This is a genomic window from Dyadobacter sp. SRI_021 (assembly GCF_057586235.1).
Window position 1 is genome coordinate 1 of record NZ_JBYCZM010000012.1, and the last position, 56,497, is coordinate 56,497.

The following is a 56,497-nucleotide window of genomic DNA, read 5'->3' on the forward strand; positions in this document are numbered from 1 at the left end:
TACTTTGCAAACAAAATACCAAAGTATATGGCGCGACTGATTGAATTCAATAATATACTTTCACCTCAAAATAATTTTGCGACATCGCTTCACAACAGAAATAGCTGCCTTGAGCTCTTCCAATATATAACAGCCAATGGTCGCGAATTCGAGGTACCGATCGATTTTGACGAAGGTAAAGCAAAGTACAATATTTTGCTGGCCGTATTGGATATCAATAGCAAGATTAATGACAGAAGTATTACGAAATATGAAGAAGCTAGGAGTGAGATGTCCGACGACAGTCTGCTTCATTACCAAATATCTACTAATCTCGAACTACACGACCAAATAAACTTTCGTGTTGCTGAGTACCATACACAAACTTTCAAGTTGTTCTACCTGACAAAGTTTCTAGGGACGAACACAAAGATAACACCACACTTTCGCTGGTTTTTAGCATACTTCCAATGTTACAACATGCTGCATTTTATTCATAATATGCTGGAACTAATTGAACATATTCAACAGGCGAATGAGCAAAACTACTTTACTTTTGAAATTCACCCAGACAATCGAAATCTTATCAATTTCGTGGCACGATTTATTAGATTAACTGGATTTACTGAAAAGTCGGTAGATTTCGTTGACCTTAAAGAACATCCTTTAATTCATAAATCCGAAAACAAATTTCAGGTAGTGTTTGTCAGGTACTGCTATGATAAGCTTTTCAAGAGTCTCTACTTTCTGTTTGACGACATAAATGAGAACCTACCAGAACGTGATAAAGACTCAAATTTCCGACAGACCTTTTCCACCGACTTCACAGAGCTGTTTTTGTGTTCCACGATTCTCAAGGATGTGTTAAGTCCAGAGGGGCAGTTTCTTGCCGATGCCGATATCAAACAAATCTTAACTGAACAAAAAAACCTAAAGAAGGGAATTAGTCCGAGCCTTCCAGATTTTTATTTCGGGAGTGAGAATGACATTTTCTTTTTCGAGCTAAAAGACGCTCTTATTGCCGGCGATTTGAAATCTACAAATACAATCCACGAGATTATCGAGTTTCTAACGGATCGATTCAACTTCCTATCTGAGGATCGAAAAAAAAAGAAGGGAATTCCGCAGCTAGTGGGATATATTGAAGATCTGTTATCAGGCAAATATCCATATACAAATATCAAGGGGATAGAAAATGTTTATAGCATATTGCTGTTGACTGATGACATTTACAACACACTAGGCATAAATTATCTTTTAAATTCATGGTATCAAAAAAGAGTCGATGAATTGTTAAGTCTCGAAGTTAAAAACAGTGTAAACATACAACCACTGTGTGTAGTTACCATAGACACATTAATTTTGTACTCATATTTCTTTGAAAACAACATAATTTCACTAAGCCAGCTGATAAAGGACTATGTTAAGGAATGCCTGCCAAACGACTCTAAGATAGAAAATGTATATCCGCCTACGAAAAAGCACATACCATTTTCAAGTTATCTTCAAAATCGTTTAATAGCGGATGGTCATCTATTGGACGAACTCTCGTTGATGCACATACTTGAAAAGGCAATGAAGGGTATTTAAAATAGGGCGGATAACCCGCCCTACTTATACTCTATCTGGATCGTTATCCAAATTTCCTCACCTCGTTTGTGGGCTTCCAGAATTTTTTCGAAAAGCCGCTCGAAAGCCGTTTTGCTTTGGCCCACGCAATATTCCTGGTCTTCCATAAAATGCGTTATACCTGGCAGCAAACAACCTTCCGTGTTGCGGATCCGATTCCCTGGGTGGATCAGGATCCCGGAATAACCGGGGACATTCACCAGGCGCGGCAGTAGGCGTTTGAACCTCGCCGAATGCGCGACAATTACCTGGTACCGGCCGGTAGGTATGGCCGTTTCCTTTTTCACCTTGATTTTTGCGATTTCTTCCAGGGTCATTTTCGAGTCCAGGCCCCGGTCTTTGTCTTCCAAAATGAAATGGTGGGCGGCTCCGTTTACCGAAAGCGTGCCCAGGGTACTGGCGTTCCCCTGCCAGCGGCGGGTATAGATCAGCTCCATAATTTGGAAAGTTTTTTGATGAAAAATCTTTGGCCGATTTTCAGCGCCGGATCAAAGCAATAAGACGCCAGGCCCGTAAGCGTGCAAGCCACGAAAGGATCCTCGTTTTGGTAGTAATAGCGCAATAGTCCGGGAATTACAACTGTGCAAGCCGCGCCGGAAATAATCACGCGTACCGCCTTTTTCCAGCTTACTGGCTCGTCTGGATCCAGTATGCGGTAAATCGTGATCAGGGACGTTACAAGCATGGATAAAATCCAGGCTTCCGTTTTGATTTGTAGGCTTCTTAAAAATTCCTCAAACATTGTGAACAGCGTTAAAAAATGAGTTTAAGCAGGACGCCCAGCGCAACACCACCGGCGCCCCACGCATATTTTTTTTTCCGCTGATCGGCCAGCGACGCTTCAAAATTGATTTTTAGCGCCTCATGTTGAAAGGACAAAAAGCGGTGCTCATTTTTTAGGGCCTGGTTCTCCTGTTCGATAAATCCGAAGCTTTTTTGAAGCGTCACCATGCGCGGTTTGATCAGCTCGAATTTCACCGCGCTGTCTTGCAATGCTATCACGTATTTCTGCTTCAATAGTTCTTCGAAGGTTTGCGCTGTACTCGGCGACCAGGTGAGCGAAAGCGGCGCTATCAGTGCTGACAGAATCAGCATGTTGTGTAAGCGTTTCATATTTGCGGTAATAAAACTGTGAGGAATCGAAATGAATAGCGGCTTTTTCGCGGTACACTTTCAGGCTGTCATTAATCACCTGGGCGGGCATTGGTGCCCGCCCCTGGTGAAATTTCCTGTAACCCCAGGTACAGACCAGGGCAATAGCGCCCAGGCCCAGTAAAAGCACAAAAACGGTAACGGCGATTTTAAAGGAGGCCCGGGCGTTCATGGTTATTGAATTTTAGCGTGGATCCCGTTCCCGGCCACTCGCTCGGTGATCACCTGGCCGCTCGGCAGCTTCACTTCCAGGGTATGCCAATTATTGTCGGCAAAGCTGTTATGATAAAACCAGGCTGTTTTCCCGTCCCTGGACTGGGCCAGGGCAAAGCCTCGCTGCTGCTTGTAGGCGTCCACCAGCTCGTCGGCCTTATATTGGCTCGGAGTGATCCAGGCGCCACCGTCCAGGCGGTAGGTTAGATACTGGCGTTCTCCGCCATCGGTCACGCCGAATGTCTTTGCATAGAGCCGGTGCGCGAAGTAGGTTAAATCCGCGCTTCCGGTAAATCCGTGGTAAAAATCGCCGGATCCATTCCAAAGCTTGTTAAACTCATTGTTGCGCGGCTCGGTGGATCCTGTCGGGAACCAGTCCCCAATAAGCGGTTGGCCTGGCCTGCCATCGAAAAGCTTTTGATTTGCCCAGCCGTACCCGCCCCACTCAAACGTCGCGTTTCCGTAAACGTGGCCAAAAAACAAGCTGGCAATATGCACGTTAGGATCGAGCGGGAATTTGTCGGCTTTGTAATATGTCCCGTCCGGGAAGTTGATTTTATAGCGGTTGTTGGGCCTTGTTTCACCCTGTCCGAACAATACGACGCCCGCATGGTAGCCCATCTGCTTAAAGTATTCCAGGCGGAAGGCCAGCTCGGTGGGCTGCCGCATTGCCAGATCCGGCGCAGGCAAATAAACGGCTTCCACTATCATGGTGGTAGCCGAAAGCGGGCCGCCTGGTGAAAACTCGGATTTGGGCAGGTCTTTGGGATCCTTGCGGAAAAGCACTTTATAATATTCGCCGCTACGGCCAGAATTCAGGCTTTCACCGCCCTGCCAGAAATAATTATGGATAATCTCATAAGGGATACCCTTGCTTCCGAAATTCTGCTCGTAGCGCCTCCGCAACTCGGGATAGAATGCTGAAAACATCGGCGACCAGCCCGGCTGCCATCCCACGTTCTCCGACATCTCCGAAAGCCAAATCGCGTCGCTGGCGCCGCCTGTTTTCCATGCCCATTCCCTGGCTTCATCTGCCGGAAGTCCGTCAGCTGTGGGCCAAATCGCCTTACTGGTGCCGTTCGGCCAAAGCTCGGGGCTTCCCGTGTTAGTCCTGCCGAAAACCGCCTCGATACGCTGATAATCGCTGAAAGTTTTTCCGGCTGCTTTCAGATCTTTTGCCAGCTGGTCGTTCGTCGCCGCGTCCCACGGTAACGAATGGTGCGCTAGGTGCGTGACGCCCTTTGCGAAAACTTTCTCCACGCCCCACGGATACCAGGACGAACCCCAAAAATGGCCCTTCGGTAGCTTAATGTCTTCGCCAATATCTCCCCATGAAATTTGTTGGCTCGACGGGTCGTAATTCTGCGGCACGTGGTTTAAAAAACCGCTGGCGGCCTGCGCTGCCGGTGCTACAAAAGTTTGGAAAGCATAGCTGGTATTGAAGCTAAAAGCTTCGGCGGCGTCGGTTTTGTACCATCCCCCAGCGGCTTCCTGCGGCGTTCCGGCCCATTTGTTAAAGCCTTCGACCTTGTACTGGCGGTTCAGTTTCCCTACCAGGACGCGAAGCGGATTATTCCCGGCCACCACGTAATTTTTTAGCCTGGCGTCCGTGTCGATCTGGTGGCCGTTGATCAGGTAACGGTATAAAAACTTCCCTTTGTCGCTCCGATTGTCCGGCGCAATATCTGACATAATACGCGCGTCGGCAGAGTCCCGAAAGGTCAGCTTCAAATGATCATCCATCCCCTGTGTTAGGTTAACCAGCGGCAGAACCGCCACTGGGCTAACCGATCCATTACCGGATCCCTGGCCGGGCGCTTCCACGCCAGGATCCGGCGCGGGTTTGGTCCCGCCTCCGGTTTCCTTATTTTGAATAGTGAATGGCCCGGCCTGTGGATCGGATTTGCAGCTTTGTCCCTGTAACCTTAATTGGTAATTACCGGCGGGCAAAAGCTGGCCGAATGGTACGGATACTGTGCTCGACCTTGGCGCGATCTGTTGGGAGGTTACCGACTGGCCGGACTCGGTTAAAATATCGACCAGGATAGAGTCAATTTTGTTACCGTGGAATTCCAACTTTACGCCCGTCGCGCTTGCCTCGAAGACTCGCAGTAAATTAGGCCCCTGGCCAATATCAGCACATTTCACTTTCTCTACGGGCTTCACCACCACGGGATCCGTGGGTTTACCGGCATCGCTGAGCGCCTGGCGAACGTAGTTTTCAACGTAGGTTTTCAGGTACTGTTTGCCCACAATACTGTCGGGCATGGCAATTTCAAATTTGAGCTGCGCGGACGCGCTGAGCTGTAAGCCTACCAATAGGGTAAGCAGGGAAAGCAAACGTTTCATTGATTGGAATTTACAGTGGGTTGAAAAATCATTTTTGCTTACTGATTGCGGCCCTGGCTTTGGCTTCATCGTTCTTCAATTCGATATAGCCCAGCACGTCGGCCAGGGGCCTGGCCATTACCTGGTCGTAGCCTCCGAAAACCGGACTTTCGGCGACTTTGATAATTTGCCGCTCCCAGTCTTGTACGAACATCCCCTGGCTGATCGGCGCGGCGTCGGGGTCTTTGCTGGCCATCCCAAAGAGCGACAAAAGGCGGTTTGCGGCATTGTTAAACCACTGGGCGGTAGTGATCATCGTTACCAGGTCGCATTTCTCAAAAAGGGCCGCGCGGGCATCACATTTGGCCGAATGGTACGCCTCGCGCGGGTCGTCCTTGGAATCACTTTTAAATCGCTCCATTACGCTGGGTTTCGGTCGGGCAATGGTGGCCATAAACCTGGCCAGGTGTGCTGGCGTCTTGTCTGTCGAATTATAGAACGCGATCAGGTGCGCGGTGGCCACCACGAATTCGGCCGTGCCCAGCTGGTGCAAATCGCTGTCCGGCAGCAGGTATTCCCGGCCTTTCAGCTTCACCGACGCGACCGGGCGAAATTCCGGCCCTTTCAGGATCCAGTCCATCGTACCGACCAGGCGCCAAAGCTCGTCTCGGTTTTCGCGCCTTTGCAGCTGCTCCCAAACTTCTGCCGGGCATACAAAAAGCGATTTCAAAAGCGATAGTTTCGCCTCCATGCTGTGAGGTTGCAGGTACACGGCCCGGATAAGAGGAATAATGTCCTTTCCTTTCAGATCCTGGTAACTGTCGTAAAGCTGGCATCCAGCCTTCAATTCATTGACTACTACCCTTTTCATAGCCGCATGTGTTTGCGCCCTTCATTGTTGGGCAAAGTCCACTTTCTACTATCGTTGGTGCGGTACAAACCCGAATTGTAATACTCGGGAAACACACCAGGCCCGGCGGTACCGTTTAAGTACATACGCAAGCGGGTTTTCGCATGCTCAATGCGGTTTTCCAGGATCTGGGATAACCAGGCGGTTTGCGGATCATTTACAGGTGTTTCGTCTTGCAGGTTGTTCAAAACCGAAGCGATCCGGGCGCCGGCCGGTGTGATCTGTACGCGGATCCAGGGCAAGGCATCCAACAAAACGGCAGGCGCGGCGAACTCCTGGCAAATGTCCAGCAATGCTTTGTAATTCGAGTCCAGGGCCTGGCCGGTTCGGATCTTCTCTTTCAGCGAAAAGTAAAGCCCGTCGCCGGTAATCGTCTTCACGGTTTCGCGCTCGACGCGCTCCATAAACCGGCGCAAAACCGAATACATGCGGTAGCTTTTGGGAACTTCCGGCAGTGCCCGACCCAGGGCTGCGGGGGTGCTGATCAGATAGCCGAAATTCTGGGAGAATTCCGCCGAATTCTTGTAAAGCTCAAAGTCGGCCAGGTTGACTTCCAGGAACGTCATTAGCGTTTCAATGGATTCGTCGGCCTTCTTTACAATATCCTTTTGTACGGCATCCTCCTGGTAGCGGAAAAGGCTTTCGGTTTTGTCGCCCTTCTGCTTGTTCACGCCGCTACCGCCGAATTCATAGAATCCTTGAAACCAGGCATCCTGGTAACCGTTCCAGATAATGGCGCTTACTGTCAGCGCTTTTAGCCGCTCTGCTTTCCCGGTTTGTACCCCTTCCAATGCGGCCAGCTGCTCGGCGCCGATCAGGCCCTTTACCAGCTCGTTTTCCGCCTTGTCCAGGTAGGGTTTTAAAATCTCGAATGTACTATCCTTGCGAATGGCCGAACCGATCACGGCCCGCACCTGGTCAATCGTTGTTATAAGACTCATTTGCTAAACTTTGAATTCGGGCGCGCTCGGTGGCCGCCGCTGTTTTTGCTTCCTGGTACAATGCCACGTACATGGCGTGCTTTTGCTCTGCTTCCGGGTATCTCGGATCATTAATCCGCTTTTTCCAGACCGAAACGTTTTTTGCCAGACTTCCCCGCGCCAGGGCCAGGTCTACGCCCGATTTGGGTATTTCGAAATCCTTCCTGGGCATTTTCACCGGCTCGTCTGTCGGTAGCATGCGGTTTTCTTGGATGTATTTCCGGCGGGCCAGCTCTCTACGGAAAAGGTCGTCGTACTTGATCACTTCGGCCACTTCCCTGGGCGCTGGTTGGTCTTCGGGGATCTGGGCCAGCTGGTCGGCCAGATCCGCCGCCTTTCGGTTGTACTCGTCGATCAGCTGGCAGGATTTGGCGAATTCGACCTTATACTGGTCTGGCGTGAGCGGCTGACCAGGCGTTACGACGTTTTCTTGCCGGTCTTGCGTGTGCGTTTGGGCTGATCCACTGGGACGGCTGGCGCGTTCGTTTCGGTCACCACGGGCACTACTTCGGTGAACGGCTGTACTGGCGCTTCCGGCTCCTGATCTTCCTGCTGATCCTCTGGTATTGCTTCGGCCACTGGATCCGCTGGCGACTCTACCGGCAGTTGAACTTTCGCTGTCAGCTCTTCGGCTGTTACCAGCGTCGTGGGATCCGTTTCCAAAAAGCCTTCCGGCAACGCCGCCAGATCCACTTCCGGCGCCTGGTCGGTCGGGATTTTGTAGGCTCCTACCAGGAAGGCCAAAAACTCCCCCACTTTCGCGTCGGCCATATCTAAAATGTCTTCCAGGCTTTCGCCGGTCGCTTTTTTGAATTCGTCGGCGGCCTTTTCTGGTGTGCTGATCCCTCGGGAAACGTCACGCATAAGGGAATGCAGCAAAATTTTGATTTTGGGTTTCATTGCAGCTTAAAAAGAGGTGAGCAAATGCGGTTTTGTGCGAGAATCCGAACTACGGCTGGGCCGCTTCGGCTACGGTGGTGGATTTCGTGTAAAGTTCCACCCAGGTGGGGAATTGCTTTTTGAGCGCCAGGGCCACGTCCCTGTCTAGGTTTGTCCATTTCGGCCCCGGATTTACCCAGTGGTGGGCTTCCAGCATCCAAAAAGGGACTGGCTTTTCTGATTGAAAAGCCAGTCTAATTCTTACAGTCTTACCCATTTGTTATGGTGCAACGGGTTCCAACATGCCAGGCAGTGCCAGCGTTGACGGATAAAACGGCGGTTCGATCACATAGGAATCGTTATCACCACTGACCGCGTATCCGCGTTTGTCGCCGCCTTTTTTACCGGTATCACCTTTGCTTTTCAAGATGATCGGGGAAAGCTTGGATCCGACCACACGAATGTCGCCGTCGAAATATTCGGCGAACAAAATAACGCCGGTGTTCAGAAGTTTTCGGTGTTCGATGGATTGGGCTTTAGTGAGTCCCGCAATATCATATGCCACCGAATGTTTGTAGCTCTGATAAAAACGGTCGCCCTGGATTTCAAAGCTCATGTTCGCGCTATTATCCGCTGGTGTAATTACCGCAATGGTCTTGCCAGCCTTCAACGGTACGGCCAAAGTAACTTCCATCGTAGCTACATCGACGTGCGGATTTGCGCCAGCTGCTCTGGGCCAGTCAATGGTTGAGTCGTCCAAATCCGAAACCGCAACGATTCCAAAACGGCGGATCCCGGCCGGGTTAGCGGTTTGCTCTTCGATATTTTTAAAGCCGACCAGCGAGGCGAAAACGGCCATTGCGTACCCTGCTGGCTCGGCTACTCCGAACAGCTCCTGGACTTGTGGGATAATGTGCGCGGCCAGGATTGCAGCGGCTCCGACAAAAGCAAAATTCAAAATCTTTTTCATACGGTTTTGATTATGGGAATGCCACCTGCTGGCAGCATTCCCGGAATTAATGGGTTATTAAAAAAAAGTTTTTGTGAAGGGGAAGGCGATTCCTAGACGCCAGCGCCAGCCGGTCTTGCGCGAAGGTCGTTAACCACGATCAAGTCCGAACGGTGGTAATTCGGTGCAAATCGGATGTCTCCCACGATGGCGATAGAGCGGTCACGCTTGCTATAATCGGAATCCAATTGGATACCATCGTCGGTGCGGTCAGAGCAGAAAACCAGGTTTTCATTCGGGGTAATCATCACCGTATCGGTTCCGGCCCAATCTAAAACCGGCTCGATAGCAATGCTTTTATCCCAGAAAAGAACCGGCTGCTGGAATTCGTTGTAAATGTTCTTTTCTCCGAACGCTTCCAGACAAGCGAAAAGATATTCTGATGCTCTTTCAGGGGCGCAACGCAAGGTAGCCGGAACTTTTGCGTAACGTGGCAGCTTCGTGCGGTAGATTTTTGACATACCCTTGAACTCGGCAATGATATTTTCCTCTTTCAAGAAAAATCCAGCCTCCGAATGGGTAAAAATCATTGATTCGGGGATATCGTCGCTTGCAATATCGTCGTCGATCAGCTTCAAAATGCCGTTCACAACGTCCACCGCGTTGGTTCCTGCCGAGTTCAGCGTACCATTCCATACCGCTGCCAAAACATCTTCCCCTGTCTGGCCAATGCACCAGTTCCAAACGTGATCCGCAAACATGAAGTCTTCCGGATTTTTGGCGTTGTGGCCGTCAACCTGCGCCCAGTACGTCGCCTCTAACTGCTGTGCTTCCGGCTGACCTATCAAAAGGTCGATCTTTCCAGGGCGAACCTTTGCAATCCGGGCGGACGCTTTCAAAACATTTTGCTTCGGGTTAAAAGTACCCTTTGCGCCTGGCTGCAAAAGACTTTGGCCGATCATTGAACCCAGCACCGCTTCGTCGGTGGTGCGTAGCTTCTGAAAACCCGCCAGCTGGCCCCAGCCGTCAGTCATTCTTTCGGTGAACAAGGTTCTGGCCCCGTCTCTACGCACTTTCAGTGAACTGTCCAAACCGCCTAAATCAATACTTGGCATAACTAAAAAAATTAGAGGTTGATAAAAATTTGATGTTGTTGTTAAATGCAGCCCCTTTACCTGGCCGATCAGGCGCCGGGGCTACATGCACCCTTGTTTTCTGGTGGCCTACGCCTTTGGGTGTCTTTTCTTGTAAGCTTCGCGGGCGGCTATGTCGGTTTTCGTTAGCCCGCCGGTCTGCTTTTCGGTGTTTTTGTTGCTTAGATCTTCGTCAGAAACCGGATTTACCGCACTGCGTAGCTTCTTATTGTTGTCCAGCGCGGCAGAAAGCGCGGTTTGGGCAGCCGTCAGTTTTGCAGACGTTTCGCCGTGCGTTTTTTTTTCGGCGGCCAGATCTGCGTTTACCGTTTCCAGTTGGCTGGTAAGTGCTGTAACCTGGGCTTGCAGGTCGGTGTTTGACGGGTCAGTATTGCCCGGATCTTCATTTTTGGGATCTTCGGCCCCGTCGGGATCCTCGCCGCCGTCGCCTTCCCGGTTCCCTTCGGAATTCAGGAAGTTTTCAGCGCCTTGCACCACCTGGCTGTACTGTTCGGCGGTCAGGCTTTCGGAAATTTGCTTTAAGCCCGCGTCCCCGAAAATGTTGCTTAACCAGGTGGTAACGGTCGTTTTTAACTTGCTCATTGGTATAGAAAAAATTTGGTTGAAACTTGGTTATGCAGCTAATTGTAAAGCCCGTTTAGTAGCCGCCAGTAGGTCGCCTTTGTAGTCCACCAGGCCCAGGGATAGCGCCTGATCGGCGTTATAGGTCTTGCCGGTGAAAACTTCGTCGGATTTGATCTTTCCAGCTCGGCCACGCTTTACGGCCCCTTCGAATTCGCGCTGGCATGCGTCGCAACTGGCTTGCAGCTCCGCTTCCGACTCGGGGCTTAATTCCTCGATCCAGTTAGCTCGGGCCTTGTCCTGGCTTTTCTTGGCGCGGATAATGCGCATATCAATGCCCTGATCTTTCAGGTATTGCGCCCACCCTTCGTAGATAATCAGGGTTCCAATGCTTCCTACGCCGCCGGCAGCCTGGTTTTCAATGTAGATTTCGTTGCACTGGCTGGCCACATAGTAACCGGCGCTGTAACAGGAAGCGACGCTGGCAATGATGGGTTTCGCCTTTTTGAAGTCTACCACCGCCTGGGCGAATGCTGGCGTACTGTCGGCCGTGCCGCCGCCGGTGTTGAACTTCAAAACGACGCCTTTGATGTCGGGATCCGTGGCCGCCGCTTTCAACTGGCGGATATAGAACTCGTTTCCAAAATTCCACCAACTGCCGCTACGGCTCATTTCGCCCGTTACTGGCAAAACCAGAATGCTTTTGTCAGGAGAATACACGTCGATCAGGTAATCATTCCAGGCTTTGGCAAGCCCTGACGCCTTTACGGCTGGCTCGTAAGATTTCGGCAGCGCAAGCGTGCTGCTTTTTTGTTCCGGGCTGCGAAGCTTTGCCAGTAAGGCTGGTAGCTCGGCTTCATTGATTTGCCAAATGAATTGGTTTGATAGCGGCGTGCTCATGTACTTTGTTTAGCTGTGAACTATTCGTAGCTGCAATTTTACCGGCGCCGCCGCGCGTCAGAAAGGACATAAAAAAACGCCTGCCGGGATACCCAGCAAGCGTTCAGACCTAACCTAACCCAATTAACCTATTACTCTATTTTCAGGCTCAAATCGGCTAATTCAAAGTCCTGATCATCCTTTTGGATACCAATCGTATAGGACGTATCCCCGGCGGCCACGTCGAATTCGAAAACGGCCTCCGTCCAATGCATGCCTACCACCTGTTTCATAGAAATAGTGTTGGTTCCCTTTGTCACAATGGCCCTGACGTTTGCGAAATCGTAGCTATCCAGGGTAATGGGACTGTTTACGGGAAACTCGTTGGCACTATCGTAGCGCGGCGGGTTGCGCCGGGCAATCACTTTAAGCTGTGCCCGGCGTTTGTAGGTAGCGGCCGCAAAAGTGACCGCCTGGGCTACGTTGTTGCCTGTGCTGATTGTGGCCACCTGCGTAATGCCTGTTGGCATGCTGCCGCTGTCTTCGGGCGCTGCCGGTGTGATCGTCCCGGTAACCGTCCAGCCGGTCGTTCCAGCGTTAAAATTTCGTGTACTCACCAGCTCGGCGGTGCGGAATTCACGCGGAGCCGGTTTCTGGTAGTAGCTCTTGCCTTCCACGCCGTAAAAGTCGATTTGTGGCGCTGACATAGCGAAACCGCCTGCCTTCACTATCAGTAGACTGGCTTTATCAAAGTTGACCTGGCTTGCAAAATCGGTCAGGCTGACCACGCCACCGATAACGGTTAGCGGCGCCCAGGTCTGGGTAATGTGGTTTTTGATGTAGACCGCATCGACGGCGCCCACCTTAATGTCCAGGCGGCTGATTTTTTCCGGCGTGCTGTTTACGGTTACTTCCATCAGGGAGTAATCACCCATCGCTATGGTGTTGCCGTTCATCAAATCGTAATATTCGCTGACGCTGACCACGTTATTAGTGGTCGTCCAGTTAGACAAATCGTCATACTTATTATAAGTCGCTGGCGTCATCGCCTGGCCGGTCACCAGGATTTCTTTAAACTTTTTCGCCCGGTCGGTCGCGCTGGTATACATCAGATCCGCAACGGTGCCCACGCTGACAAAATCCCTTTTGCGGTAAATCTTAATGCCCCATTTCGGGCGTGGCAATGCATTTACGTACGGCAACATATTGGCCCAGAAAATCGCATTTGCCCGCATTCCAGGGTGCGAACCTTCCCAGTAGTTGGCAAAGTTCGACGCGCCTTTCAGGTAGCGGGTTTTCTCGTATACATCCATGAAAATGTAGCCGTTTTCCTCGCAAAGCTGGGATAGCGCCGCTTGCACCAGGCCCGTACCGTTCGTGCCGGTGCTGGCGTGGTATTCGGTGGCGACAATGGGCTTATATCCCAGACCTTTCAGCGCTTCGGCCAGTAGGCGGATATTGGCCAGGTAGTTATTGAGCTGATCGGTGGAATTAATCACCGATTTATTTACGTCGTTGGTAAAGCTGATAATGACTGCATACCCGCCGCCCTTTAACCTGGTTGGCACTACGCCCTTATACTGGGCCGTGTTGGCCAGTAACCGCGCTAGGATCATATCCGTAGCGTCCCCGGATTTCGAATAGTTATCCAGGTTCCAGTCCGAAAACATACTAAGGGTAGAAATGTAGTTTTTGCCTGGCAAATTATTGTAACCCACTGAATAGCTATCCCCTACCAGTAAAATACGTTCACAGTCGGCAAGGGTAATGGTGCGCTTTGCGTTGACCGCGTTTTGCGTCACCGGTGCCCCGAATACGGCCGTCAGCGCCTTTGTGCCTGGCGCGTAGCTCGAAAAGAACGTGGGCGCTGGCGCCTGTTCAAATTGGAATGTGGATTTGCCGCCAATATAGTAGCTAACCCGTACATATTTGACGCCTGCGGGCACTGTGAAGGTGGTGACGGCATTGGTAGAGCCGCCTACAACGAGCGTTTTATTGGCGTCAAAAAAGCACGTTTTACGCATGCCGTTGGTCCCGTCGGATCCAGAATAAACCAGCCCTGGCGTAACCTCAATAAAGCCGGTATACCCGTAACCGGCATTGGTTACCACCGAGCCGGAATTCTCCATATACCCGCCATCGGTGTAGGCGGCAGGATCGGCAAGGTTCTTACTTTTGCCGGTCAGCGTCCAGGATACGGCCGTGGTATCGACTTTCGTATTGATGGCCGCCAGCTGGGCGGTGGAAACCGGTTTCGAAGCGTCGGCCGTATTATTTACATTGGCCAGACCCACGTCGTTTTTTGTAAGGGCGCGGCCCAGCAAAGTTTTGAGCGTTACCAGTTCGGTGTAGGCAGTAAAGCTGGTAGCGGTGGCGGATTCTTCAACCTGGACGGCCGATAGCGTAACCGTTTCCGTGTCCCGCTGCAAATTGATGTACATTTTTGCGGCCCCGGCTGGCGTGGTGAACGTCATGGTGGTGCCTGCTGTGGTGCCTGGCGGCGGCGTGTAACCCACGAAAACGCCGCTGGCGTCCTCGTACCTAACGGCCTTCCCATTGCGCGAAATTAGCCCGCTGATAGTATAAGTGGTATTTGCCTTACACTTGATAGGGCCGGTACGGATCCAGCCCGCCAGCGTCAAAAAATTACCGCTCGTGGTCTGAACCACGTTTAAGGTGGTCGTTACGACGTTAGACGGGTTAAAAAGGTTTTTACTAGTCGCGACGGTATCTAAAACGATCTGGGCCTGATCCAGTTTTTTGTTCCAGCTCACCCGTTCGGCGTCGGTAATAAACCGGCTGGTGGCTGTGGTAGTGACCAGGGCCGGGCTTACCAGCGTATTGGCCAGAATGGCCGTTCCATACGCTACAAAGCTGGTCGGCGTATCGCTCTGTTCAAATTGGAATGTGGCCTTATCTTGCGTGTAGTAGGTGACTATAACATACTTCACACCTGCCGGAACGGTGAAAGTCGTTGTATTGGCGCTGTACCCCCCTGCCACAAACGCGCGGGCCGCATTGTAGAACGCAACGTGGCGCATCCCGTTGGCGGAAGCGCCTTTGCCGGTGTACGGCAGCCCTGGCGTTACCTCAATGAAGCCGGTGTAGCCGTAAGCAGTGTTGGCCCCGTAAGCTCCGGTAGCGCCGTTGATAAATCCGTCGTTTGTGAACTGTAACGGATCGGCCAGGTTCTTATAAGGTAGCTTGTTTTCCAGGTAAACCGTTTTAGCCAGGGCCAGATCACTGGGCGGGATATACCCCCAGCGGCCGCCCCTCGCAATGATTTTGCCGCCCACCTGCATATCGACGGCCACACCGGTAATAGCCCGGTTCCCAGCCTTTACCACATCGAAATATTTACCGTCCACAAATGCGGCCACCGTATCGGGCGTAATAGTCGAATCTGTCGCCGAAATGGTCGCTATACCTGTACTGGCGTCATATTCGCCGACGGTGTTAGCCTGGGAAATCGTCGTATAGATCGAGTCGATAGCGTTAGCCGACGAAAGGAAAACGGCCCGCAATTTCTCGGCTGTGATCGAGCGGGCCGTATTGGTGGGTAAGGTGTTATTGATCTGCGTCCGTAGCGACTTTGTGGTGGTCGTCTGGCCGATTACCGCCTGAATGTGGGCCAGCATCACGGCGGCTAACAGTAACAGGCGGCCCGATAACCGGGTTAAATTCTGCATGGTAACGTTGTTTTAAGATGTAAAAGAAAAATCAAAGCTGTAATCAAATTCCCCGCTGGTGAAAAGCTCGTCGTTTTCGTAGGCGGTCAGTGCGGTGTAAGGCTGGATCTGTTCGGCGGCCAGCGCGAAGTTCATAGGGTTAGCATCGCCAGGGCGGGCGCCGGTGTTGCCGTCGAAGCTTAAAACCAGACCGCCAGGCATGCCGCCCAATGCCCTCACGTTGCCGTTATAGTCTTCGGCGATGGCCAGCCATTCAGTGTTTGGGTTTTGGGCCACCCATTGCAAGATCTGGTTATTGATGTGAGGGAGAGAGAAAGAAACGCTGGTAAGCCAAAACGCGGCCCCGTTGCTTGTGGTTTGGCGCTGGAAGCTGGCCACGCAAGCCAGTTGTTTGGGGAAAATGAATTCGTAAAATACCAGATCTTCGAGCGGGATAAGCTCGGCGTTTGGAGAGAGGAAAGAAACCGCGTCGGCGTCTACAAGTTTAAGCCGACGTATGCCTGATTGATTACGATCAATCGGCGCCCAGGGGGATAGAGAATTAACAGCTGCCATACCTCAAAAGTAGGCGGGTGTATACCCATTCAAAAGGACAAAAAAACGGGGTTCTTCAAAGCAAAAAACCGCATTTCCTGGCTGGAAACGCGGTTTTTTGGCCCGACAAAACGGTTCTAAACCCGACAAAACGGTTCTAAACCCGACAAAGCGGTTGAAAACCCGACAAAACAGGCGCCGAAAGTTTGCGTTTTTTCGAATTTTTTGTGTCGATCCGCTGCAAATGGTCGCGGTAGATCTTTTTTGCCGTGTCCCAGTCAATGTCTTTGTCGCGTTCGTCGCTGGTCACCACGTTGCGCCGATCCAGGAAAGAACGCACCATCCAGCTGTAATCCTGTTCGCTGTGGATCGAGTGAAGGGCCGTTACTTCCGCGATCAGCGACGAACGGAACTTTTCATTTAACAGAGCCGCCAGATCCGCGTAACGTTCCACCGGAACGTCGAACGCTTTACGCTTGCAGGTGTAGCGGATTGTCAGAACGTCCGTATTCTTGGTCACTTCCGGTTTGGGGAAAAGCTGCGTGTGCGGGATCATCCGCGACATGCAAATGATCATTTTCCCCAGTTCGCTTTTCTGTGGGGCCAGAATGGTATCTGGCCCCAGTAGCTCGTAATCGGGTTCTGACAAAAGAAATTTCTTAACATACTTGTGAACACAGAGGGTAATTTCTTTGGTCATCTGTTGAGTTATTGAGTGGGTTATTCACTATTTGAAAAATACTATTTACGCTTGTAGTGTTACTTTGTAACGCAATAGACAAATATATCTACTTCTTTGAATATTTACATTACTTCAAGTTACTTATTGCGCCTAAAATTCCATGTAATACGCCCTGGGCATTCGCGCCGTTTACGGCCCCTTCCACGCCCCTGGTTGCGCCGGTATTTTCGTTGACCGCTGCCCGCACCGCGTCGATGGATCCCTTTAAGGCGCTTACCTCGCTGGCAATCGCTTTTAACCCGCCGTTGATGCTGTCAGCATTGGCCGCCAGGGCCTTTTCTACGCCTCCCAGCGCGTCGATAGTGGCCTGGCCGGTAACTTCCAGCGTCTCGTTGATCAAATCCAGCTTTTTGAGCTGCATTTCACCTTGTTTTTGCGAAGCTTCGAAGGCTTTCTGGCTCTCGGCCGTCGATGGGTTCGGCTCGCTACCGTCGATGCCGTCAAATGCGCCGGTGTCAGCACTGGGCATGTCGGCCGTATAGGCGTCGGCTTCCGCCTGGGCCTTTGCCGCTTCGGCTTCCGCATCTTTGGCGGCCTGCTCGGCTTTGCGCTTTTTCGATCCGAAAAGGTACATTTCACGCGACCAGTAAGGAGAGCTAAAAAGCGCCCCTCCGTCGCGGTAGCTGCTCTGCATGCCGGTTTCCATCGAAACGGCTTTGTTACGCATGCCAGGCGTGCGGGCGTTCTTGAACATTTCGTTGATCAGCGGCATATTGGCCGCTGTCTGATCGGCTGAAATAATCGCTTCGTCCCCTTCCATTTCGCCCACTTCCCGGCCGCTGAAACGGTCGATCAAAGCAATGCCGCCGGTGCCGTAGCTGCTGCCGTGTTTGCCGCCCCTGGCGATAAATCCGCCGTGCGCGTAGCTGGGTTCCGGCTGGTTTTTGATCTTGGCAATTTGAACGCCGGTTACCACGGCCGCCGTGGCTGCCAGGATAATATTCAGCGGGAAAAAGTTAGCCAAAGCTTTGAGCACTGCCAGGGCGCCGGTGATCAGGGCCGTAGCAATATCGGCCTTTTTCTGGGCCTGCCAGGCTTTCTTCTTTTCGGCCATTTCCGTGGCGCGGGCCTTTCGGTTTTCGGCCGCTATGGTCGCTTCCAGATCCTCTTTGAATTCTGCTTTCTTTTCGGCTTCATCCGACGCGAGGGTAATTTGTTTATCGGAGGCGGTTTGTGCGTCCTTCAAAAGCGTTTGGGAACTCTCGACGGTGAACTGCTCTAATTCGTCGATCATTTCCATTTTGCTGTCGGCTTCCTCCTGGGCCAGCTTTATTTTTTCCTCGGATTCCTTCTTTGCCAGCTCGATTTTGGCCTCAATGGTGCGCTTTTCATCCTCGGTTTTCGCCAGGTTGGCCAGGCGTTGCAGATCCTGTATTTTCTGCTCTTCGGCCGCCTTCATCTGTTGCAGTTGCTCTGAATAATACTTTTTGAGCGCGTCGCGTTTTTCTTCCTCGGTGGTCGTTTCGCTGGTTAGTATACGTTGCAGCTCTGCCAGGCGCTGGGTTTCGGCCGATTTCAGGGCCGTTACATAATTCGAGCTGGCCGTTATCATCGCTTCCGTAGTGGCCAGCTCCGCGTTCAGGATGGCCACCTTTTCGTCGCGCTCCCGGTTGGCTTCCGCTATCGCTTTTTGCGCTTTTTTCTGGGCCAAATCGTTCAGGAAAGAAACTGCCGCCTGGGCTGCCTGGGCGCCGGTTTCGTAGCTGGCCATATCAGCACTTAGCCGCTGTTGCCAGGCTGTCTGGTGGCCTTGTACGATCTGGGCCATACCGGCCGTAAAAGCGGAAATGTCGCCATTCAAAAGGCTTTTGAACATATCCGAATACGCCTGTAAATTCTGCTGCTTTTGCTGGCGTAGATTGTCGTCGATGGCTTTCTTTTCGGCGGCGGTTTTCGCTTCGGCGGTAATACTTTCCTGGTGATAACGGGCCTCGACGGCCAGAATGGCGGCTGCCGCCTGGTCATTGTCGGTAATGTCGGCAGCAATCCGGGCCTTTTCGGCCGCTTCCTCCTGGGCCAGCTGCGTTTTCAGGTGTGCCAGTTCCAGGTCGGCCCGCTCTTTGGCAATGGTGGCCAGCTGGGCGGCATTGCCTTTTGCCTGGATTACCTTAAAATCTAACAGAGATTGTTCGGCCTCTTTCTGCTGATTTGAGATAAAAAGCGCGTTTTCGGCGCGTTTTAAAGCATGCTCTTTTTCCGCATCCAGGGCCTTTTTCCGGTATTCCGCCGCCGTTTTTTCTATTTCGGCATCGGCATTGCGGTTGATCAACACGCGGGCCTGCTCTTTGGTGGTTTCGTCGGCAGTCAAATCGTTGATTTCCTTTAACCGGCGGCGGCGCTTTTCCTCGATTTTCGCCTGGTCGGTGGCCAGCGAGTTTTTGGCGACGGTGGCCTCGTGCTCACTTTCCAGCTGGGCCATAAGCTCCAACGCTTTCGCGCGGTCGGTGGCCCGTTTTTCGTCGTACTTCTTTTCTGCGTCCTCGAAGGCTTTCAGCTCCTTTTCTTTCTCTTTGGCGCGTTTTTCAGCCTCCTTTTTTTGCGCCTCGGTGACCTCTTTCTGGTGCGCCTCGCCTTGCTTTTTCCCGGCCAGCTTGGCTTCCACTTCGCCGTTCGGGTTTTTCCAAATGCCTACGATTTCGTTTTTCGTTTTGACGATTTCGGGCATAATGCCCGACATTGATTTCTTAGCATATTCGGCAGCTTCTTCGGCTGCCGTTTTAGCGGCGGAAAAATTGCCCCTGACGGCTTCGAAACCCGCCTCGCCCATCTTGACCATTGCCATGACAATGTTCTTGACGTGATCGAAAACTACGGTTGCAACGCCCTTAATGCCGACGGCGACCGTCGCGAAAACCTTACCCAGGAACGTAACGGCGGGAATGCAGGCGTTGATCAGATCCAGGATAGCAATAAACACCGGCCGCAAACCGTCGCCAATGGTCACCATAAGGGCGTCCATGTTGTCGGATAGGTTGGACGATTTGCCGCCCAAAGTCTCCATCATCTTGGCATTGGATCCGGCCACGCCCTCCATTTCGCCGAAAGCGACCAGGGCCGCGTTTATCGCTTCGGGTGTGTTGGCAACCGTTTGTTGCATTCCCTTGAATGAGAACGTAACCTGGTCGCCCGATTTCTTCGCGGAAATACCAAACTCCTTTAAGCGCTCGTTTTCGCCGGTCATCGCGTCCAGGGCGGCTTCCGTGAGCTGGTCGAAGGTCTTACCCTGGCTGGCGGCAAGATCCGCCATTGAAAGCATTTCTTTTTGGGATGGCCTTAAACCGCGGTTAACCATTTTTACGTAGCCTTCGGTCAGCTCATCGACGCCGAACGTGGTTTCCGCCGCCATTTTCTTGATGGCTTCCAGGCTTTGCCGCGCCTCTTTCTGGCTACCCAGGGCCGTGGTAAGCACTTTGTCGTACTTCTCGAACTGGCTTGTAGTGTTGAAAATCTGCTTGCCCAAATCGAACAGGTACTGGACTACGGCAAGGGCCAAAAACGCATTAAAAGCGCCCTTTACAGTGTTAACCCCGCTGACCATTTTCCCCCAAAGCCCCTTTTTATTGGGATCGTCCAGGCCATCGTTCAGGCCCTTCATTTCCTTGCCGACCGTGTTTAACCGGTCTTGCACTTCTTTGAGCTGCTTGGATTTTGCAATAAAATCCTCGGTGCCCGGCGTCATTTTGGAAATTTCCTTAGTCAGGTTCCTAACCTCGGTTTGCAGCTGTTTGTAATTCAGGCCCGTTAGGCCGATTTCCTTACGTAACGCGGCCTGCTCGTCCTGGTTTTTGTGGATCGCTTTGTTAAGCTCGGCCCACTCCGCCGACCCTTTCGGGACTTCTTTTAGCGCTTTTTCCAGCGCCCTGGAATCCTTTTCGAGTAACGCAAGCTTGTTGCGCGCCTCGTCACCCTCGATTTTTAGGGTGATACTGACGTTTTCATTCTGCTGTAACATCTGGTTTGCATCGATTAGTGGGATTAATTCGAATGCAAGCAAACCAGGGAGAGAGGCGCCCGAAAGGACACAAAAAAGGTTATATTGCAGAGATAGAGCTTCTAGGTCATTTTGACCAAAATGTATTCTGCGTAACGTAATTTACTATGACAACAATTAGAAATTCAATAATAACTGGCCTTCAAAAACGTGTAAAAATATTTTACCCAGGAAGAATAAGTATTAATGTCGATAGCGGAGGAAATCAACTTGTCATATCAATCAATCACTTTGGCAAAACCTTAGAGAAAGGCATTGAATTATCAAAACTCGATTTCAACAACCAATCGGCCGTAGACGACATGTTGAAAAAGGTCACAGCTGAGCTTGATAGGCAAAGCTCTGAACTGTCCTTCAAATTATTGCTCAAACAATTTAGTATGATTGACATGGCATATAAAAAAATCACAGAAAATCATTGGAAATCGATTTACATCCCAATGGAATTATCTAAATCGGTAGACCCTATATGGCTAGACGAAACATGTACACAATTGTTTATCAACCGATTAGGACAAAATTGTAGAGCCGCAAAGAAGTTAACTGGCTCCGAAATAGAGGCATTTATTGAGTCAGAACTATCCATTGGTATTATCCTGAGATCATGCATTTTGGACTGTTTGTCGATAGCAAAATGGATTCTAGAACCAAAATATATCCAATGGCTTGCCTACGAATCGTTCAAGAAATTACCAAAAACGGCCCCACAAAATGTTAAAACAGAATTCGATTTATTAGCTAAATATTTAAACCCCAACAAGATCGACTTTAGACACGATAAAATTTTGCAAAGAAGTGTCAATACAGAGGGTGCGGACTCTCTGTACATGTACTACTCGAAATATGACCACTTCAGCTTGGTGCCATGTTTTCAAAGGAAAACTAGCGGCGATTTATTGAAAATGGCGGTGGAAGCGCTAGCTTACATCCGCCAATCGTTGCTCTCCTTGATCAATTTTGGCTTCGAAATCGAAATTTCTCAATATTGTCAATTGCTCGGAGTCTCGGCAGTATATAATGAGGCTGAGAAATATTATCGTCTATCGTTGACGCCGCTACATGACTTGATCAACGAATAGCCAGTATTTATCATATTTTAACTAGCAAGCAGGAAAATGCTTTTTCCACCGGCAGCTCACCGGAAACATGCGCTATCAGGTAATTTAACCCGTTATAGTGAATCGGCCGCGAAAAATCCAGGGTAGCCAGGTCGGTTTCGGTAAGCCGGAAATTCTTCTGCAGATAGAATATTTCCCGGCGCATCTGCTCGGTGCGCTTCCAGCTGGTGGCCGCTATGCCCTTCGGTCCGGTTAGATAAAGACTGATATCGTCCGACTCTGGGCTGGCCAGCGGCACGTCGTCTACCATTCCGTGCCAGAATAGCAGGCGTGGCGCGGTCGTCACGGCCAACTGGTTAAACTCTTCTGTAACGCCGGTTTGCTTGGCTACCGGCAGGCCCGATTCCTGATCAACCAGGAACGTAGAAAGCGAAAAAGGGACTTTCACCAGGTCGATGGCATCCGTACCCAGGCTGCCGTCGGCTGGCGTGAAATAGTCGGCCATCGCCTCGGGTTTGTCCTTCATTAAACTGTCGCCTCCGTCCAGCTCGAAAGCCAGCTGCAAGCGCCGTTTGAATTCGTTATATTTGTCGTGCCCTGGCGTGGCTTTCAGTGTCCAATCCTTCACCGGCGGCACGTCCAAACATGGTTCCCAAAAGTCGATTTCCAGGCGCTTGTTTGGCGTGTCGAACTTGTAGCGAAGGTTAGCTACTTTCCGCAGCTCCAAAATGAATTTACCGATTGTCCAGGCTGGAACGTGGCGGTTAACGGTCACCACCTGCTCGCCATCCAGTGCCCGCCAGTTGGACAAAATCAGGTTTTGCCAAACCGGATGGGAAAGAAATGACCCAGATAGCGTTACGCCGGTGAGCGCCGCGATACGTTCCAGCAAAAAGCCAATAAATAGCATTGGTACTTTCGGGCCACTGGTCGTATAGGCCGCCCCGTCGTACTCATTCACAAAGCCGGTATATGGCGGGGAAAGCGCCCAGCCATTGGTTCCGTAATAGTCAGGATTCAGCATGGAAGGGAAACAAGCCGCATTTTTACCAGCGACCTGGACGGCAGCGGTGAGCACTTCCGGAAGCTCTATGGTTCCCAGGTCTAGTTCGGTCAGCGGCAGCTCGGAAAACGTCCCAAAAAAACGGCCCAGATCGTCGCCAGCTTCCAGCTGGTAGCCGGTTTTCGGGTTCCCGTTCTTTACGTAGGCTTTGCCCTGGTAGACCAAAGCGCCATTATTGATCACTTCGCACAGGTATTTATACAAGTCGTTGCCCGCCTGCGGCATTTCGCAATACTCGAAAATGCGCTGGTTTCGGGTTGAAAAAGGCAAATTCGGGATGCTTGCCACGCTGTTGGGGATCTGCTCATAGGTCAGGTGCGGGTTCACCAGGTTGATGGGCATTTTGGGGGCCTCGCCCAGATCCAGGGCCTGGCCGTCTATTCTGATTTCGGTATACATAGGGCTACGCTAATACAACTTCAATGGTCAAAGGTTCGTCGGCGCTATTGATTTGTACATCTTCCATGATGTAAAAACCAGGCGCGGAAATGGTAATTTCTTTGTTTTTGCCTACTGCCTTCAATTTGCAAGCCTGGAAAGGGGAATTGCTATATTCTACCTCGAAAACAAGGTTTTTAACGCCCGTAACCACGGTTGTATCCGACTGGCGCGGTACTGGCACTTCCTGGCCAATCGTGTTTACAACCATCACGGTGCCGTCTATGCGCATATCGACCACCGGCCCGTATTTGCCGTTCGCTATCACCTTCAATTCGTTGTTCATCGGGATTTTATGGAAAATCGCCACGTGAACAGGCACGTTATTGATTTCGCAGGTTCCGTTTTGGTTTGCGTAATCCTGGGTGTTGTAGGTCTTAAATTTCGCTTCGGCCAGCGCGTCGGCGTCGCCCGGCATTTCCCCGCCAAAGCTCCCCGCCGGGATCGTCACCACCGGCGCGGTACCCAGGAAACCGTCCCCACAACCCGCCTTTTTAAAGTCGATGGCCCTGGTAATAACCTTGCTCGGGTACGGCGTGGATCCAGGCACAATTGACAGCTCGCGCCACGGCTGGATATAGTCGGGATCCCCTGGAATGTTGACCTTAACCGCGTAAGGAATCACTTTGCTGCCGTCATCAGCATACACCTTTTGCAGGCGCTCCCAGGTGAGCTTCCCCGTCCGTTTGCCCACCTCGTTTAGTACAGCCCTGGATGATACGCCCACCCACTTGGTCGCGCGGGCCGGGATCGGTGCTGCCGCTGGCATGCGGCTATAATTCTTGTCAGAATACGTGCGCTGAAACTGGAAAACCTGCTCGACCAGGCCCGGCCGGTCTTGCTGGTATTTCAAATTTGAAGTAATCATGTTAAGCGCTTCAAAGCCGTAGTCGGTATCCAGTAGCACCACTTCGGCCACCATCAGCTCACGCAAATAATCGGAGTAATATTCAATATCCCGCTCAAAAAGGCCGGTCGAAAACTGAATGCCCGAATTCTCGGTTACGCCGATCACTTCCAGCTCGGAAAAGTCCAGGCCCCTACCGGCCGGGCGTTCCTTGCGGGTCGTGGCTTTGGTTACGTCGGTTTCCTGGCTTGCCTTACCCAGTACGCGCAGGGTGTCAAACCCGCCCAGGGAATTGGAGAAAAGTACAAACCGCTCAAACTTATGTTTGCGCCGGTCGATAGTATAGGCCCGGATCTCGGTTAACCGCCGGTTTTGACCGTCAGAGAGCCATATTTCGTAGTTGGTGACATCATCGCCCAGGCCCAGGGCCGTAGCGCCCACAGCGGCGCAAATAACCTGGTAGGGCCTGACGCCCTCAATGGTTGAAACGGTAAAAATCGACTGCTCGCCGGTTTTTACCGTCGCCCGAACCCGTAAGCTCACCACGTCGGAGAATGGCGCCATATTCAGCAAAAAATACATGAATTCGGGCTGTTTGGGGCTTACTTGCTTGCCATCCAGCTGCCAGGTAAGGAAACGGCGCTTTTCGCTCTGGAAACGTGAGAAAAACGAATGCTGGTAACCAACAAAATCCCGCTGGGCCAGGCCCGCCCGGATGGCGTAACGCGTCGGCAATGTCCGGTCTAGTAATCCCGGTTCTATCTTTTCACCGATCTGATAAGGCGCGGTAAGGGTTGCAATGGCCGTCAATCCCACCATGCCACGTTCTGGCTGGGTAATAGTGAGCTGGCCAGCCAGGATTTCTTCCAGGCGGAAAGAACAGCCTTCGTACACCTGGGCGCCGCCTATACTGGTCGGCGGTTTTTCCCGGCCCTCCAATGTAAGCATGGTTTCAAATACGGGAGAAAGCGGGAATTCCGGCATTTTCAGATCCAGGTAGTAGCGCATCCCGGCCCGATCCGGGAACAGCTCGGGATCCATTGCCGGGATAATGTGTTCAATTTCGTTTCTAACTAGGTCAGCGTCCGTCCAGGTTAGCCCCTCTTTAAGTAGGTCGATATTCATGTGGTTGCAGAATTAAATTTTGTTTATCAGCGGCCGATCGGCGCACCGGCCGAAATATTCTTTGCCTACTTCCGATCTTCCAGCGCTTTTTTTACTGTATTCAGTGCGGCCTGGGCGGCGGCGGCCTGGATATTTACCTCAATCTCGCCGTAGATCTCCTTCATGTAGTTGCGGATATACCAGCCGCGCCCCTTTCGCTGGATTACGGGCTGGTAAAGCCGCGACCGCGCAATGGCCCAGGCAAGCTGTCGGACGGCTTCGGCCTTTTCCAGGGGGAAAGTGCCGTTTTTGCGGCCTGAAATGAATTTGAAGGGTGTGAAGCCAGGTATTTGGCCGTCCATACCTTTTTCGACGAACCTAGCGATTTCATCGACGGGCGCCTGTTGCTTGTAGGTCATTTCCCGCAAATCCTTGAAACGGCCGTACATTTCAAACTGCATAGCCATTTCGGTAACCCAGGCCGTGTTATTCTGGCGAACTTCCCGGAAAAGCGAACTTTTCAGTGCCCCGGTCATTACCAGGCCCTCGTCGGCCAGCTTCTCTTCCAGCTGCTGGATACCGCGCCCGCTGATCTGGTTGGTGATTTCGCTAACGGCCAGCCAAATGGTGTCGTAGTCAATATCGGGCGACCAGCTTACAAGCTCGCTCATGCGCCGATAAGGTTATTTGTGCTGGTGATCATCGTAACGACCGCGTAGTACCCCACCGCGCCGTCAGATCCGTATTCAAATGGGGCCAGCTTGTAGTAAAGCTTTTCCAGGCGAAAAATGCGCTGTTTGGAGTCGCGGCGAATTCCGCGCAGGATTCGCCAGGCGGCCAGCTGGGCTTTCTTGAACGCGGCCATACGGTCGTCGTGCGACTTATCATTCGAATACAGGATGCAAAAACCGACTTCCTGCTTTGCCTCGAAATTGTGCATTTCGTTGTCGTCGCCCGTAATCACAGGCATCAACATGGCCAGGGCCGGGTAACTGAAATCGTTGGTTTTGGCCACCTCGTTAAACCGCTCCATTTCAAACGGGCTGTTTGAGGTTTCCAGAACAAAGGAATGCAATTCGGGATCCTGGTTAACCAGGCCGGTAAAGTAGCCTTCCAGGCTGACAATATCGGATTGCAAAAGTTCTACGCTCATAGTCCGGCAGCTTTCCAAAAGTCCTTCCAGATCCATTTCATTAGCTGGCCACCAGCGGCAAACGAGCGGTGCGACGCGGCCCTAACGCTGCATTTTAAGAGCGAGTAAGGCAGCAAAACAATAAAAATGCAGCTGGCCATCGCTACCACAATGCCAACCAGGCCCCATTTCACCAGCAAGCGCAAAGCCTGGTAGGCCAGTTCCAAAAGAGCGTAAAACAGGGCGGCCAGCGTCAGGCGCAGGGCTTCAAAAAAACTTTTGATTTTCATTGTACAGATTAGGTTTATAGCTGGCCGCCAGGACGGCTGCCAGCGTTCAATAATGCGGTAAAGAACTATTACCGCAATGGTCAGCAAAAAGACAAAAGGGCCGGTTGTGGCTTTCATTGTAAATTCGAGGTTGCCGCCTGCTGGCCGGTCGGGTTTTCGTCCAGGGTGGTCATTTCAACGTCGGTAAAATGATACTCCATTTCTTCCAGGTCATATTTCATTATTTCCAGCGCGGCGTCTAACGGCCCTTTCAATAACCGGCGGTAGGATGGCGTCATATACCGGACGTGGTACATGACCGAATGCATTAGTTCGGATCCGCTGCCGCCCAGCTTGTCGCCTTCGGCCACGCCCGCCAGGCTCGGCAAGATCCCATGCCCCTGGGCCTGCTTTACGCCCGCCTGCTTGATCAGGTTCATATAAGCGTCGTCGGTCATCTTGTTTTCAATCGGCGTTATCCTGATCAGCTTGCGGTCGGCTTTGCCGCCGTCGCCCATTATATTACCGATCAAAACCAGGGCTTTGTCAGCGTTGTTGACGCCGGAAAGGTAATCATCCATGCGGGCCATAAATTCATCCTTGCGGGCCTCGATTTTCTCCTGCATTTCCGGATCTTCCACGTCGTCGCCCTCCAACAGGAAATAACTTTCGTCGATCTCGATTAGTAGCTTTACGTTGTACCCGTTCGTTAATCCGGCCTCGTGGTAGGCTGGCGTCATATTGTCTACCTTCGTCCAGGTCTTAGTTCCCCACCAGAGGCCCTGGTTATAGAAATCAGCCCCGATTTGCGCCTTTTTAAGCACCATGACGCTTTCGAGCCATTGGGTGGGGTTTTCCATGTCAAAGATGGGAACCGAAAACGTATCCTCCTTTTTGATGGCCGTATTCGTGCCGAAATAAGGATTGATCAAAACGCGTTCGATGGCCCCGCCTTTGGCCGGTTTGGCAAACCTTACCTTGTTGGGCTGGATCGTCTCGAGGGCCACCTGGCCGTCGTCCTGGATGGACACGCGGACAAAAGCCATTTCAGCAAAATGAAGGCTCAACGCGGCTAGTTCCAGGTATCTGGAATAGATCTGCTTTTTACGAAACCAGCGTTTCAGGTCCTTATTGTCCACCAGTAGCCGTTCTTCCTTGCCTTCGGCCGTAACGACGGTTTTCATAAGCTTTGCACCAGCTCCCAGCATGAATTCTTTCGCCTTGTCCATCAGCTGCGGTTTGCTCGGCGACTCCCAGCAAAGGCGCAGCATTTCCAGGGCTTGTTTGTCGTCCTTTCCCCACTTCACCCACTCGAAACCGGCCTTTGCCATCGTTGCGCTTTCGCCGCTGGTCGCGGTGGCCACGTCGATAACCGGGTTTGTGAACTTCACCGTATGCTCGGATTTGGCCAGGTGGTAAAGGTTCTTTTCAATTTGTCTTACCATGTCAGTAATTTTTATGAATAATTCGGATCCAGTTTTTTGTCCTGGGCAAGCGGATTGCGATTAATAGCCGGTTTCGCAAAGTGAACGGACGTGCCAGGCCGTCGATGTCCTCCAAAAGCACAGATCCCTTTTCGATCAGGTCGTATCGTAATTTCCCTTTCGTGCTTTTCCCCTCAAACCGCTTCCCGGATTTGCCCAGGTTGTGTTTGATTCCAAAGCGTCCGTCCGTCTTGCGATATTTCAGATCGAAACCACGGCTGGCCGGGTCGTGTAGGATCTTCCAAAAAGTGTCTATGCTGATTTCTTCCATGCTGCGAAACTATCCCCACGCGTGAGCGCTCGAAAAGACAGAAAAAACGCCCGAAAAGGCTTCCAATTTTTGTTTTTGGGTTTGGGTTGATTTCCAGACAGTTGCAGGCCCAAAAACCCACCAGGCGCATTTTTATTTCCAAAACTCCCCCAGGTAAGGCGGCGCCCTTTCCATTTCCGGTAATTACCGCTGACAAAAAATTCCGAATATCTTAAAGGGGTTTCGGGTCGGCGGCAGTCCGGTGGGGGGTGCGGGGGGTGTCACCCACCACCCAGGAACCGCATGCTGGATCCTTTGGCTTTATTCTTCTGCGATTCGCTCGAATATTTGTAGTAAAGCAGGTAATCGAAGCAGTCACTTAGGTGAGTTGCATACTCTTGCTGTAAGCTCGTTCCTTCGCTCGACTTGTCTTTCTTGTATTCAGCTAACACAGGTGAATTCTGTATGGAAATGATCAAAGCTTTGCAGGTGTTCTGGTTGATGCGCACACGCGGCAGCGTACTGGATCCTTCTGCCAGGATGCGGTCAATCAGGGCGAACCGGTCGCGGTGCTCGGGGTTGGCCTTCAATACCCGCATAATTGGACGCCACCCCAGGCGCCGTAATTCAGCGGCCACCTGGCTAAACATCGGCTGCTTTGAACCCGCGCTTTTAGAGCTTGCCGACGCATCACCATATACGATCATATCCTTTTTCACATGGTCGGAATACGCATCATTCAGAGCGATGGCCAGCGATTCGGCCAGGGTCTTACCTTCCTTCGCCTGCTTGACGTACACGTTATTGATCACCTTCAATTTGCCGGGCGTTTCCTGGGCCACTATACCACAACAGATATAATTATTAAAGTCCAGGCTAACTTCCAGGGCCTTGTTAGGCTGGTAATCCGAAAAGGTAGGTAGCCACAAATCGGCAGGGCCACTGCCATCACCTGACCGCTCGTAAGTAAATACGTTTGCGGTGGTGTGCTTTTCGTCGTCGAATGAAGGGTAATAACTGTTAGGCAACTTTCGTAACCGCTCGTTCAATACTTCCACGCGGAAAACCAGCGGCTCGGTGTTTTCCTCCATGTTGGTAATATATTCCGGACTTAGTGTCGGATTGTCCTTAGCCGTCCCCTCTAAAAAAAGGTACTTTGCCGGGTTCTCCTTCATCAGCTCTTCTGTCTTGAAAACCCACTGGCCGGACTGCATCCAGGGGTTAGACGTGAAATCGTAAAAGGCGTTGTGCAAATGGTTGTCTTTGAACCGCCAACTATTGGCCCGATAAAGAGTGGCCATCAGGATTTTGGAAACCCATTCACTTTTAAAAATCGCCGATTCGTCAATTAGCCCCCCGTCAAAATTGTGCCCCCGGTTAGTATCAGGCTTTTCGAAGGAAAGTAGTTGCAAACAAAACCCGCTGTCAAAAGTGATACAATGGTTGTAAGACTTCGGGGCCTTGTAGGGCTTTGGCCAGTCCGCCGGTGGCTCTTTGAACAAAACGTAATTCCCGAACGGATTAACCTTTTCGTGGTATTCATACCAGCCAATTCCCGCCCAGGCGTCGGCGCTATCGGTGAGCACAATATCCAGTAACTGTTTGAAGGTTCGACCGGCCAGAAAGAATTTGGCCCTGGGTAGCATCTTGGCAATGTAACCGACGCAAACCAGCAAAGTGTAGGTTTTACCAAATGCACGCCCGGCCAGTAACGTTTTCCGTTTGGCGATGCTGCTCAAAAATATTTTTTGCTTTGCTGACAGGAAAACGATGTTTGCTTTATCGGTCAGTTGTCGCATTCTGGCTTTATCTAGCCTAGCTTTCTGTTCCGGTAACATCTTCGTAGGGGGTTTCTTCGATCTCTCGGTACATTTCCAGCGCGGCTATATCATCGGTGAAAATGATATTTGGGGCCACTTTGTATTTATTCGGATTCTCGACTTTATCCTTTTCCATCAGGCCCCGGATTTTCGCGGCTTTCATGCGGATATTGGCGGCCTTGTCCAGGATATTGGCGATTTGTTCCTGGCGGTCAGGGTCGATTTTATAGACTTCGTATCCGTCTTTGTCGTAGGCCAGCACTTGATAGTCCCCTATCACCTTGTTGGCCATTTCCTCCAACGTGTAGGCCATTTCTTCCAGGCGGACGGCGTGAACCTGGCGCTGGGCCAGCTTTTTGGCATTGCCGAAATCCAGGGCGCCAAAGATCTGTTGGCAGCCGTTCACCACGTTGTAGGCCATAGATTGGCTTAACCCTCCTATCGGCGCGGGGCTATGCATCAGGGATTCTACCACCTTCCGTTCGCTCATGCCGTCCAGTAGCAAGGTGAAGGCAAAAAAGTAGCGGTCGAAGTATTTTTTATCAGCTTCGCCCAGCTCGGTACCGGTCTGGATGTGATCCCGGAATTTTTGGAGTTTGTCGTCTTTTACGATCAGCTGCATGGCTCGTTTGCTTTTTTATTGCAAGCTGGCTAGGAGGGCGCGGGACCGAAAGGACATAAAAAAACCGGCGCTAGGCCGGTTATAAAAATTGAATTACTAAAACTAGTCCCCAAAAACGGCGTCGAAGATCCTTATTGGGCCGTCGTTAGTTGGCGTGACAATATCAGGAACTTCAACTTTGGATATTTGCTCGGACATATACTCATAATTGTGAAAATGCTTTTTTATCAATTCGTCGAGACCCGAGATAATTTTTTCCTCAAACCCGTCCGTCGTTGAATATCTCCAATCATGGGGCGGCCCTGGCTCGGAAAACCTATATGACCAAAATGGGACTATCACACTGATAAACACATGTAGCAATTTCCGACTTCTAACTTGCCCGTCGCTATTCTTGTACTTATCTAGCCCGACCTGCAGAAAATACGCAGGCGTCGTTCCGAATCTACTGTAGTCTGCCGCACTCGAATTCATGGATTCCAGGAAGGGCATTAAATCGCCTTTAAATCTTATCCAAATGTCTGCCCAATTCAGACCGACCTCCTTACATTTTTCACTTCTACGCTTATGCGCAGTCGAATTGATAATTTCGTCAGTCTGGTCATTGGTTAACCCTTTCGGATAGTATTGATAAATTACATCGACAATTTCCTTTTCAATCATAAACCTAATTACTGTTGCGGTGGACAAATAATATCTGGCTTAAACCATGTAATAGATCCAGATGGGGCTCCGTTTGTTCCTTCAATAAGAGATACTTTGCAGACCGGTGTTAAGAATCCCATTATCTGATTGAGCTTAGTCTGCATTCTTCCCCTAATTTCCCCTGGTACATGACCGTCCAGGCTATAGCGGGTGCTGGGTTATTACAAACGGAAGTAACCAAAAATTACCGCTTAATCAAAATGCAGCGTTTCGCCCGACAAGTGTGTGTATTCCCGACAAGTGTGTGTATTATTGTACGCTTGCGGCTAATACGCAAATAACGTTGAGTAATAAACCAAGAAGCCGGCGGCATTGCCACCGGCTTCTTTTGTCTAGTCATGTTCGTCGTAAACTTCAATCGGAGTTTAACACTCGATAATCAAATTGCGCGGCAAAGATGGATCCAGGGTATATTTGCCTGTTCTTTTACTGTTTAAGGTCTTACTCAATGTAAAGCCGTTTCTAGCAAATGCGGCAATTTCACGAAGCTGAAAAAACCCAATCCCATAATTCCCAGAACAATTAAGGTCCAACTCTTCATTTTCTCTTGGCTAATCGGAGTTTCTTGATAATGCTCTAATCGCCTCAGAAGAAAATATATAGCTAGGATGTACGGTGCCCAAAATAACGGGAACAGGAAAAGTTTGTCAAACAAAAAATCCTTGGATCGGGGCATGATCGTAAAATCTTCTGACAGATAAACTTTCAAAACCACTTCAGCGCAGCCTAGCAATGAAAAATAGTAAAATGAAAATAGGAAAAAGAAAATTGACCCGTAACGAAATCTTGTCATCGGCCCTCTGTCTATCCCCCGAGTGTAAAAGAAGTCTCTCAGCGCAATGAATAGTCGCATTTATCTAATCTTAACGGAACTGATGAAAATCCCTTCAAATATAAGGTCAAAGTAGTTCCTTTGCAACACCCATGCCTATTGAAACCGTGGCGGCAGCCGCCCCCAGCCAAAAGAACTCGAACACAAAGGCAGTTGCACCTACTCCCCAAATAATAGCCTTAGTCTGATCCCAAGTGCTCATATTGTTCCAATTCAGACCAGCGTCACTATATGCGATAAACACTTCCCGGCCATCGAGCAAAACCCCTACAAGGCCTACCCTTTTGCCAAAAATAACCGCTTCTGGAAAGTATGTTTTAAGTGGTGCACCAACAACATTTGCTAGTGCCTCTGCCTTTTGGAGACTCCAGTCGAGTATGCTGACCGCTGTGCCAGTAGCCGAGAGAAAGTCGGAAAGTCTGCCGTTCAATAATGCCCTTTGGCTCCCATTGCTAGAAAGCGCAGGACCGATTTGATAATTTGGTCGGAGGTAGGTTTCAGTGCTCGTCTCTGTGCCATCCATTATTCCCCCAGTGCCGCCATAGTATGGGCCTCCGTTGGTACTTACACCTGCTCCAACTGACGTGCCTGGAGCCGCACCATTGGTGCAAGAGAATCGGTAAGATTTGTGCAGATATACTATCCATCGATACGTCCCATCTGGGTTTACGAAAACTTCAACCCGTTGGGAAATATACTCGACGACATAACATCCGGATGTTCTAAGATTTTGGCCCTCCGGAGCATAAGCCTCCAATTTGCGGCCGTTTCTAAATGTGATGATCTCCGATGGATTGTCATCCCAATCCGCTTTAATAATGAGACCGTCAAGTTGGGTCAAATCTAGCCTTTTACCGTTTTCCCTAACTTTATTTTGATTGTAAGCGAGCTGGACCAGGTATGCTTCTGTCTTATTTTTGACCTTAGTTACTACCATGCCCTCAATGACAGGTTGGGTGAGGTATTGAGCTAGATCTTTTTTCCATGGTGCATTTTCCTCAACTATAAGCGCACCTGGGCGAATTTCATCTTCGTACTCGACGGGGACCCAGATAAATTCGCGATTCTTTTCGTCTTTCTTTTTCTTTGCCTTGTCAAGGTTCACCTTGCGTTTACATGATTTGCCGTTTTTCGCTTGTTCACGAAGTCCCTCGAATTTGGGCAGGTATTCATTTAAAACATACTTTTTTGCTTCGGCGAGCGAAATGGAACCCATTTCATTTTCGCCGACAATTCCATCGATTACATCTTTTCCACAGCTGAACATCGAAAAGCCGGCCCCAATCACAGTTAGGCTTCGCAAAAATTCTTTTCTTTTCATTGTTTAAAGTTGTTTAATAGACTAAGAATTATGACCACTCTTGAATTTAATATTGCCACCCCAATACACGCAATAGTTAGAATATTCTGAAAACACACATTTCGACGAATGTCCGCTGTTTTTCGACAAATTGAATTTAACTAATGATAAATAGGTTCCTTAACGGTTCTTCCGTCGGGCCTCCCTCGACGGTTCGCAACTCTGTGCATAATTGCTTCATTGTAAGGTATTCTTGGTATCGTTCTTCCTCCCAGTCACGATACCTTTTGTAAGAACCATGAATCGCGATTTCGTCAGCAATTTTTCGTATTATTGAACTCATTAAATTATTTCGATTAGTGTGAACAATTGGCAGACGATTCTCCACAACAGATTTATTTAATTGGCAGATTTATTAATTAATTCTGACTTTAACGAATTAGTATAGTAAGATCTCTAGAATGGTCAATGTTATCTCCCCAAAAGCGTCCGTTTTCTGCCAATGCCTCTCGCCAGATCTTACCGGCGTCAGGCCCCACCCTTCCGGCATTATTTGATCGATAAACCAGTGGGCGCCGTTCCGGCTCTCCCAGACCTGGCCAGGCTTAATTTCTTCCATCGTTGAGCATTAAAAAGGTAAATCGTCGTCTGACTTTTCCGCACCTGGCGCGGCTGCAACCGCTGGCTGGGCCGCCGGTTGGCCGTTGGCCTGTCCGTTATTGCCAGCTGATAGCAATTGCACTTTCTCTGCGTTAACCGTGAAATCCGCGAAATGCGCGCCGGTTTGCTCATTCCGGCGAACTTGTACCCCTAGCTTGCCTTGTACGAATACTGACGTGCCCTTTTTCAGGTATGGTAGCAAGCTCTTTTGCGTCAGGAACACTGAAAACCAGTCGGTATTTTCTTTCGTCTCACCATTTCCGGTTTTGAACTTTTCGGAAACGGCCACTGAAAACCTTACAAACTCGTTTCCGTTATTGCTATGCAGGGTTGCGTCGCGGCCAATGTTGCCGATAATTTGAATTTGTTTCATTGTCTTGTTATGGTTAAAAAATTAAATGGTTATGCAATTGCTTTGAATTCCTGATCCTCCCAGGGGGTGAGTTTCCCCAGGTTCACCAGGTTGACAAATCGCCTGATCAGGACGTATTCCACCTTTTCGTCGTGAACCGAAAGCAGATCCAGGGCCTCGCGGTGATTCAGTCCGGTTTCGGGCTTATCCCCGTTTCCGTAATAGAAGCCCAGGACAACCAACAGGCGCCCGCTGGGATCCGACCACCGGCTGTATTTCTGGATAAAGAAGCGGTCAACGTTCACCGGTAGGGCTTCTTCCTTTGTTGTACTTTCCTGTGAATTCTGCATGGCTTTTTTGACAAAGTTTTTTTCAGTTCCGAGGGGTTGTATTTCTGCTACACTACAACATTTTCACAACTAATTGAAAATGACCGACGTATATCCGTGAAGACTGTAGCAGATTACGCACTATTTCTGCTACACTCTGCTACAAAAGCTACACAGCTACACTTTTGCTACACTTTTGCTACAACTTAACTACACACTATATATTGATTATCAACTACTTATATCACTTTGTAGCTTTGTAGCTTATTTTTTCGCGTTTTAGAATTTTATAGAAATTACCTTTTAACTATTTCTCGACTCCCAGTCTACGCCGTAAGAATCCTGTAATTGCTTATAATTCAAGACGCAAGAGCCATTTGCGGGGGTGGTATGGGCATTCGAATTTGATTCGGGATCAGTGAGAAATCGGATCGGCTTAGAAATCGCATCCCATTCGGTTTGGCCAGAAAGTGTAGTCAGTTCTGACTGCAAAGTGTCTCGATCGGGCGCAGTCCTGTTAAAAGTGATCCGATATTCACGAACAAACAGATTGTACATTTTCCGGAAATTGATCAAAACATCGCCTCCCTTCTCGAATCGGAAATGGAAGCCCTCCTGCACCGTTCCCCGGTCGTAGAGTGTTTGGATCATATTAAAGAATTCGGACGCTGCCGTGGTTTCGGCCTGGATAGAATTTTGCTTGATAATGAAGCGCTGGGCCATATCCACAAACTCGTCCAAAATTTCTTTTTCATCATTTGCAACCAACGGTAACATGTTGATTTTCCCAAACACATGCAACGCGTAGGCAGCGGCCATAACTTGCGCCATATTGGCAATAAGGCGCTCGGCAATGTTCTGACCAATGAACCTCGATTTTATGGCCTTATATAGTTTTGAATAACTAGCTGCATAGTTGTCGTTCGCTTCCAATAATCCACGATGTTTCAGCAGTTCAATGGTCATTTGTCCCAGCCCGGCTTCTTCGATGGCTTTTAGCTGATCAAATGCCTTCCGCTGTTCATCGGTTTTTTGCTGGGAAGTGATCGGGATAAAGAGGCAGCGGGAAAAGAATATTGGGTTTGTAGGGATGTAGTTACTCGTCAGGGCCAGGGCGCTAAAAATCTCCACAGAATCGGTTTCAATACTATTAAGATCTGTTCCTGACTTGTGGTATCCATTATTGTCATAGGCGGCCTGCAAAAGGCCCTCATTCGGTAAATCGTTGTAGAACTCATCAAACCAAATAATCCCGTTACTGCTTTGGCTCATTTTCTTGATCAACGAAACATCGGTATTCTTGCTTTTCAGGTTCACCCCCTCCTGTTTTAAGCCGAATGCGGCCGTCAATACGCGGGCCATAGAGGATTTACCTGTGCCTGCCCCACCCTTCAAATAAAGTATGGGCGAAAAGTCATTGTATTTCAATCCCAGATCCCGGAAAAGGCTAAAAATGTAAAAACATGCCGGTGCAAATGCATTATCGAAAAGGTGGGCACTGGCGTATAACTCCCAGAATTTGGCAAACGTAATTTCCTGATTTGTAAGAGTATAGCGCTTTGCCATGTCCTTACGCGTTTTAGGGATCGACAGGTGCATGTCGCTGGCCTTTACAATTCCGAATTCGTCAGGGGTAACTAATTCGTTAGTTTTAAGATTTAGCGCCTTATTCGCGAAGAAATACACGTTACTTTGAGAGTGATAACCGTAGCGGACTACTTTCAACGCCGTTGAGTATTGGGTTTTGTTGAACAGATAGCTTTGCAACTCGTCCAGGTGGTTATCCTTGATCTTAAATCCTAAACTTTTACTGGCCAGCGTACTTTTTAGCTTTTTGGCGCTGCAAAAATCCTCGTGCGGAACTTCGATAAATTCGGACTTCCCGCTGTTTCGCCGGATCTCCAAAACCCAGGTGACGTTTTCCTGTTCATCCTCGGTTTTGTATTTGATGTGAATTTGAAAATTAGGTGCCACGTCATCCCAATATTTACCTCCTTTTATCTTCATTCCGCCTTTGAACGTGTACAAAACGGTTTCTTCCTCGTAATCGTCGTCCATGCCCCTACCCCGCTTTTTCTTGTCTTTCTTGGCGGGCTTTTTATTGTCACCTTCGATCACATCCGATTTGTCTGCGGGCGCTGGATTCTCCGATTTCGCCGCTTTGGCAGGTGCTTCCTTTTTCGGGCGGCTCACGTCCACGCCGTAATCCTTGCAAATGCTGAAAAATTTAGCGGCATTGGTAAATCGGCTTGTTTTAACGGCGTTATCAAATTTTTCGTCCGCGTACTTTTCATCGTACTTAGCGTTCTGTTGGCTGATCCGGTGGAAGTACTGGCGGCCGTTTTCGCCCAGGGTAGAAAGGCTGAAAGCGATTAATAACCATTCAGTGCCGTAGTCGTTGCAGATGTCCATTTGGCTGGCCTCAATACGCTCCACAACGGCAGCTACGTACTTTTCCACGTCGCTGGCATCTTGCGCCACCTGTTGGGGCGTTTTCGGCTTTTCCGGAATCTTATTCAAGATTACGTGAATCTTCGAATCCGGTGCGTAGTACGCATCAGGATCCCAGGAAAGAAAACATGCCCTGCTTACATCACTACCCGAAGGATCTACCTTTTCAGCGTCCGCTAGCCTATATACGTTGTTGAAATAGTGTGCCAGATCTGCGAAATGTTCCTTGTGCTTGGTCCCGTCCTTTATCCGAACGACGGCTTTCAATCCCGCGCCGGACGGAGAAATAAAACAAGCCGCCACGTAAGGATCCGAAATCAATTGCATTTTCAGCATTTCGGCTTGTTCGATGTGGTCGAAGTCGATCACCATTAGGCCGCTATGGGTGGCCAGGTTTTCGGCCTTCCTGGTAGGGGTGAAAATCCCGGATAGCGTTACATAGTCCAGCCCTCCTTTTAAAAAGCTGGCTTCCTTTGGGTTAGTGGCGGCTCTGACCTTCGTAACCAGCTCTGCATACTTGCCACTTTTAATCCATTCAATAACCTGCGGTAGCGTTGAGTTTCCCGTTGGTTTGTTAACCTTGATACCACCGGCAAAAAAGCTAAATTCCTGATTTGCATTACTGTTCGTTTGCTTTCCCATTATATCACTCTCGAAGCAAGGTAAAACATTGAGTTACGGCGGGATATGACGTTGGCGGGTTTCGCTGGCCGCTGAGCTTGCAGGACATAGATGATCTGTAGCCGCATAATTGCCCAGATAACCTTTTCATATGTTTCCAGCTCTTTATTGAGCATGGCGCCAGTAACTGGGTTGCTGGTCGATTCCCAGGCGGCCAGGGTCACGTCAAAGGCGCGTTCCATAACCTCGCGGCAGGTCGCAAGCTGTTCGGCATCCTGGGGTAGGTTTTTACCCGCCCACAGGGCTAAAATGTCTTTTAATGTCATAATCGTACTGGGTTATTTGACTGAATCCCAATCAGATTCAGTAATGAGGTATTGGCACTTTTCGCAATAGTGAATGCGTGTCGCCCAGTGCATTGTTTGAACAATTTTGGCAACCTGAATACGGCCGCACTTCGGGCATTTGATCCGGTCATTTAAGGCCGGAACCTGATCGTAATCTGGTGAAACAGTTGTTTTAACAACGTTTTGTTTCAATGGTCGGATGATTGCGTGGCATGTCATAGTCTTGCGGGTAAATTGGAGCATTAACAATGTCGTAGGCAAGCCAAAGAACACAGGCGAGGGCGCAACCGATAACGGCGGCCAGCAAATCGTATCTGTCTAGGCTGTTAATGAAGTGTTGAAGTATCGCCATTTTTACGGATAAATAAGAGAGGAATACAAACAAAGCAGGCAATGGCCAGCACTAAAAAGCCGGTGGCCAGGGAATCGGGATTACGCACCGATTCCACTACGGAACTGGTAAAAGTTTCCATTTGATCGCGGTTTAAAATGAGGGGGCAAAAACGTTGATAATTACACTGATCGAAAGGACATAATTTTCGGGAGCCTGGAAGTATGCCTTTAACTCAAAAAACGCTAATTTTAACAGGTTTTGGGGGTGGCGTGCATCACAGTCGGGCAATTTGTAGTCATTTTTGTGGGACAAAAATTAAACCCTTCAAATGCTCACTTGGCAGCCACTCCTATTCCTCTTTTACGCCTTCGAAGGTTCGAAGCGCTTAACGCAATTGAACTCTCCCGCCCCTGTCGAACCTGTGCAGGCGACAACTTCAATTCCTCACAGTCTTTTTCTGTTTCCAAAATTGTCTGCATATCAGCTACCAGCTGCCGCAGGCCTTCACTACCCGCTAACCCTCGGGCGGCATTCCGCCAGATGTTACCGGCTTCGTCGGTACTATGCCAGTCATTAAAACCTTTCAGGAGTCGGCGCCACTCTTTGCCAGGCTTTCGGGGTTTCAAATTCCGGAATTCGACCATTAACCGCTCTTTGATTTCCGTCATAATTACTGTCTTCATTTTAGAGTTGGTTTTTTCTATTTTTACGCTGTAATTTTTACACTGTAATTTCTACACCGTAAAAGTAGACAATATTGACTATTTCAAACAAGCAATATTGTCTATTTATTTTTTCAAACTTATTTGCATACATGCAAAGTACTGATAATGAGGACTCAAAGATCCTCAAAGCTGGTCGTTTAAAAGAGATCAGAAAAGCCCTCGGATTAAGCCAAGAAAAAATGGCTGAAAAATTGTCAACTGGTCAAAGTCACATCGGAAAATACGAAAGTGGCAAACTGCTGATTGGTAAAAATGTCGAGTATAAAATCCTGGCAGAATTCAACATAAACCCGAACTGGTGGAACACCGGTGAAGGAGATATTTTCAACTCAAAACCTGTTAGCGACCGGGTTAAAATGATTGAAAATGACTCAATTAACTATGAAAACTTATCCTTTATTAGTATCAAATCCAGAGTAAATTTCATGGAATCATTGAGTGTCGCAGGTGAATTCGAAACGTACCAAGTATCTAAGTTAGACCCGGCCGAAAGCTATGCTGGCCAAATCGTGTTTGAAATTGAGGGGAACAGCATGGAACCTACCCTTTGGGAGGGCTGCAAAATCAGATGTGGGGAAGTATCCCTTGATGACTGGGAATTTCTCGTTAGCGGAGTTTATGTTGTCGTTTATGGAAACTTTTTAGTCGTTAAGCGGGTCAAAAACAGCCCAGTAAATGGAATACTGACACTACATTCTGATAATGTAGAAACCGGGGGAACCACGGAAATACCCATTTCGAAGATTCGTAAGATATGGCGCGCATTGCGCGTTGTGGATGCCCCCATTAACTAGCCTTCCTACACTATAATTGTCCGGGACAATTTCGGGACACTAGACACGCGAAAAGCACCCAAAAACTCAAATACTCAATCTATTAACATACTCATTTACAGCACATTATAAATAGATCGTCGGAGTTCGACTCTCCTTCTGGTCACAATTAAAAGTGCGTTTGGAATTAACCGACGCACTTTTTTTATGCCTGAAAAAGCAAATTAGGAAGCTAGGCCAGGTCAGGCAAATGCCAGCATTCCCACTTCGTTCATCGACTCTTCCAGGAAACTTTTAGCAGAAACCAGCGAATAATCTGCCACAAAACGTACCGAACTTCCTGGCTTGGTAAAGGTCACTACCTGCTCCAACATGATCTCCGCATGTTGAGCATTTGTAACAAAAGACGTGATGCGGACAATTTCCTCGCCTTCCTCGCTACGATCGCGATGTAGACAAACCTGAATACCTGTTTCAGGGATCCGAATGATTTTAAAATTCATAGTGGTGTTTAGCTTAATAGGTGATAACGTTTGCTGTCTCGGTTTCGCACGAGGAACATTGGAATGCTTCCAGTTTTACTATATTTACAACTGCGCTTAACCTAGACAATATTGTAAATATAAAATTCCATTTGGAAAGATAAAATTTCATATGGAATTTATATCACATTAGAACTGACAGCAATGATAGAAGTTGCAAGAATAGCGGCCATCATGAAAGCACACCACTTAAATACCAGTGAACTTGCTGAGATTGTGCACCTATCCCCATCCAAAATTTCTAAAGTTCTCGCGGGAGATCAAAAACTCACTTCTGACGCAGTAGGTATATTAATTAAAGAACTGGAAATTCATCCTAATTGGCTATTTGGCTTTGAAGGCGAGCCAAACGTTGTGATGTATATAAAAGACCTCGTTCACAAAAGTGAAGTAGAAAAGCTGGAAGCGAAAATCCGGGAACTCAAAGATGAACTCGGAGAGGTATACAAGCAACTGGCAGAGGAACGGAGAGTAAAGTAGTCATTTCCCATTATCCTATTGCATTCTTCTTATTAGGCGATTATCTTTACAAACGTTTGAATAACCCTGAAATCTCGAAAAGTGTTGAATTACGCCCTCTGCATGAAGCCCACTTTCCTGCTTGGTGTGGTCGGCTTATTGATGGCTGACATGGGTATATCTTTCGCCCAATGCAAGGAAAAGATCAGCCCATCGAATCATAAGGTCGTCCACTATCACATCGTGCAGCTCTCCGGGCCGAAAGAATACCTGACCCTCGCTAAAACCGGTGAAGAGCGGATTCTCAATTACCATAATGACGAATTCGGGCAGGTTTACCACGTCCAGATGTTCACCGAAATCAAGTTTTCATCGGTGAAAGGGAATTTCTCCCTCTACACGACGATCAGTTCCACCGACCGCAGCAACTGGCAGAGCGAGTTCGTCCTCTCCACTCCTATCGAACCGAAAGAACTCGAAAAAATGAAAGGAACGGTGCAGATTGAGATACTACTGCCCGACGATAAGCGGACGTTCAAGGTCGATGCCAAAAAGAATCAGCTGCTTCACAAGGCCATCGCCTGCATGTATTAGGCGCACGATCAGACGTAAAACAATTCCTTGTTCAGTAATGCCACGATTTTGTTGAAGTCTTCGGGATTCGACGCAAAGTCCATATTGTTCACATCGATTTCGATGATCTTCCCGTCTTCGTAGTTTTGCACAAAATCCTCGTAATAGCGGTTAAGATTGGCGAGATATTCCGTTGAAATGTCGGCTTCGAACTCACGGCCACGCTTTTTGATCTGCGACACCAGCTTGGGTATGTCCGCTTTGAGATAAATCATCAAATCGGGTTGGGAAACGGTGCGGATAATGGATTCGAAGAGCAGCAGGTAAGTCTGGTAATCGCGATCGGTGAGCACGCCGGATTCATAGAGATTGCGGGCAAAAATGTAAGCGTCTTCAAAAATAGTACGGTCCTGAACGATGGTCGAATAGGTCGTTTCGCGGATTTTCTGAACCTGTGCGAAGCGGTTGTTCAAAAAATAAATTTGCAGATTGAACGCCCAGCGCTCCATATCCATATAAAAATCAGCCAGATAGGGATTTCCTTCTACCGCCTCATACATCACCTCCCACTTGAAATAATCCCCCAGCATTTGGGTCAATGTAGTTTTACCTGCGCCGATGTTACCAATGATAGCGATGTGCATAAGGAGATAGGATGAAGTTGAGTAATTGAACGAGTGCCCACAAAAATATGTATTTCAACGGATAACCGGTCAGCTACAAAACTGATTTTCGGCATTTTCTTAAAACTTGCATTATTCGTATATTTGCGGCTGATTTGGAGAAACGAGCATGGCCGATTGCGCCCTTTTGCTCATTGAAATATTTAATCGAAAACCGATGAAACCTTACCGGGTTATTCTATATTATTATTACACGCCCATCGCCGACCCCGACACTTATCGCGATGAGCATCACCTCTTTTGCGTGGAAAACAACCTCCTGGGCCGCATTATCGTAGCGCCGGAGGGCCTTAACGGCACCGTGTCGGGTACACCCGAGCAATGCGAGGCCTATATGAACTACGTCCGTTCGGATGCCCGTTTCGCAGATGTGCAATTCAAAGTGGAAGAATCGGATCATATCGCATTCCAGAAGCTGCACGTACGCGTGAAGGACGAGATCGTAAACTCCGACCTGCCCGTTGACCCGCTGGTACGCACAGGGAAGCACCTTGAACCGGCCGATTTCAAAGCGATGCTGAACGACCCGGACGTAGTACTGGTGGATATGCGCTCGGATTACGAGCATGAAGTAGGCAAGTTCAAAGGCGCGATCACGTTCGATATGCACAACCTGCGCGAGCTGCCCGACCACGTACATGAGATCGCCCATTTGAAAGATAAAAAGGTGATTACCTATTGCACCGGAGGTATCAAATGCGAAAAAGCGAGCGCTTACCTACTCGACCAGGGCTTTACCGACGTATACCAACTGCACGGTGGCATTATACGTTACGGTTTGGAGGAAGGCGGTGAAAACTTCGACGGCAAATGTTATGTGTTCGACAACCGCATTACTGTGGACGTAAACAAGGTCAATCCAACCGTGATCTCCAAATGCTACATCTGCGAAGAACCCTGCGACCGCATGGTGAACTGTGCCAATGCCGAATGCAATAATCACGTCCCCATTTGCGAGAAATGCGGCTGGGAAATGGAAGGCGCCTGTTCGGCCGAATGCAAAACGCACCCTGCCAAACGCGCTTACGACGGTACGGGCTATTATGTTGTGAACAGCAATCATTACCATCCGCTGCAAGGCCTGAAAAGCCAGCAGAAGAATATCAAGAAGATGAAACTGGCATTGAAAACTGAATCGGCCTAGCCGGTTCAGTTCAATGGTTTTTCGAGCACGTAATCGTTCATCCAGTAAGGCCCAATGGGAATATCCTGCTCGTCCACAACGCGGAAGCCCATTTTCTCATAGAACGTTTTGGCCTTGTTGTAGCGGTTCACGTTCAGCGACAGCACCGTTCCTCCCTGCGACTTCACGTAATTTTCAGTTTCGTATAAAAGATGTTTGCCCGCGCCGGTCCCCTGCGTGGCCGGAAGCACATATATTTTATGTAATTTGAACTTCCCGGGCTTTTCTTTCGATACTGACGAAAAGCCGACGGGCGTTTCGTCGCTTAGAAGGATCATAAATTGCTGGCCGGATTCCATCTGGTCCGCGAGGGATTCGGGAGAATATATTTTTTCGAACATAAAATCGATCTGTTCCTTGCTAAGGATGTCACGGTAAGTGGGTTCCCATGTTTTTTCCTGGATTTCGATGATGGTCGGAATGTCCGTGACGGTAGCTTGTAGTGTTGCGAATGAAGGCATATTGCTTAAATTTGGCAGCTTGAAAAGCGCAATTAAATATTTATTCACTTAAAAACCATGTTACTGAGCCGGCAGACGAGATCGCATGAAGCACCTAAGCACCCGATCAGTAGAAATATATGAAACCCCTCATTTTAGTTACAAATGACGACGGAATAACGTCAAAAGGAATCCGAACACTGGTTGAAATCATGCAGACGCTGGGCGAAGTGATCGTGGTCGCTCCCAACAGCCCGCAATCCGGAATGGGCCATGCCATTACCATCGGGGAACCGCTCAGGCTTTATTCCACCCATATTTTTGATGATGTAACGGAATACGAATGCTCGGGAACGCCTGCCGACTGTGTAAAACTGGCTAAAAACTATGTATTGCAAGACCGCAAGCCCGACCTCGTCGTGAGTGGGATCAACCACGGCAGCAACAGTTCGATCAGCGTGTTGTACTCGGGCACCATGTCGGCGGCCATCGAAGCGGCGATCGAAGGCATACCGGCAATCGGCTTTTCGCTTTGCGATTTCAGGGAGGATGCTGATTTCAGTCATGCCGTTCCTTACATCAAGTCGATTACAGAGGAAGCTTTGAAGAACGGTATTCCAAACGGCATTGCATTGAATGTAAATATTCCTGCTAAAACAGACCTGGCGCTGAAAGGCATTAAAGTGTGCCGCCAGGCGCATGCCAAATGGCAGGAAAAATTCGACTACCGCGTCGACCCTAACGGTCGCGGCTACCTCTGGATGGCCGGCGAATTTGTCAATTTTGATACGGAAAAAGAAGACACCGATGTCTGGGCACTGGATAATAACTATATCTCGGTGGTGCCATGTCAATATGATCTGACAGAGTATGAAGCGTTGAAAAAGCTATCGACCTGGGATTTGTAATTTAACCAACAGCTATGGCATTAGTAGGCAGTTTATTAAAGAAAGGCATCCATTTCAGCAACATCGTTGCCAATCGCCGCAAGGCAAGTTTACACCAACAGCAAAAGAAAACTTTGGCCAAACTCCTGGCCAAGGCCAGATATACCGAATTCGGCGAGAAATACAATTTCGACGAGCTGCTTTCCTCCATTCTTTTCGGAGAAAAAGGCGCATTTTACGAGCTCTACAAGCGTACGGTGCCCGTTTACGATTACAATAAGATATTCAACGAGTGGTGGCATAAATCGCTCGAAGGCGACAAGGATGTATGCTGGCCTGGCACTGTGAAATATTACGCGTTGAGCTCGGGAACATCGGAGGCGGCATCGAAACAAATCCCTGTGACGAAAGCAATGACGAAGGCGATTCAGAAGACGAGTATCCGCCAGATTCTGTCATTAGGGCATTACAAAGACCTCCCGCCTGACTTGTATGAAAAGGGCTTCCTGATGCTCAGCGGCAGTACCAACCTGAACCCGCATGATACCGGAAGTTTAGCTGGTGATTTGAGTGGTATTCAAATCCAGCAAATCCCGCGCTGGTTCCGGCCTTATTACAAACCGGGTCAGAAAATTGCCGCACAACGCGACTGGGGCTTAAAACTGGAAGAGATCACCCGCGTTGCGAGCGAATGGGACATTGGCTTCGTAGTAGGCGTGCCTGCGTGGATCCAACTGCTTTTTGAAAAGATCATTGCGCATTATAATGTAAAGAATATCCACGAAATCTGGCCGAATTTGCAGGTTTTCGCGCATGGCGGCGTTTCGTTTGAGCCTTATCGCAAAGGTTTCGAGAAACTGCTGGGCAAGCCGATGATCTATATCAACACTTATCTGGCATCGGAAGGTTTTATCGCGTATCAGTCGCGGCCGGGCGCGGTAGGAATGGAATTGGTTTGCGATAATGGCCTTTTCTTTGAATTTATCCCTTTCACCCCTCGAAACTTCGATTCCGACGGCGCTATGCTCGATAATCCCGAGACGCTGATGATCGACCAGGTAGAAGAAGGGAAAGAATATGCATTGCTGCTATCGACCTGCTCAGGGGCCTGGCGTTACCTGATCGGCGATACGCTGAAATTCGTCGACAAATCGCGTGGCGAGATCGTCATCACCGGTCGCACGAAGCATTACCTGAGCCTTTGCGGCGAGCACCTTTCGGTCGATAATATGAACAAGGCAATCGACCTTGTTTCGGGTGAAATGGGTATTACCGTGAAAGAATTTACTGTTTGCGGCATCGAGCACGGCAGCCTGTTCGCGCACGACTGGTACGTGGGCGTGGAAGAGTCCCATGTGGATGCCGAAGTTTTAAAACAAAAACTCGACGCCAAACTCGCGGAACTCAACGATGACTACGCCGTTGAGCGCCGTCACGCGTTGAAAGAGATTTTTGTCACCGTATTGCCCAACCAGGCGTTTTACGGCTGGATGGAGTCCAAAGGCAAGCTGGGCGGACAGAACAAATTCCCCCGCGTTTTCAAGAAAGACCTGATCGAAGATTGGAAGAATTTCCTTAAAACAGAGGGGTACATAGCTCCCTGACGTCCTACTTCAAAAAATTAGTATAAGCAATCTGACAGGCGATGAGAATAAAAACCACGCCTGTCACTTTGTTAAATACGGTTACCACTTTCGGCGTGAATAGCTTTTTGAGCCTGTGTGCGAAAACGGCGATGGCACTTTCCACCAAAAATACCGCAATCACACTCGCAGTGAAAAACAGAATCACCTGGTTGAGGTTGTAATGCAAATTCGTGCGGATGTACGAAGCGATGGTTACCCAGCTGATAAAATTAACAGGATTCAACCCATTCAGCAGAAAGCCAGTAGTGAAATAGTAAAGAAAGTTTCCAAAACGTGTCTGCGGCTCTGCGATCTGAGGCTGGCCTTTAATGATATTGCTCAAACCCAACGCAACCAGAAAGACTACGCCGGCTCCGGCCATCCATTTCTGAAAGTTAGGAATATCGGGTAACAACGCCGTTCCGAAAATGGCGAAGAATACGAAGATAATGTCGCAGATAAACACGCCGAAAGCGATCTTGATACCCGTGCGATAGCCATTATCGACGCTGTTTTGGACCAGGGAAAAGAATACGGTCCCGAAAGTAAGACACAATGCGACGCCGGTCAGCGTCCCGTACAATAGCGCTTGCAGCATATTAAATACCTTTCAATCTGGCAGTCATTAATATGGCAGCAACCGAAAGTGAATCGGTGATTTCGGAGCGCATAACCATTTCTACTGCTTCTTTCAAAGGCAATTTCCACACCTGCAAATCTTCGGTATCCTCCGGCTCGGCTTCATCTTGCGTGAGTTCTTCGGCAATGAAGAGGAATCCTTCTTCGTTAGTTGCCGAGTTGGAGGTGTGAATACGGGAGAGTTTCGTCCATTTCCCCGCCAGAAGACCGGTTTCCTCTTTCAGTTCGCGCTTAGCGGCGTCGAGCGGATCGGCACCGAGTGCGCCGCCGCCTTCCGGAATTTCCCAGGAATATTCGTCGATCGCGTAGCGGTACTGGCCCACGAGGTAAACATTGTTGTCGCTGTCCACCGGGATTACGCCTATCGCCTGATTTTTGAATTTTACCAACCCATAAATGCCTTTGTTGCCTGAGGGGTTAATCACGTCACGGTGACTGAGTTCCAGCCAGGCATTCTCATAAACGGTTTCAGACGATAGTGTTTTCCAGTTATTTTCAGTGGATATAACCCGCATTTTCTTAGTATTTTTGGCCTTTCATTGACAAATCTCAAATGCAAATAAACCAAAATAAGCTTAAACAACGTCTCATCATGCTGTCTTTTGTAGCCAGCATTTTGCTGACAGCATTGAAGTTTTTTGCATTCTATCTTACCTCTTCCAACGCCATTCTGAGCGACGCCCTGGAATCGATTATCAACGTAATCGCCAGCGGTTTTGCATTTTACAGCGTTTATCTTTCCTCCCAGCCCAAAGACCGGAACCACCCTTACGGACATGGCAAAGTCGAGTTTTTCTCGGCTGGTTTTGAAGGCGCATTGATCATCATCGCCTCGATATTCATCGTCGTAGAAGCGGTAAAAAGGCTGATAAATCCGGCGCCGATCGAGAACCTGGCGCAAGGTTCGCTCTTTATTGTTTTTACCATTTTTGTAAACACGGCTATCGGTTATAAGCTGCTCACGGAAGGCCGCCGCGCGAATTCCCTCGCGTTGGTCGCCGACGGCAAGCACTTAATGTCCGACAGCATCAGCAGCGTAGTGCTTATTTTCAGTGTTGGATTGATTATGCTGACGGGTTATGTGTGGATCGACAGTGTAGCCTCGCTCTTTTTCGGGCTATTTCTGGCTTACAGCGGCTCACAATTGGTCAGTAAATCCGTGGCTGGCTTAATGGACGCCAGCGACGAACTGCTGCTCGATAAAGTGATCCATACCTTAAATGAAAACAAAAAGGACGAGTGGATCGACGTCCACAACCTGCGTGCTCAGCAATACGGCTCCGATTTGCATATCGACTGCCATTTGACTTTACCCTATTATTGGGAATTGCAAAAAGTACACGAAACGATCCACGATTTCGAGAACATTCTGAAAGCGCAGCAGCCGGGCGAAACGGAAATTTTCGTCCACGCCGATCCGTGCGTATACCAATGTTGCTACTTTTGCAGGATCGACAATTGTCCCGTCCGCCAGCATGCGTTCGTGCAGGACATCGAATGGGACGCAGCTAAACTCACCAAAAACGAGAAGCTGTACCGCGAAGCCAGAATCAATATTCAGGAATAATAATCAAATCTAAATTCTAACCAATCATGGACTTTTCTCGTCGCGATTTCCTTAAAAAGGCCGGAGCCACTGCGCTTGCAGCCTCTGCATTCACCGATTTGTTCGCCGAACCGGCTGTCAAAAAGCTTTGGTTTGACATTTCACTGGCCGAATGGTCGTTGCACAAGGCTCTTTTCGCGAAAAAACTCACCAACCTCGATTTCCCTGAACTCGCTAAAAAAGAGTTCGGTATCTCGATCGTAGAATACGTAAACCAGTTCTTCAAAGACAAAGCAGAAGACAAAACTTACCTCGCCGAATTGCTGAAAAGAGCGAAAGATAATGGCGTGAGCAACCACCTGATCATGATCGACGGGGAAGGCGGCCTGGGCGAACTTGACGCGGCGGTACGTAACAAAGCGGTTGAAAACCACTACAAATGGGTTGAAGCCGCGAAATACCTTGGCTGCAAAACCATCCGCGTGAATGCACACGGAAAGGGCTCGGACGAAGAAATCGCGAAAGCGGCAGTAGACGGTCTGGGTAAACTCGGTGAATTCGCGGCAAAGACCGGCATTAACGTGATCGTTGAAAATCACGGCGGTTCTTCTTCAAACGGCAAATGGTTGTCGGGCGTGATGAAGCAGGTGAATATGAAGAACGTAGGTACCCTGCCTGATTTCGGCAATTTCTGTATCAAACGTTCAGCGAACGGTTGCGAAGAATCCTACGACCGCTATCAGGGCACGCAGGAGCTAATGCCATTCGCAAAAGGTGTGAGCGCCAAAACGTACGATTTCGACGAAAAAGGAAACTGTATTGAGACAGACTACGCGAAAATTTTGAAAGTAGTAAAAGCAAGCGGTTTCAAAGGCATTGCAGGGATCGAATATGAAGGAAGCAAGCTTTCGGAATATGACGGTATCAAGGCTACCAAGGCGCTGTTGGAACGTGTAGGACCAACCGTGTAATCGCATCCGCAACAACAAGTGACAACACTTGACCATAAATGACAACACCTGACAAATAGCTTGTCAGGTGTTGTCATTTATGGTCAGATATAGTCAGATGCTGTTCGAATTACATCCCGAGATAGGCGAGAAACTCCTTCTTAGTCGTTTCCTCCTCGAACTTACCGCCATAATAGGCAGTAACCGTCGAGCTACCCGAGTCGCGGATCCCGCGCGACTGTACACACATGTGCTGTGCGTCGATTACCACGGCTACGTCCTCGGTTTGTAACGCCTCTTTCAGTTCATTGGCGATCTGCACTGTAAGCCGCTCCTGTACCTGCGGACGTTTCGAATAGTATTCTACAATGCGGTTCAATTTCGACAAGCCGATTACCTTCCCGCTTGAAATGTAGGCAACGTGCGCCTTGCCGTAAATCGGTACGAAATGATGCTCGCAGTTCGAGAATACCGAAATATCCTTCTCGACGAGCATTTGGTTATATTTATATTTATTGTCAAAAAGGGCGATAGAAGGCTTGTTTTTGGGGTCGAGGCCGCTGAAAACCTCCTTGATGTACATTTTCGCAACCCTTTTCGGCGTGCCTTTCAGGCTATCGTCCGTAAGATCGAGGCCCATGATCTCCATAATGTGGCGGAAATGCTTCTCGATCAACTCCATTTTAAGCTCGTCCTCCATCGCGAACGCGTCCTTGCGGAGGGGAGTCTCTATTCCTGAAAACAAATGATCGTCACCAACCTCTTCGATGTCCAAAGCTTCACTGGACTGGATACTCGACAAAATTCCGTTCTGTTTCATATAATCTGATTTTCAGGTCGAGACCTGCTTCAATTTTGGGTCTTATAATTGAATAAATAACGATCGCAATATTCTCTGCGGTCGGATTGAGGGTTTTGAATTCTTCAACGTCGAGATTAAGGTTCCGGTGATCGAACCGGTCGATAACAGATTCCTTCAATATGGCGCTCAACACTTTCATGTCGATCACATAGCCGGTTTCGGGATCAACAGGGCCCGTCACCTGCACGATCAGCTCATAATTATGTCCGTGAAAGTTGGGATTATTGCATTTTCCAAAAACTTCCCTGTTCTTTTCCTCCGGCCATTCCGGATTATGAAGACGATGAGCTGCATTGAAGTGCTCCTTCCGGAACACCGCCACCTTTTGCACCATATTTTAAACCACTTAAAATTTTCGTTTGCCTTAAATGTCGTTACAAAGTTTGTGTCCAACACATTTAAGGGTTCGAGCATGCTGTGAGTCGCTCTCAGAAGTCTCTTGCTTTGGGTAAACGCTGTAAGCTAACAAATTGTTCACGGCAATCCTATTTAGTGTTACCTGGATGCGTCCGCATTGTCAATTTTTAATTAATAAAAAAATTTAAAAATCTGGCATTTGCATGTAAATTGCAGCCCGGGATTAAGTAAGACCAAATAATCTTTTACCAACTGTGTCGGTAACATTCAACGGATTTTGATATGGATAGACGTGATTTTCTGCAAAAAACAGCACTGGCCGCGCCCGTCGCGGGGATGATGCCATCGCTTCATCTGAAAAAGGAAAAACCGGCAGGAAATGTACGTTTAGGATTTATCGGCGTCGGGCTGCGGGGCCGCAACCATGTGGAGCAGGCCCTCTTCCGCCCGGATGTAGAGATCAACGCGATTTGTGACATCGATCCTGAGGCCGTCAATATCACCCTCGATAAAATCAAAAAGGCCGGTCGTAAAGCACCGGTGGTATACTCCAAAGGTGAGGAGGATTTTATGAACCTTGTCAAGCGCGACGATCTCGACGGTGTACTCATCGCTACGCCGTGGCAATGGCACGTACCAATGGCACTGGCTTCGATGAATGCAGGAAAATATACCGCTGTGGAGGTTTCTGCGACCGTAACATTGCAGGAATCGTGGGATTTGGTCAATACTTTCGAAAAGACCGGCTCGCATTGCATGATCCTCGAAAACGTCTGCTACCGCCGTGATGTAATGGCCATCCTGAAAATGATCCGGGCAGGTATCTTCGGCGAAATGACCTACGCGCATTGCGGGTACCAGCACGATTTGCGGGGCATCAAGTTCAACACGGGTAAAAGCAATGAAGGCCACGGTGTCGAATTCGGTACAAAAGGGTTTTCGGAAGCTAAATGGCGTACCCAGCACTCGGTCGACCGAAACGGCGACCTCTACCCTACCCACGGCCTCGGCCCGGTAGCGCATTGGCTAGATATCAACCGGGGTAACTGTTTTACATACCTGACATCCATGGCCACCAAATCGCGAGGTTTGCATAAATATATCGTAGATCACGGCGGGAAGGATCATCCCAATGCGAAAGTAAATTTCAAACTGGGCGACATTGTAACCACGATGATCCAATGCTACAACGGCGAAAACATCGTGCTCATTCACGATACCAATTCGCCTCGTCCCTACTCCCTCGCATTCCGCGCACAGGGTACCGAGGGGATCTGGATGAACGACGGCCACACGATTTACCTCGAAGGCATATCGCCCAAAGAGCATATCGGCGAACCCGATAAGCCATATCTGGACAAAAACGACCACCCGCTTTGGGCAAAATATGCCAAAGAAGCGGAGAATGCCGGCCACGGAGGAATCGATTACTTCGTACTACGCGGATTTGTAGAGGCCATCAAGCGCAAAACCGCCCCGCCGATCGACGTTTATGATGCAGCCGTATGGAGCGCCATTAGTCCGCTTTCCGAACTCTCCATCGCCCGCGGAAGCTCGCCCGTTGAGATCCCGGACTTTACGCGGGGAAAATGGCGAACAAACAAGCGGATATTTGGCCTGAATGATGAATATTGAGTATTATAACAAACCAAATACAGAATAACCTGAACAACCTTTTTCAAATACGACTTAAATGAGCAAAAAGAACAGTTACCTGGGTCCCCTCTTCATTATCGGCATTCTATTCTTTGTGATGGGTTTCGTCACATGGGTTAACGGAACACTGATCACCTTCTTCAAAAAAGCATTCTCCCTCGACAACACCAGTTCCTATCTGGTAACGTTCGCGTTTTTCATTTCCTACACCGTCATGGCGATCCCGTGTTCGATGGTTTTGAAAAAAACCGGTTTCAAAAACGGTATGTCGCTGGCGCTCGGCGTGATGGCAGTAGGTACGCTGATATTCATTCCGGCTGCGGAAATGGCTTCTTATCCATTGTTCCTGGTGGGGCTTTTCACGATCGGGATCGGTCTTACCGTGCTGCAAACCGCCTCTAACCCTTACGCAACGATCCTCGGCCCGCGCGAAAGCGCCGCACAGCGGATCAGCATAATGGGTATTGCCAATAAATCGGCCGGTATTTTCAGCCAGATTATTTTTGGTAAACTGCTCCTCGCAGGCGCGTCTACGGGCGATCCCAAATCGGAGCTTGACAAAGTTGCGATGCCGTATCTGGTATTGACAGCAGTACTTATTGCATTGGCACTCATTATCAGAATGTCGAAAGGGCTTGTGGAAGTAAGTGAAGAAGAGGACGATGCGCCAGTCGCGGCTCAGCAGGCGACAGCCCAGAAAACCAGCGTTTTGCAATTTCCTAACCTTGTGTTGGGCGTACTCGCATTGTTCTGCTATGTAGGTGCAGAGGTGATCGCGGGTGACACGATCATCAGCTATGGTGTTTCGCTCGGCTTTCCTGAGGAAGAGGCCCGTTTGTTCGGGACTTTTACATTGTATGGTATGATGGCAGGCTATTTGCTCGGTATCGTGTTGATACCTAAGTATGTATCGCAACAAGCTTATTTGAAATTCTCGGCTATTCTTGGTTTGGTAGTTACTGTAATCGCGGTCAACTCTACCGGCTTCACTTCCGTGCTTTGCATCGCGATCCTTGGTTTTGCCAACGCGGTAATCTGGCCCGCATTATGGCCATTGGCGTTGAGCGGGCTGGGTAAATTCACAAAAATCGCTTCTGCATTGCTGGTAATGGGTATTTCCGGCGGCGCGGTATTACCTTTGGTGTACGGAAGCATCGCCGACTCGATCGGCAGTACGCAGAAAGCTTACTGGATTTTGGTTCCACTTTACATTTATATGCTGTATTTCGGCTACATAGGCCACAAAAAGAAAAGCTGGTAGTTTAACAATGAGGATTTCAACTCCCGGCCGCATTTGCTTTTTCGGGGAACACCAGGATTATCTGGGGCTCCCCGTAATTGCAGCGGCCATATCGTGTAGGATTAGCGTTGACGGCGGTTATCGCGATGATCAAAAAATAGTATTGCATTTGCCCGATCTGGGCACTCAAGAAGCGTTTTCTCTCGACACAACTTTTCCTTACGTCAAGCCGCGCGACTATTTCCGCAGTACGATCAATGTGGTCAAAAGACGGGGATTAACATTCTCGAAAGGCTTTGAAGCGACTATTCACGGCAATATTCCCATCAATTCGGGCACATCCAGCTCCTCAGCGCTGATTGTTTCGTGGGCGAAGTTTTTGGATCAGTTGAGCGATAATCCGCTCAATTTTTCAAAAAAAGAACTCGGAGAAATTGCCAACGCGGCCGAAGTATTGGAATTCGGCGAGCCCGGTGGCATGATGGATAACTATTCAACCGCCATCGGTAATGTCATTTACCTCGAATCGACGCCGGTCATCAAGGTAGAAGCTCTGACACCCAAGCTCGGCACCTTCGTCCTCGGCGATTCTTTGGAACCGAAGGACACTCTAGGCATTATCGCCCGCTGCCGTTACGGAATGGAAGATGTGATCAAAATCGTCACCGATTACGACCCATCGTTTTCTATTTTTACAACACCCATTGAAAAGTTAGGCGACTACAAATCGCTGCTTTCTAACGACCAGCTCGGCCTGTTGAAAGCCAACATCGAAGACCGGGACATCCTGGTTGAAGGTAAAGCCCTGCTGATCGACAGCGCAGAAGACCACGCAAGCCAGAATTTCGATAAGCATTTCGGCAGCCTGCTCTACAAGCACTACCAAAATCTCCGCGACCACAAACGCACCTCCACCCCGAAAATCGAACGCATGATGAACGCCGCACTCGGTGCCGGCGCATTGGGCGGCAAGATCAACGGCTCGGGCGGAGGCGGCTGCATCTTCGCCTACGCGCCTACCCACGCGGAGGAAGTGGCAGAAGCTATCGAACGCGAAGGCGGGAAGAGTTATATTATTACTGTTGACGAAGGCACCCGGATTGAAGGATAATCGACTCGGGGCGCCTTGTCGCTATTCATCCTTTAATCATTTCGGCCCGGTTAGAACCGCGGCGAGCTTCATATTACCCTGAAAATCAATATAATCGATTCCCAGTGAATCCAGCGATACTCCCCCACAGTTGAAAACGTGCCCAAGCGGCGTACAACCAAATGGCGTCGTTATTGCTAAAAACTGTTGGCCGTGATAAATGTATACTGCGGCATGGTATCCTCCTCCATTTGGCAAAGTATATTTCTTCAAGTGGTCGACAATCCATGGGACTGTTTCCAATGATTCTTTGGTAAAACAGGGTTGATCGATATTTTCAAAACCATCGCTTTCTACGCAGGCAAATGCTGCCAACAGAGTACATATTAGTACGAAGGCAATCCTCATCCGGGTTTTCGTTTTCTTCATGGCTGGTTAGTTTTTTAAGTAGAACATTCGTTGGCTGTTTTCACTGCCAACTATCTTATTTTCCGATCAAAACCCGTTTCGTTTGTACAGTTCCATCCTCGAAAGTTGCCTTCAAAAAGTATGTTCCTTTCAACCCCGCATTCAATTTGACGGTTGTCAGGTTTCCTTCCCCATTTGGTAAATAGTCGTGTAAAACCCGCTGCTGATTATCCAGAAGGCTAATTTTCGTTATCCGGTTGACCTGATTATCCAGATTCACGGCTTGAATATCCTCCGGAGCTTCCGATGAAATTGTGATGACTTCTTCGACCTCAGCCGGGTTGGGATAAACCTGCATTTTAGCACTGCTTGGTTTGAAGAATGTAAACGAATGCCGCGGTGCTCCGCAAAATGCAATTGAAAGACCGCCATTGTTGGAAGGGCCATTGAATGTAAAATTCACTGTACCTGAATTTTGATTGTTGATGATTGTACTCGCGGCCGTTCAAGTAAATGTTGGCCCGGTATCAGGGTCAAGCCCCCAGAATATCTGCATATTATGTGCGCCCCAGGTGGTATTTTGGAAACTTCCGGAAATTAGGTTTCCGTCGAGGTAGACGCTTGTTAATGGCGGAGCGTATTTGCAGGTCCAGTAACTGGATGGGACGCCATAACCGGGCATTACATCGTTTGCATTATGCTTGACGAGCGGTCCCGCCCCCCATTTCGAAATATATTTACCTAAATCATAAGTAGTTACGGCGGAGTGGTCTCCAGAATATCGAACTCGCAGTTTACCCTGAGTTCCACTATAAATGGTCTGAGTATAGCTCGGATTTACACCAGATATATAGGGAGTAACTCCTCCATGTGTCACCTGATCGATACCAATTTTGTTTCCACCTGTTGAAACGTGCCATGCGTAACCATGGCAGTTGTACTGCCGGGTATAGTCATTCAACACCACACAACTCGGCCCATAAAATCCGTTTTTAATATCATTTTGAAACGATTGTAGCTGAGCATTGGTGTTTGGCCAGGCGTCGAGGTATGCGAATAATGCGCTGGGTGGCACTTGTACGCCGTTGGGAGTATTGACTTGTCCCCGGGTTTCTGCTGAGATGATCCCGAGAAGTAAAACATAGGCTGTAAAGTATTTCATTTGATCAATATTTAGCTTCCAATAACACTGTCATCAATTTATTCTGCCCATAGAACTCGTTATAGTGAATGCTCACTTCACCAATCGTTTTCCCATCACAATTAAATATG

At 49.2% G+C, this 56,497-nt stretch carries 57 protein-coding genes (1 of these 57 cut by a window edge); 13 read left to right on the plus strand and 44 right to left on the minus strand.

Annotation, left to right across the window (positions count from 1 at the left end):
* A partial coding sequence (locus AC2YIT_RS27030; RefSeq protein ID WP_487281257.1) for a hypothetical protein occupies nt 1-1,569 on the plus strand: 1,569 nt, incomplete at its 5' end.
* Nucleotides 1,570-1,589: 20 nt separating this feature from the next.
* Here the strand turns inward: AC2YIT_RS27030 and AC2YIT_RS27035 are convergent.
* The 17 genes from AC2YIT_RS27035 to AC2YIT_RS27115 form a co-directional block, all read right to left on the minus strand.
* On the minus strand, nt 1,590-2,045 hold the full coding sequence (locus AC2YIT_RS27035; protein WP_487281258.1) for a DUF5675 family protein: 456 nt from the start codon (nt 2,043-2,045) through the stop codon (nt 1,590-1,592).
* A complete protein-coding gene (locus tag AC2YIT_RS27040) occupies nt 2,036-2,293 on the minus strand; it encodes a hypothetical protein (RefSeq protein ID WP_487281259.1) in 258 nt (85 codons plus the stop codon). The genes AC2YIT_RS27035 and AC2YIT_RS27040 overlap by 10 nt, the downstream gene beginning before the upstream one ends.
* A gap of 68 nt (nt 2,294-2,361) precedes the next feature.
* Nucleotides 2,362-2,703 (minus strand): hypothetical protein, encoded by a 342-nt coding sequence (locus AC2YIT_RS27045; RefSeq protein ID WP_487281260.1) that lies wholly within the window; start codon nt 2,701-2,703, stop codon nt 2,362-2,364.
* A gap of 231 nt (nt 2,704-2,934) precedes the next feature.
* A complete protein-coding gene (locus AC2YIT_RS27050) occupies nt 2,935-5,322 on the minus strand; it encodes a hypothetical protein (protein ID WP_487281261.1) in 2,388 nt (795 codons plus the stop codon).
* A gap of 28 nt (nt 5,323-5,350) precedes the next feature.
* A complete protein-coding gene (locus AC2YIT_RS27055; protein ID WP_487281262.1) occupies nt 5,351-6,172 on the minus strand; it encodes a hypothetical protein in 822 nt (273 codons plus the stop codon).
* Complete coding sequence (locus AC2YIT_RS27060; protein WP_487281263.1) at nt 6,169-7,152, minus strand: DUF6712 family protein; 984 nt, start codon at nt 7,150-7,152, stop codon at nt 6,169-6,171. The genes AC2YIT_RS27055 and AC2YIT_RS27060 overlap by 4 nt, the downstream gene beginning before the upstream one ends.
* On the minus strand, nt 7,130-7,465 hold the full coding sequence (locus tag AC2YIT_RS27065; protein WP_487281264.1) for a hypothetical protein: 336 nt from the start codon (nt 7,463-7,465) through the stop codon (nt 7,130-7,132). Before AC2YIT_RS27065 ends, AC2YIT_RS27060 begins: the two co-directional genes overlap by 23 nt.
* 143 nt (nt 7,466-7,608) lie before the next feature.
* Nucleotides 7,609-8,091: a hypothetical protein gene (locus AC2YIT_RS27070; protein ID WP_487281265.1), complete on the minus strand. Its 483-nt coding sequence runs from the start codon at nt 8,089-8,091 to the stop codon at nt 7,609-7,611.
* Nucleotides 8,092-8,140: 49 nt separating this feature from the next.
* The gene (locus AC2YIT_RS27075) at nt 8,141-8,287 is read right to left on the minus strand and encodes a hypothetical protein (protein WP_487281266.1); all 147 of its coding nucleotides are present in this window, start codon (nt 8,285-8,287) and stop codon (nt 8,141-8,143) included.
* Nucleotides 8,288-8,350: 63 nt separating this feature from the next.
* Nucleotides 8,351-9,040, minus strand: a complete 690-nt coding sequence (locus tag AC2YIT_RS27080; RefSeq protein ID WP_487281267.1) for a hypothetical protein — start codon at nt 9,038-9,040, stop codon at nt 8,351-8,353.
* 92 nt (nt 9,041-9,132) lie between these two features.
* Nucleotides 9,133-10,134 carry a hypothetical protein gene (locus tag AC2YIT_RS27085; RefSeq protein ID WP_487281268.1) on the minus strand — a complete coding sequence of 334 codons (1,002 nt, stop codon included), beginning with the start codon at nt 10,132-10,134 and terminating at the stop codon, nt 9,133-9,135.
* 108 nt (nt 10,135-10,242) lie between these two features.
* Nucleotides 10,243-10,755, minus strand: coding sequence for a hypothetical protein (locus tag AC2YIT_RS27090; protein WP_487281269.1), 513 nt, complete (start codon nt 10,753-10,755; stop codon nt 10,243-10,245).
* Nucleotides 10,756-10,785: 30 nt separating this feature from the next.
* Entirely contained in the window at nt 10,786-11,634 is an 849-nt protein-coding gene (locus AC2YIT_RS27095) for a S49 family peptidase (RefSeq protein ID WP_487281270.1), read from the minus strand.
* Nucleotides 11,635-11,765: 131 nt separating this feature from the next.
* Complete coding sequence (locus tag AC2YIT_RS27100; RefSeq protein ID WP_487281271.1) at nt 11,766-15,302, minus strand: SGNH/GDSL hydrolase family protein; 3,537 nt, start codon at nt 15,300-15,302, stop codon at nt 11,766-11,768.
* Between the two features lie 12 nt (nt 15,303-15,314).
* Nucleotides 15,315-15,857 (minus strand): hypothetical protein, encoded by a 543-nt coding sequence (locus AC2YIT_RS27105; protein ID WP_487281272.1) that lies wholly within the window; start codon nt 15,855-15,857, stop codon nt 15,315-15,317.
* Nucleotides 15,858-15,993: 136 nt separating this feature from the next.
* Nucleotides 15,994-16,536: a hypothetical protein gene (locus AC2YIT_RS27110; RefSeq protein WP_487281273.1), complete on the minus strand. Its 543-nt coding sequence runs from the start codon at nt 16,534-16,536 to the stop codon at nt 15,994-15,996.
* A 109-nt stretch (nt 16,537-16,645) separates the two neighbouring features.
* Nucleotides 16,646-20,530: a hypothetical protein gene (locus AC2YIT_RS27115; protein WP_487281274.1), complete on the minus strand. Its 3,885-nt coding sequence runs from the start codon at nt 20,528-20,530 to the stop codon at nt 16,646-16,648.
* A gap of 146 nt (nt 20,531-20,676) precedes the next feature.
* On the opposite strand from AC2YIT_RS27115, the gene AC2YIT_RS27120 reads away from it, so the two are divergent.
* Nucleotides 20,677-21,648 carry a hypothetical protein gene (locus AC2YIT_RS27120; protein WP_487281275.1) on the plus strand — a complete coding sequence of 324 codons (972 nt, stop codon included), beginning with the start codon at nt 20,677-20,679 and terminating at the stop codon, nt 21,646-21,648.
* Between the two features lie 10 nt (nt 21,649-21,658).
* Here AC2YIT_RS27120 and AC2YIT_RS27125 read toward each other — a convergent pair whose 3' ends face one another.
* From AC2YIT_RS27125 to AC2YIT_RS27200, 16 genes are all read right to left on the minus strand, one after another.
* A complete protein-coding gene (locus tag AC2YIT_RS27125; protein WP_487281276.1) occupies nt 21,659-23,089 on the minus strand; it encodes a hypothetical protein in 1,431 nt (476 codons plus the stop codon).
* Between the two features lie 4 nt (nt 23,090-23,093).
* A complete protein-coding gene (locus tag AC2YIT_RS27130) occupies nt 23,094-25,100 on the minus strand; it encodes a DUF5977 domain-containing protein (protein ID WP_487281277.1) in 2,007 nt (668 codons plus the stop codon).
* A gap of 65 nt (nt 25,101-25,165) precedes the next feature.
* Nucleotides 25,166-25,750 (minus strand): hypothetical protein, encoded by a 585-nt coding sequence (locus tag AC2YIT_RS27135; protein WP_487281278.1) that lies wholly within the window; start codon nt 25,748-25,750, stop codon nt 25,166-25,168.
* Nucleotides 25,747-26,232: a hypothetical protein gene (locus AC2YIT_RS27140; RefSeq protein WP_487281279.1), complete on the minus strand. Its 486-nt coding sequence runs from the start codon at nt 26,230-26,232 to the stop codon at nt 25,747-25,749. Before AC2YIT_RS27140 ends, AC2YIT_RS27135 begins: the two co-directional genes overlap by 4 nt.
* Nucleotides 26,229-26,501: a hypothetical protein gene (locus AC2YIT_RS27145; RefSeq protein WP_487281280.1), complete on the minus strand. Its 273-nt coding sequence runs from the start codon at nt 26,499-26,501 to the stop codon at nt 26,229-26,231. The genes AC2YIT_RS27140 and AC2YIT_RS27145 overlap by 4 nt, the downstream gene beginning before the upstream one ends.
* A 113-nt stretch (nt 26,502-26,614) precedes the next feature.
* Nucleotides 26,615-27,925: a hypothetical protein gene (locus tag AC2YIT_RS27150; protein WP_487281281.1), complete on the minus strand. Its 1,311-nt coding sequence runs from the start codon at nt 27,923-27,925 to the stop codon at nt 26,615-26,617.
* A gap of 1 nt (nt 27,926) precedes the next feature.
* Entirely contained in the window at nt 27,927-28,235 is a 309-nt protein-coding gene (locus tag AC2YIT_RS27155; protein WP_487281282.1) for a hypothetical protein, read from the minus strand.
* 260 nt (nt 28,236-28,495) lie between these two features.
* Entirely contained in the window at nt 28,496-30,013 is a 1,518-nt protein-coding gene (locus AC2YIT_RS27160) for a terminase large subunit domain-containing protein (RefSeq protein WP_487281283.1), read from the minus strand.
* A 16-nt stretch (nt 30,014-30,029) separates the two neighbouring features.
* Nucleotides 30,030-30,656, minus strand: coding sequence for a hypothetical protein (locus tag AC2YIT_RS27165; protein WP_487281284.1), 627 nt, complete (start codon nt 30,654-30,656; stop codon nt 30,030-30,032).
* Between the two features lie 1,604 nt (nt 30,657-32,260).
* The gene (locus AC2YIT_RS27170) at nt 32,261-33,514 is read right to left on the minus strand and encodes a hypothetical protein (protein WP_487281285.1); all 1,254 of its coding nucleotides are present in this window, start codon (nt 33,512-33,514) and stop codon (nt 32,261-32,263) included.
* Between the two features lie 607 nt (nt 33,515-34,121).
* Nucleotides 34,122-34,526 carry a single-stranded DNA-binding protein gene (locus tag AC2YIT_RS27175; RefSeq protein WP_487281286.1) on the minus strand — a complete coding sequence of 135 codons (405 nt, stop codon included), beginning with the start codon at nt 34,524-34,526 and terminating at the stop codon, nt 34,122-34,124.
* Nucleotides 34,527-34,555: 29 nt separating this feature from the next.
* Nucleotides 34,556-34,855 carry a hypothetical protein gene (locus AC2YIT_RS27180; protein WP_487281287.1) on the minus strand — a complete coding sequence of 100 codons (300 nt, stop codon included), beginning with the start codon at nt 34,853-34,855 and terminating at the stop codon, nt 34,556-34,558.
* 282 nt (nt 34,856-35,137) lie between these two features.
* Entirely contained in the window at nt 35,138-37,927 is a 2,790-nt protein-coding gene (locus AC2YIT_RS27185) for a BT4734/BF3469 family protein (RefSeq protein WP_487281288.1), read from the minus strand.
* Nucleotides 37,927-38,232 (minus strand): hypothetical protein, encoded by a 306-nt coding sequence (locus AC2YIT_RS27190; protein ID WP_487281289.1) that lies wholly within the window; start codon nt 38,230-38,232, stop codon nt 37,927-37,929. The genes AC2YIT_RS27185 and AC2YIT_RS27190 overlap by 1 nt, the downstream gene beginning before the upstream one ends.
* A gap of 347 nt (nt 38,233-38,579) precedes the next feature.
* Nucleotides 38,580-38,726 (minus strand): hypothetical protein, encoded by a 147-nt coding sequence (locus AC2YIT_RS27195; protein WP_487281290.1) that lies wholly within the window; start codon nt 38,724-38,726, stop codon nt 38,580-38,582.
* 193 nt (nt 38,727-38,919) lie between these two features.
* A complete protein-coding gene (locus AC2YIT_RS27200) occupies nt 38,920-39,270 on the minus strand; it encodes a hypothetical protein (RefSeq protein WP_487281291.1) in 351 nt (116 codons plus the stop codon).
* Between the two features lie 131 nt (nt 39,271-39,401).
* Here AC2YIT_RS27200 and AC2YIT_RS27205 point away from each other — a divergent pair, with 131 nt between their 5' ends.
* The gene (locus AC2YIT_RS27205) at nt 39,402-40,106 is read left to right on the plus strand and encodes a helix-turn-helix domain-containing protein (RefSeq protein ID WP_487281292.1); all 705 of its coding nucleotides are present in this window, start codon (nt 39,402-39,404) and stop codon (nt 40,104-40,106) included.
* A 221-nt stretch (nt 40,107-40,327) separates the two neighbouring features.
* Here the strand turns inward: AC2YIT_RS27205 and AC2YIT_RS27210 are convergent, their stop codons facing one another.
* The gene (locus AC2YIT_RS27210) at nt 40,328-40,588 is read right to left on the minus strand and encodes a hypothetical protein (RefSeq protein ID WP_487281293.1); all 261 of its coding nucleotides are present in this window, start codon (nt 40,586-40,588) and stop codon (nt 40,328-40,330) included.
* A 183-nt stretch (nt 40,589-40,771) separates the two neighbouring features.
* Here AC2YIT_RS27210 and AC2YIT_RS27215 point away from each other — a divergent pair, with 183 nt between their 5' ends.
* The gene (locus AC2YIT_RS27215; protein WP_430846191.1) at nt 40,772-41,107 is read left to right on the plus strand and encodes a helix-turn-helix domain-containing protein; all 336 of its coding nucleotides are present in this window, start codon (nt 40,772-40,774) and stop codon (nt 41,105-41,107) included.
* Between the two features lie 102 nt (nt 41,108-41,209).
* A complete protein-coding gene (locus AC2YIT_RS27220; RefSeq protein WP_487281294.1) occupies nt 41,210-41,680 on the plus strand; it encodes a hypothetical protein in 471 nt (156 codons plus the stop codon).
* Between the two features lie 8 nt (nt 41,681-41,688).
* Here the strand turns inward: AC2YIT_RS27220 and AC2YIT_RS27225 are convergent, their stop codons facing one another.
* The gene (locus AC2YIT_RS27225; RefSeq protein WP_430846187.1) at nt 41,689-42,303 is read right to left on the minus strand and encodes a deoxynucleoside kinase; all 615 of its coding nucleotides are present in this window, start codon (nt 42,301-42,303) and stop codon (nt 41,689-41,691) included.
* A 196-nt stretch (nt 42,304-42,499) separates the two neighbouring features.
* Between AC2YIT_RS27225 and trhO the strand changes: the two genes are divergently transcribed.
* Entirely contained in the window at nt 42,500-43,486 is a 987-nt protein-coding gene (trhO, locus tag AC2YIT_RS27230; RefSeq protein ID WP_487281295.1) for an oxygen-dependent tRNA uridine(34) hydroxylase TrhO, read from the plus strand.
* A 5-nt stretch (nt 43,487-43,491) separates the two neighbouring features.
* On the opposite strand, the gene AC2YIT_RS27235 is transcribed toward trhO, so the two are convergent.
* A complete protein-coding gene (locus AC2YIT_RS27235) occupies nt 43,492-43,986 on the minus strand; it encodes a GNAT family N-acetyltransferase (RefSeq protein WP_430846183.1) in 495 nt (164 codons plus the stop codon).
* A gap of 119 nt (nt 43,987-44,105) precedes the next feature.
* On the opposite strand from AC2YIT_RS27235, the gene surE reads away from it, so the two are divergent.
* On the plus strand, nt 44,106-44,873 hold the full coding sequence (gene surE, locus AC2YIT_RS27240; RefSeq protein ID WP_430846181.1) for a 5'/3'-nucleotidase SurE: 768 nt from the start codon (nt 44,106-44,108) through the stop codon (nt 44,871-44,873).
* A 14-nt stretch (nt 44,874-44,887) separates the two neighbouring features.
* Entirely contained in the window at nt 44,888-46,456 is a 1,569-nt protein-coding gene (locus AC2YIT_RS27245; protein WP_430846179.1) for a GH3 family acyl-acid amido synthetase, read from the plus strand.
* Between the two features lie 4 nt (nt 46,457-46,460).
* On the opposite strand, the gene AC2YIT_RS27250 is transcribed toward AC2YIT_RS27245, so the two are convergent.
* Together AC2YIT_RS27250 and AC2YIT_RS27255 are read right to left on the minus strand one after the other, a co-directional pair.
* A complete protein-coding gene (locus AC2YIT_RS27250) occupies nt 46,461-47,075 on the minus strand; it encodes a LysE family translocator (RefSeq protein WP_430846177.1) in 615 nt (204 codons plus the stop codon).
* Nucleotide 47,076: 1 nt separating this feature from the next.
* Nucleotides 47,077-47,631: an NUDIX domain-containing protein gene (locus AC2YIT_RS27255; protein ID WP_430846175.1), complete on the minus strand. Its 555-nt coding sequence runs from the start codon at nt 47,629-47,631 to the stop codon at nt 47,077-47,079.
* Nucleotides 47,632-47,669: 38 nt separating this feature from the next.
* Between AC2YIT_RS27255 and AC2YIT_RS27260 the strand changes: the two genes are divergently transcribed.
* Together AC2YIT_RS27260 and AC2YIT_RS27265 are read left to right on the plus strand one after the other, a co-directional pair.
* Nucleotides 47,670-48,683, plus strand: a complete 1,014-nt coding sequence (locus tag AC2YIT_RS27260; RefSeq protein ID WP_487281296.1) for a cation diffusion facilitator family transporter — start codon at nt 47,670-47,672, stop codon at nt 48,681-48,683.
* 26 nt (nt 48,684-48,709) lie between these two features.
* Nucleotides 48,710-49,633: a sugar phosphate isomerase/epimerase family protein gene (locus AC2YIT_RS27265; protein ID WP_487281297.1), complete on the plus strand. Its 924-nt coding sequence runs from the start codon at nt 48,710-48,712 to the stop codon at nt 49,631-49,633.
* 109 nt (nt 49,634-49,742) lie between these two features.
* Here AC2YIT_RS27265 and folE read toward each other — a convergent pair whose 3' ends face one another.
* Complete coding sequence (gene folE, locus AC2YIT_RS27270; RefSeq protein WP_430846169.1) at nt 49,743-50,432, minus strand: GTP cyclohydrolase I FolE; 690 nt, start codon at nt 50,430-50,432, stop codon at nt 49,743-49,745.
* The gene (locus AC2YIT_RS27275; RefSeq protein WP_430846167.1) at nt 50,392-50,808 is read right to left on the minus strand and encodes a 6-pyruvoyl trahydropterin synthase family protein; all 417 of its coding nucleotides are present in this window, start codon (nt 50,806-50,808) and stop codon (nt 50,392-50,394) included. Before AC2YIT_RS27275 ends, folE begins: the two co-directional genes overlap by 41 nt.
* Before the next feature lie 362 nt (nt 50,809-51,170).
* On the opposite strand from AC2YIT_RS27275, the gene AC2YIT_RS27280 reads away from it, so the two are divergent.
* The 3 genes from AC2YIT_RS27280 to AC2YIT_RS27290 are packed head-to-tail and all read left to right on the plus strand — an operon-like array spanning nt 51,171 to nt 54,838.
* A complete protein-coding gene (locus tag AC2YIT_RS27280) occupies nt 51,171-52,466 on the plus strand; it encodes a Gfo/Idh/MocA family protein (protein ID WP_487281363.1) in 1,296 nt (431 codons plus the stop codon).
* A gap of 58 nt (nt 52,467-52,524) precedes the next feature.
* Nucleotides 52,525-53,748 carry a sugar MFS transporter gene (locus AC2YIT_RS27285; protein ID WP_430846165.1) on the plus strand — a complete coding sequence of 408 codons (1,224 nt, stop codon included), beginning with the start codon at nt 52,525-52,527 and terminating at the stop codon, nt 53,746-53,748.
* A gap of 7 nt (nt 53,749-53,755) precedes the next feature.
* Nucleotides 53,756-54,838 carry a GHMP family kinase ATP-binding protein gene (locus AC2YIT_RS27290; RefSeq protein ID WP_487281298.1) on the plus strand — a complete coding sequence of 361 codons (1,083 nt, stop codon included), beginning with the start codon at nt 53,756-53,758 and terminating at the stop codon, nt 54,836-54,838.
* 36 nt (nt 54,839-54,874) lie between these two features.
* Here the strand turns inward: AC2YIT_RS27290 and AC2YIT_RS27295 are convergent, their stop codons facing one another.
* The 4 genes in view from AC2YIT_RS27295 to AC2YIT_RS27310 are tightly spaced (at most 55 nt apart) and all read right to left on the minus strand, a layout consistent with a single transcriptional unit that may run on beyond the window.
* Complete coding sequence (locus tag AC2YIT_RS27295; protein WP_487281299.1) at nt 54,875-55,246, minus strand: hypothetical protein; 372 nt, start codon at nt 55,244-55,246, stop codon at nt 54,875-54,877.
* Nucleotides 55,247-55,301: 55 nt separating this feature from the next.
* Entirely contained in the window at nt 55,302-55,688 is a 387-nt protein-coding gene (locus AC2YIT_RS27300) for a T9SS type A sorting domain-containing protein (RefSeq protein ID WP_487281300.1), read from the minus strand.
* 42 nt (nt 55,689-55,730) lie between these two features.
* Nucleotides 55,731-56,387, minus strand: a complete 657-nt coding sequence (locus AC2YIT_RS27305; RefSeq protein WP_487281301.1) for a hypothetical protein — start codon at nt 56,385-56,387, stop codon at nt 55,731-55,733.
* A gap of 4 nt (nt 56,388-56,391) precedes the next feature.
* Nucleotides 56,392-56,497, minus strand: the 3' portion of a protein-coding gene (locus AC2YIT_RS27310) for a hypothetical protein (RefSeq protein ID WP_430846159.1). It continues 299 nt past the right edge of the window; only the last 106 of its 405 coding nucleotides appear in the window; its start codon lies off the right edge, out of view — the gene reads right to left on this strand; the stop codon is at nt 56,392-56,394.

What these genes read in the sequence shown, in the direction of transcription:
- AC2YIT_RS27035 (WP_487281258.1), bottom strand. Translation starts at nt 2,045, where the DNA reads ATGGAGCTGATCTATACCCGCCGCTGGCAGGGGAACGCCAGTACCCTG.
- AC2YIT_RS27040 (WP_487281259.1), bottom strand. Translation starts at nt 2,293, where the DNA reads ATGCTTGTAACGTCCCTGATCACGATTTACCGCATACTGGATCCAGAC.
- AC2YIT_RS27045 (WP_487281260.1), bottom strand. Translation starts at nt 2,703, where the DNA reads ATGCTGATTCTGTCAGCACTGATAGCGCCGCTTTCGCTCACCTGGTCG.
- AC2YIT_RS27050 (WP_487281261.1), bottom strand. Translation starts at nt 5,322, where the DNA reads ATGAAACGTTTGCTTTCCCTGCTTACCCTATTGGTAGGCTTACAGCTC.
- AC2YIT_RS27055 (WP_487281262.1), bottom strand. Translation starts at nt 6,172, where the DNA reads ATGAAAAGGGTAGTAGTCAATGAATTGAAGGCTGGATGCCAGCTTTAC.
- AC2YIT_RS27060 (WP_487281263.1), bottom strand. Translation starts at nt 7,152, where the DNA reads ATGAGTCTTATAACAACGATTGACCAGGTGCGGGCCGTGATCGGTTCG.
- AC2YIT_RS27070 (WP_487281265.1), bottom strand. Translation starts at nt 8,091, where the DNA reads ATGAAACCCAAAATCAAAATTTTGCTGCATTCCCTTATGCGTGACGTT.
- AC2YIT_RS27075 (WP_487281266.1), bottom strand. Translation starts at nt 8,287, where the DNA reads ATGCTGGAAGCCCACCACTGGGTAAATCCGGGGCCGAAATGGACAAAC.
- AC2YIT_RS27080 (WP_487281267.1), bottom strand. Translation starts at nt 9,040, where the DNA reads ATGAAAAAGATTTTGAATTTTGCTTTTGTCGGAGCCGCTGCAATCCTG.
- AC2YIT_RS27085 (WP_487281268.1), bottom strand. Translation starts at nt 10,134, where the DNA reads ATGCCAAGTATTGATTTAGGCGGTTTGGACAGTTCACTGAAAGTGCGT.
- AC2YIT_RS27090 (WP_487281269.1), bottom strand. Translation starts at nt 10,755, where the DNA reads ATGAGCAAGTTAAAAACGACCGTTACCACCTGGTTAAGCAACATTTTC.
- AC2YIT_RS27095 (WP_487281270.1), bottom strand. Translation starts at nt 11,634, where the DNA reads ATGAGCACGCCGCTATCAAACCAATTCATTTGGCAAATCAATGAAGCC.
- AC2YIT_RS27100 (WP_487281271.1), bottom strand. Translation starts at nt 15,302, where the DNA reads ATGCAGAATTTAACCCGGTTATCGGGCCGCCTGTTACTGTTAGCCGCC.
- AC2YIT_RS27105 (WP_487281272.1), bottom strand. Translation starts at nt 15,857, where the DNA reads ATGGCAGCTGTTAATTCTCTATCCCCCTGGGCGCCGATTGATCGTAAT.
- AC2YIT_RS27110 (WP_487281273.1), bottom strand. Translation starts at nt 16,536, where the DNA reads ATGACCAAAGAAATTACCCTCTGTGTTCACAAGTATGTTAAGAAATTT.
- AC2YIT_RS27115 (WP_487281274.1), bottom strand. Translation starts at nt 20,530, where the DNA reads ATGTTACAGCAGAATGAAAACGTCAGTATCACCCTAAAAATCGAGGGT.
- AC2YIT_RS27120 (WP_487281275.1), top strand. Translation starts at nt 20,677, where the DNA reads ATGACAACAATTAGAAATTCAATAATAACTGGCCTTCAAAAACGTGTA.
- AC2YIT_RS27125 (WP_487281276.1), bottom strand. Translation starts at nt 23,089, where the DNA reads ATGTATACCGAAATCAGAATAGACGGCCAGGCCCTGGATCTGGGCGAG.
- AC2YIT_RS27130 (WP_487281277.1), bottom strand. Translation starts at nt 25,100, where the DNA reads ATGAATATCGACCTACTTAAAGAGGGGCTAACCTGGACGGACGCTGAC.
- AC2YIT_RS27135 (WP_487281278.1), bottom strand. Translation starts at nt 25,750, where the DNA reads ATGAGCGAGCTTGTAAGCTGGTCGCCCGATATTGACTACGACACCATT.
- AC2YIT_RS27140 (WP_487281279.1), bottom strand. Translation starts at nt 26,232, where the DNA reads ATGAGCGTAGAACTTTTGCAATCCGATATTGTCAGCCTGGAAGGCTAC.
- AC2YIT_RS27145 (WP_487281280.1), bottom strand. Translation starts at nt 26,501, where the DNA reads ATGAAAATCAAAAGTTTTTTTGAAGCCCTGCGCCTGACGCTGGCCGCC.
- AC2YIT_RS27150 (WP_487281281.1), bottom strand. Translation starts at nt 27,925, where the DNA reads ATGGTAAGACAAATTGAAAAGAACCTTTACCACCTGGCCAAATCCGAG.
- AC2YIT_RS27155 (WP_487281282.1), bottom strand. Translation starts at nt 28,235, where the DNA reads ATGGAAGAAATCAGCATAGACACTTTTTGGAAGATCCTACACGACCCG.
- AC2YIT_RS27160 (WP_487281283.1), bottom strand. Translation starts at nt 30,013, where the DNA reads ATGCGACAACTGACCGATAAAGCAAACATCGTTTTCCTGTCAGCAAAG.
- AC2YIT_RS27165 (WP_487281284.1), bottom strand. Translation starts at nt 30,656, where the DNA reads ATGCAGCTGATCGTAAAAGACGACAAACTCCAAAAATTCCGGGATCAC.
- AC2YIT_RS27170 (WP_487281285.1), bottom strand. Translation starts at nt 33,514, where the DNA reads ATGAAAAGAAAAGAATTTTTGCGAAGCCTAACTGTGATTGGGGCCGGC.
- AC2YIT_RS27175 (WP_487281286.1), bottom strand. Translation starts at nt 34,526, where the DNA reads ATGAAACAAATTCAAATTATCGGCAACATTGGCCGCGACGCAACCCTG.
- AC2YIT_RS27180 (WP_487281287.1), bottom strand. Translation starts at nt 34,855, where the DNA reads ATGCAGAATTCACAGGAAAGTACAACAAAGGAAGAAGCCCTACCGGTG.
- AC2YIT_RS27185 (WP_487281288.1), bottom strand. Translation starts at nt 37,927, where the DNA reads ATGGGAAAGCAAACGAACAGTAATGCAAATCAGGAATTTAGCTTTTTT.
- AC2YIT_RS27190 (WP_487281289.1), bottom strand. Translation starts at nt 38,232, where the DNA reads ATGACATTAAAAGACATTTTAGCCCTGTGGGCGGGTAAAAACCTACCC.
- AC2YIT_RS27195 (WP_487281290.1), bottom strand. Translation starts at nt 38,726, where the DNA reads ATGGAAACTTTTACCAGTTCCGTAGTGGAATCGGTGCGTAATCCCGAT.
- AC2YIT_RS27200 (WP_487281291.1), bottom strand. Translation starts at nt 39,270, where the DNA reads ATGAAGACAGTAATTATGACGGAAATCAAAGAGCGGTTAATGGTCGAA.
- AC2YIT_RS27205 (WP_487281292.1), top strand. Translation starts at nt 39,402, where the DNA reads ATGCAAAGTACTGATAATGAGGACTCAAAGATCCTCAAAGCTGGTCGT.
- AC2YIT_RS27210 (WP_487281293.1), bottom strand. Translation starts at nt 40,588, where the DNA reads ATGAATTTTAAAATCATTCGGATCCCTGAAACAGGTATTCAGGTTTGT.
- AC2YIT_RS27215 (WP_430846191.1), top strand. Translation starts at nt 40,772, where the DNA reads ATGATAGAAGTTGCAAGAATAGCGGCCATCATGAAAGCACACCACTTA.
- AC2YIT_RS27220 (WP_487281294.1), top strand. Translation starts at nt 41,210, where the DNA reads ATGAAGCCCACTTTCCTGCTTGGTGTGGTCGGCTTATTGATGGCTGAC.
- AC2YIT_RS27225 (WP_430846187.1), bottom strand. Translation starts at nt 42,303, where the DNA reads ATGCACATCGCTATCATTGGTAACATCGGCGCAGGTAAAACTACATTG.
- trhO (WP_487281295.1), top strand. Translation starts at nt 42,500, where the DNA reads ATGAAACCTTACCGGGTTATTCTATATTATTATTACACGCCCATCGCC.
- AC2YIT_RS27235 (WP_430846183.1), bottom strand. Translation starts at nt 43,986, where the DNA reads ATGCCTTCATTCGCAACACTACAAGCTACCGTCACGGACATTCCGACC.
- surE (WP_430846181.1), top strand. Translation starts at nt 44,106, where the DNA reads ATGAAACCCCTCATTTTAGTTACAAATGACGACGGAATAACGTCAAAA.
- AC2YIT_RS27245 (WP_430846179.1), top strand. Translation starts at nt 44,888, where the DNA reads ATGGCATTAGTAGGCAGTTTATTAAAGAAAGGCATCCATTTCAGCAAC.
- AC2YIT_RS27250 (WP_430846177.1), bottom strand. Translation starts at nt 47,075, where the DNA reads ATGCTGCAAGCGCTATTGTACGGGACGCTGACCGGCGTCGCATTGTGT.
- AC2YIT_RS27255 (WP_430846175.1), bottom strand. Translation starts at nt 47,631, where the DNA reads ATGCGGGTTATATCCACTGAAAATAACTGGAAAACACTATCGTCTGAA.
- AC2YIT_RS27260 (WP_487281296.1), top strand. Translation starts at nt 47,670, where the DNA reads ATGCAAATAAACCAAAATAAGCTTAAACAACGTCTCATCATGCTGTCT.
- AC2YIT_RS27265 (WP_487281297.1), top strand. Translation starts at nt 48,710, where the DNA reads ATGGACTTTTCTCGTCGCGATTTCCTTAAAAAGGCCGGAGCCACTGCG.
- folE (WP_430846169.1), bottom strand. Translation starts at nt 50,432, where the DNA reads ATGAAACAGAACGGAATTTTGTCGAGTATCCAGTCCAGTGAAGCTTTG.
- AC2YIT_RS27275 (WP_430846167.1), bottom strand. Translation starts at nt 50,808, where the DNA reads ATGGTGCAAAAGGTGGCGGTGTTCCGGAAGGAGCACTTCAATGCAGCT.
- AC2YIT_RS27280 (WP_487281363.1), top strand. Translation starts at nt 51,171, where the DNA reads ATGCCATCGCTTCATCTGAAAAAGGAAAAACCGGCAGGAAATGTACGT.
- AC2YIT_RS27285 (WP_430846165.1), top strand. Translation starts at nt 52,525, where the DNA reads ATGAGCAAAAAGAACAGTTACCTGGGTCCCCTCTTCATTATCGGCATT.
- AC2YIT_RS27290 (WP_487281298.1), top strand. Translation starts at nt 53,756, where the DNA reads ATGAGGATTTCAACTCCCGGCCGCATTTGCTTTTTCGGGGAACACCAG.
- AC2YIT_RS27295 (WP_487281299.1), bottom strand. Translation starts at nt 55,246, where the DNA reads ATGAAGAAAACGAAAACCCGGATGAGGATTGCCTTCGTACTAATATGT.
- AC2YIT_RS27305 (WP_487281301.1), bottom strand. Translation starts at nt 56,387, where the DNA reads ATGAAATACTTTACAGCCTATGTTTTACTTCTCGGGATCATCTCAGCA.